Consider the following 57118-nt stretch of genomic DNA (forward strand, 5'->3'; position numbering starts at 1 on the left):
ATGGTGGAGGCGAACGGGCTCCGTTCGGCCCTCACCCCAACCCCTCTCCCGATGGGAGAGGGGCTTGGACCGCATGCGCCAGCGGGGAGTGGCGTGCCGGGAGCGAAGCAAGTCATGCCGAAGATGGAATGGCTTCAGTCTTTACGGATGGCGATGGTGCGCCAGGGCGCACCCTACGCATCGGATGGTGGAGGCGAACGGGCTCCGTTCGGCCCTCACCCCAACCCCTCTCCCGATGGGAGAGGGGCTTGGACCGCATGCGCCAGCGGGGAGTGGCGTGCCGGGAGCGAAGCAAGTCATGCCGAAGATGGAATGGCTTCAGTCTTTACGGATGGCGATGGTGCGCCAGGGCGCACCCTACGCATCGGATGGTGGAGGCGAACGGGCTCCGTTCGGCCCTCACCCCAACCCCTCTCCCGATGGGAGAGGGGCTTGGACCGCATGCGCCAGCGGGGAGTGGCGTGCCGGGAGCGAAGCAAGTCATGCCGAAGGTGGAATGGCTTCAGTCTTTATGGATGGCGATGGTGCGCCAGGGCGCACCCTACGCATCGGATGGCGGAGGCGAACGGGCTCCGTTCGCCCCTCACCCCAACCCTCTCCCGGTGGGAGAGGGGCTTGGACCGCATGCGCCAGCGGGAAGCGGCACGCCGGGAGGGCTCTATCCGCATCCGCTGCCCGGCGCCGGCGGCCGCTGCTCCACGCATTGGCGGAAATCCCCCGGCAGACCGTGGATCTCGTGGGTCTTGCCGACCGCCAGGTCGAAATCGTCCAGCGTGGTGCGCTGGCATGCCGCCGGGTTCTCGCCGTGCGCCGCGTCGGGGCAGCGCTCCGTGTAGACCACGTAATGGCACTGCCCGCTTTCGCTGGCGAAGCAGTCGAAGCGCGCCACGCCCTCGCGCAGCGTGGTCTTGCTGAAGAGGACGTCCACGCCGTCCACGGCGCTGTGGTGGATGGTGGTGACGCTGGGTTTCTCGTTGCATCCGGCCAGGGCCATCAGGCAGGACACCAGGGACATGATGATGCGCATGGCGTTTCCTTGTGGTGTGCGGCGGACAAAGGCAGTCCATTCACGGCGCGCGGGCGCCGCGTTGTCGGTAGAGCTTGGATGCCGCGTGGGTGGTGCGGGTTTAAAGCGGGTGGCTACATGTTGCGGAACAGGCTCATGAAGGGTTGGCTGACGGTCAGCGTTTCCGGCCGCGTCTTCAGCTTCAGCCGGCCGCGGCCGGCGTCGTCGCGGCTGACCGAGGCCACCGCCTTCATGTTGACGATGGTGGAGCGATGGATCTGCTTGAAGGTGCTGGCGTCCAGCGAGTCCAGCAGTTCGCGCAGCGGCGTGCGCAGCAGCGATTCGCCTTCGGCGGTCATCACCGTGGTGTACTTGTTGTCGGCCTGGAAGTAGGCCACGTCGTCCACCATGATCAGCCGGGTGTCCTTGCCGGCGCTGGCGGTGATCCACACCAGCGGCGGTTTGGCGGACGCCTGCTGGCGCGCGCCCAGGTGGCGAAGCAGCGCTTCCAGCGTGGCATTGTCCGGATGGCCGGCCGCCGCGCGCGCCTGCACGCGCTGCACGGTGGCGGCCAGGCGTTCGCGCGCGATGGGCTTGAGCAGGTAGTCCACCGCGCCCTGTTCGAACGCATCGATGGCGTACTGGTCGTAGGCGGTGACGAACACCACCTGCGTGCGCGGGCTGGCGTCGGCCATCCCGCGCGCGACTTCGATGCCGGTCAGGCCCGGCATGCGGATGTCGAGGAAGGCCACGTCCGGCTGCAGTTCGGCGATGGACTCCAGCGCGGACGCGCCGTCCTCGCATTCGGCCACGATCTGCAGGTCCGGCCAGGCCTCGCGCAGCAGCGAGGACAGCGCGGTGCGCAGCAGTTCTTCGTCTTCGGCGATCACGCCACGGAAGTTCATGGGGTCGCTCCGTTGGCGGGCAGCGGCAGGGTCAGCGTGGCGGCCACGCCGCTGGGGAAGTTGGAGACGATGGCGAACGAGGCGTTGCCGCCGAAGGTCAGGCGCAGGCGCTCGCGCAGGTTCTTCAGGCCGATGCCGGTGCCGCTGCTCTGGCCGCCGAAGCCCTGGCCGTCGTCGGCCACCGTCAGCGTCACGTGGTCGTCGTGCCGGCGCGCCAGCACCCAGATGGTGCCGCCGCCCGGCTTGGGTTCCAGCCCGTGCTTGATGGCGTTCTCCACCAGCGTCTGCAGCATCATCGACGGCATCGGCAGCGGCTTGAGCGCGTCGGGAACGTCGATCCGCAGGTTCAGGCGCGCGCCCATGCGGATCTTCAGGATCTCAAGGTAGGCCTGGGTGCGTTCCAGTTCGTCGCCCAGCGTGGACAGGGTGTCGTCGGTGCGCGGCAGCGAACTGCGCAGGTACTGGATCAGGTGGCCCAGCATCACGTCCGCGCGCGGCGGGTCGGTGCGGGTCAGCACCTGGGCGCTGGCCAGCGTGTTGTAGAGGAAGTGCGGTTCCACCTGCGCGTTGAGCAGGTTCAGGCGCGCCACCGTCAGTTCCTTTTCGTTGACGGTCTGCTCGGCGCTGGCCTGCTCCTGGCGCCGGTGCTCGGCGACGCGGCGGGTGATGGCGCGGGTGACGGCCTCGGCGTTCTCCACGTTGACGCCGTCGTCCAGCACGAACAGGTCGATCCAGGCGCTGGCGTCGGGCTCGAACAGCAGCGTCACGCTGCTGGTGCCGTTGCCAGGCGTGACCGTGGCCTGCACCTGGTCGCGCTTCACCGCGAAGCGCGCCATGATGTTGAAGCGCGACGGCTTGCTGGGGCCGCCGTAGTTCTCCGCGCGGCGCACCTTCACCCGCGCCTGCAGGCTGTCGCGCGCGCTTTCGGCTTCCTCCACGCGCGGCAGTTCGCGCAGCGCGCCCTCGACCAGGACGAACGCATCGGCCGTGTCCAGCGGCACCTCGATCTGCCGGCGCTGGCGGCTGGACAGGGTGGCGCTGTCCAGTCGGCCGGCGATCAGCCAGACGCGCCGCAGGTGGCTGATGGTACCGATCAGCACCGACACCATCAGCAGCATCGACAGCATGCCGAACAGCCAGCCGGGGCCCTGGTTCATGCCGTGGAAGAAGCCGCTCCAGACGAAGGCCGCCACGACCAGCGCCGCCGACCAGGCGGCGAGGATGCGAAGGATCAGGAACAGGCTGGCGAACACGTCGAGCACCACGGCATCGGGATTGCCGTGGAGCATAGCCCGCGCTGGCGGGGAGGGAAGAGGGGGCGCGACGGGCCGCGCGATCCTGCGACGAAACCGGGTTTCAGCGGTACGGAATCCCCGGCGAGTCAAGTGGGAGCGCCGTCCCGGCGCGAGCTTTTCCACGGCCCACCCTATGAAGAACTCGCGCCGGGACGGCGCTCCCACAGGGCTGCCCTTGGAGGAAAGCCTTCTCAGACATCCACGTGGAGGCCGCACTCGCGCTTCAGGCCGAAGAAGCGGGTGTCCTCCTCGCGCATGCCCGGTTCCCAGCGGCTGGTGGTGTGGAAATCGCCGATGGATACGTAGCCCTGTTCCCACAACGGGTGGTAGGGCAGGTCGTGCTGCTTCATGTACTGCCAGACGTCGCGGTCGGTCCAGTCCACGATGGGGTTGACCTTCCAGCGGCCGTCGCGCTCCTGCAGCAGCGGTGCGTCGGCGCGGCTGCTGGACTGGCTGCGGCGCAGGCCGGTGAACCAGGTGCCCACGCCCAGTTCCTTCAGCGCGCGCTTCATCGGTTCCACCTTGCGCAGGCTGTTGTACTGCTCGATGCCCATCACGCCCTGCTCCCAGAGGCGGCCGTGGCGGGCCTCCATCCAGGCGCGGCTGACCAGCGGGCGGTAGATCTTCAGGTTCAGGCCGAGCCGCTCGTGCAGTTCGTCGGCGAAGCGGTAGGTCTCGGGGAACAGGTAGCCGGTGTCGATCAGGATCACCGGGATGTCCGGCTTCTGCCGGGTCAGCATGTGCAGCAGCACCGCGGCCTGCGCGCCGAAACTGGACGACATGGCGTGCGTGCCGGCGCTGTGTTCGAGCGCCCAGGCCACGCGCCGCTCGGCGTCCAGGCCTTCGAGGTGCGCGCTGTATTCCGCGATCCGGTCCGTGTCCTGCGAAGTGGCGGGGTCGATGACGCTCATGCGTGCAGTTCCAGTGCGATCTGTCGGTGGGTGGGGTAGGGCGGCAGCGCGACGACGCCGCTGCGGTGCAGGTAATCGCCGAAGCCTTCGTCGGCCTCGCGTTCGGCGGCGTAGCGCTCGAACAGCGGGTCGAGCGCGGCCAGGATGTCCGGCTCGGTGATGTTCTCGCGGTACAGCGTGTTGAGGCGCTGGCCGCGGCGGTCGCCGCCGAGCATCAGGTTGTAGCGGCCGGGTGCCTTGCCGACCAGCGCGATCTCGGCCAGGTAGGGGCGCGAGCAGCCGTTCGGGCAGCCGGAGATGCGCAGGACGATGGGCGCATCGCCCAGCCCGTGGCGGTCCAGCAACGGCGCCAGTTTCGTGGTGAAGTCGGGCAGGTAGCGCTCGGCTTCGGCCATCGCCAGCCCGCAGGTGGGTAGCGCCACGCAGGCGACGGCGGCGCGGGCCAGCGCGGTGGCCAGTCGCTCGCCGGCATCCAGTCCATGCTGGCGGGCCAGCGCGTCGATGGCGTCGCGCCGGTCGGACGGCACGCCGGCGATCACCAGGTTCTGGTTGGCCGTCATGCGGAAGTGCTGTCCGGAAGCGCCGCCCTCGGGCGCCAGCGTCCTGGCGATCTCGCGCAGTCCGGTCAGCTGCGGCGCCGCGGCGGTGTCGGCGATGCGGCCGGCGAACAGGTGCAGGGTCAGGTGCCAGCGGCCGTCCTCGCCTTCCACCCAGCCGTAGCGGTCGCCATTGTGCTCGAAGCGGAACGCGCGCGCCGGCTGGAGAACGATCCCGGCGCGGCTTTCGATCTGCTGCACGATGAAGGCCAGTCCATGGTCGTCGATGGTGTACTTGAAGCGCGCGCGCTTGCGCACGTCGCGGTTGCCGAAGTCGCGCTGGGTGGTGACCACGGCGGTGGCGACGTCCAGCAATTGTTCCGGCATCACGAAGCCGACCACGTTGCCGACGCGCGGGTAGGTTTCCGCATCGCCGTGGGTGGCGCCCATGCCACCGCCGATGACCAGGTCGAAGCCGGCCAGTCGCCCGTCCTCGAGGATGGCGATGAAGCCCAGGTCGTTGGCGAACACGTCCACGTCGTTCACCGGCGGCACCGCGAAGCCGATCTTGAACTTGCGCGGCAGGTAGGTGGCGCCGTAGATCGGTTCCTCCTCCTCGCCGCTGCCGGCCACCCGTTCCTCGTCCAGCCAGATCTCGTAGTAGGCGCGGGTGTTGGGCAGCAGGTGCTCGGACAGCTTCGCCGCCCAGGCCTGCACCTCGGCGTGCGCGCGCGATTCCAGTGGGTTGGCGGCGACCAGCACGTTGCGGTTGACGTCTCCGCACGCGGCCAGCGTGTCGATCAGGGCGGCGTTGATCGCCTGCATCGTGCTTTTCAGTTCGCGCTTGATCACGCCGTGGAACTGGAAGGCCTGGCGGGTGGTGATGCGCAGCGAGTGGTTGCCATGGCGCGTGGCGATGGCGTCCAGCTTCAGCCACTGCTCCGGCGTGACCACGCCGCCCGGGGTGCGCGTGCGGATCATGAACTGGTAGGCGGGCTCCAGCTTCTGCCGGCGGCGCTCGTCGCGGATGTCGCGGTCGTCCTGCTGGTAGCTGCCGTGGTACTTGATCAGCGTCTGGTCCGACTCGCGCAGCGCGCCGGTGACCGGATCCGCCAGGCTGTCCAGCAGGCTGCCGCGCAGGCGCTTGCTCTCGGATTTGATGTCTTCGACGGAGTGGGTGGTCATGGTGTTATGGCTTGGGGATCCGCCCCCTCCCCCGCGTGCGGGGGAGGGCTGGGGTGGGGGCAAGGCGGCGTGTGTGCCCCCATCCGCCCTTCGGGCACCCCGTATCAAGTACGGGGCAGGCTCTTCCCCCGCAGGCGGGGGAAGGGATTGATCGTGGGTCAATACACGTCCCGGCTGTAGCGCCCCTCCGATTGCAGTCTGGTCAGGTATTCGGCGGCGCCGTCGGCGTCCAGGCCGCCGTGGGTGGCGACGATGTCAAGCAGCGCCGCATGCACGTCCTTGCCCATGGCGATGGCGCCGCAGACGTAGAAATGCGCGCTGTCCTGCAGCCAGTCGTAGACGTCGCGGCCGTGTTCGCGCAGGCGCTGCTGCACGTAGACCTTGCCGTTATGCGGGTCCGTGCGCGGACTTCCCGATGCATCGCGCGAGAACGCCAGGTCCAGCCGGTGCAGTTCGCCGGTGCGCAGTGCGTGCTGCCACTCGGTCTGGTAGAGGAAATCGTGGTTGAAGTGCTGCGCGCCGAAGAACAGCCAGTTGCGGCCGGTGGCGCCGGTTTCCGCGCGTTCCTGCACGAAGCCGCGGAATGGCGCCACGCCGGTGCCGGGGCCGACCATCAGGATGTCGCGCGAGGCATCGGCGGGCACGCGAAAGCGCTCGTTGGCTTCGATGTAGACCGGCGCGGTGTCGCCTTCGCCCAGCGCCGACAGGAAGCCGCTGGCGGCGCCGCCGTGCGCGTGGCCGAAGGCTTCATAGCCCAGCACGTCGACGGTCAGGTGCGCTTCCTCGCCCACGCGCTTGCGGCTGGAGGCGATGGAGTACAGGCGCGGCGTCGGCGGGCGCAGCGCGGCCACCAGTTCCTGCGCGGTCCAGCCGGCCGGCCAGCGGCGCAGCACGTCGACCAGTTGGTGCGTGTTCAACAGGTGCGCCAGTTCCCCGTTCTGCGCGGGCGAGAGCAGGATGTTGAGATCCTCGGCGCGCGCCTGCGCGGCGTGCGTGGCCAGGAACGGGCGCGACAGGCGGGTCAGTTCGCGGCGCGCGGCCAGCCATTCGCGCAGCGGCAAGGCGTCGTTCTTCTCGGCGACGAGGGTGTCGCCGTCCAGTTCCAGTACGTCGAGCACCGCATCGACGAGCGCGGCCGGGTTGCGGTGGCGCACGCCCAGCGCGTCGCCGGGTTCGTAGTGCAGGCCGCTGCCTTCCAGCGACAGCTCGATGTGGCGTACGTCCTTGTCGGCGTCGCCGTAGGCGCCGTAGCGCGGACCCTTGAAGTCGCGCCCGCTGATGCGCTGGTTGAGCAGCAGCTCGGCGTCGAACGGCTTGTCGTGCGAATACGCCGGCGCCGCGGCCGCCGGGCGCAGCGGGGTGACGGTGGCCAGCGGAGCGCTGGCGCTCTTCAGCAGTTCCCTGGCGTGTCCCAGGGCCCGTTCGCGCCACGGCGCGGCGACGGCGTCGATGTCCAGGTCGGCCAGTCCCGCCGGGAACAGCCGGCTGGCGCCCAACTGGGCCAGGCGTTCGTCCAGCCGCTGGGCGATGCCGCAGAAGTCGGCATAGCTGGTATCGCCCAGCCCCAGCACGGCGTACTTCAGCTCCGGCAGCTTGGGCGCGCGCTTGCCGCCGATGAACTCGACCAGGCCGATGGCGTCGTCCGGCGGGTCGCCTTCGCCCTGCGTGCTGATGACCACGTAGAGCAGGCGTTCGCTGGCCAGTTCGCGCTGCGGGTAGGCGTCGGCGCGCAGCAGGCGCACCGCCAGGCCGGCGGCTTCGGCGTCGTGCGCCAGCCTCTCGGCGGCGCGGCGGGCGTTGCCGGTCTGGCTGCCGTAGACGATGGTCAGGCGCTGGCCCGCCTGCGCCGCGCCGCCCGGCACCACGGCCAGACCCTGCTGGCCCGATCCGGGCTGCGGGGCCGCGTGGCCCTGGGCGAGCCCGGCCGCATAGCCGGACAGCCACCACAGCGAGCCGCTGTCCAGGCCCTCCACCAGCCGGGCCAGCAGCGCCCGGCGCTCCTCGGCGAGAGGGCTGGCGGCGAGAGCTGGCAGCGAAGCGGACATCAGGCGGAGCCCGTGGGCGCGAGGGGAGGCAGCCGATGTTAGGGAGGCATTAAGGCCGGCAGAAAGGACGGCTGGTTATGGGCTTATCGCCTGGGCTTATTTGGTCAGGGCCGGACCCGCCCGAATACTCGCAGCCCCCACCGGTGCGTGGCGGCTCGCCTGCTCTGCTACCCTTGCCCGACCGCCCCTCGCCCTCCCCCAGCCAGCCTCGATGACCGCCGCACCCCGCCTGTCCCACCTCGATCGCCTGGAAGCGGAAAGCATCCACATCCTCAGGGAAGTCGCGGCCGAGTTCCGCAATCCGGTGCTGCTGTACTCGGTGGGCAAGGACAGCTCGGTGCTGCTGCACCTGTTGCTGAAGGCCTTCGCCCCGGCGGCGGCGCCGATCCCGCTGCTGCACGTGGACACGCGCTGGAAGTTCCGCGAGATGATCGCCTTCCGCGACCGGCGCGCGGCCGAGACGGGCGTGGAGCTGCGCGTGCACATCAATCCGGACGGCATCGCCCGCGGCATCGGGCCGATCAGCCACGGCGCCACCGTGCACACCGACGTGATGAAGACCCAGGGCCTGAAGCAGGCGCTGGACCATTACGCCTTCGACGCCGCCATCGGCGGCGCGCGCCGCGACGAGGAGAAGTCGCGCGCCAAGGAACGCGTGTTCTCGTTCCGCAGCGACCGGCACCGCTGGGACCCGAAGAACCAGCGCCCCGAGCTGTGGAACCTGTACAACGCGCGCATCCACAAGGGCGAGAGCGTGCGGGTGTTCCCGCTGTCCAACTGGACCGAGTTGGACATCTGGCTGTACATCTACCGGGAGAGCATCCCGGTGGTGCCGCTGTACTTCGCCGCCGAGCGTCCGGTGGTGGAGCGCGACGGCGCGCTGGTCCTGGTCGACGACGAGCGCCTGCCGTTGCGCGAGGGCGAGGTGCCGCTACTGAAGCAGGTGCGTTTCCGCACGCTGGGCTGCTACCCGCTGACCGGCGCCATCGAGTCCAAGGCCGACACGCTGGAGAAGATCATCGCCGAGATGCTGGTGACCACCAGCTCCGAACGCCAGGGCCGGGTGATCGACCAGGACCCCACCGCGTCGATGGAGAAGAAGAAGCTGGAGGGGTATTTCTGATGAAGCCGGGATTCGGGATTGGGGATTCGGGAGTGGGAAAAGCGGGAAGCGGTTCGTCGGCGGTTGTTGCGAATCCCGAATCCCGAATCCCCAATCCCGGCGCAGAAAGCGCTATCGGCGCATACCTGCGCCAGCACGAATCCAAACCCTTGCTGCGCTTCATCACCTGCGGCAGCGTGGACGACGGCAAGAGCACGCTGATCGGCCGGTTGCTGTACGACAGCAAGCGCCTGTTCGACGACCAGTTGGCCGCGCTCAGCGCCGACAGCAAGCGCCACGGCACGCGCGGCGGCGGGATCGACTATGCGTTGCTGCTGGACGGCCTGGCCGCGGAGCGCGAGCAGGGCATCACCATCGACGTGGCCTACCGCTATTTCGATACTGAGAAGCGCAAGTTCATCGTCGCCGACTGCCCGGGCCACGAGCAGTACACCCGCAACATGGCGACCGGTGCGTCCACCGCCGACGCCGCGGTGGTGCTGGTGGATGCGCGCAAGGGGCTGCTGACGCAAACCCATCGCCACAGCTACATCGTCTCGCTGCTGGGCATCCGCCACGTGGTGCTGGCGGTCAACAAGATGGACCTGGTCGGTTTCGACCAGGCGGTGTTCGACGCCATCGCCACCGACTACCGCGCGCTGGCGCAGCGGCTGAGCATCGCCTCGGTGACCTGCATCCCGCTGTCGGCGCTGGACGGCGACAACCTGTCGTCGCGTTCCGCGCGCACGCCGTGGTACGACGGCCCCGGCCTGCTGGAGCATCTGGAAGGCATCGACGTGCAGGCGCACGACGCCGCCAGCGGCCTGCGCCTGCCGGTGCAGTGGGTCAACCGGCCGCACCAGAACTTCCGCGGTTTCGCCGGCACGATCGCCGCGGGCGAAGTGAAGCCGGGCGACGAAGTCGTCGTGCTGCCGTCGGCGCGCCGTTCGCGCGTGCTGCAGGTGCTGGGGCCCGGCGGCGAGGTCGCATCCGCGCATGCGGGGCAGGCGGTCACGCTGACCCTGGCCGACGAGATCGACATCAGCCGTGGCGACGTGATCGCGGCGGCCGGCGACCCGCCGGAAGCGGCCGACCAGTTCGCCGCGCACCTGCTGTGGATGTCGGATGCGCCGTTGCTGCCGGGGCGCCCGTACTGGCTGAAGATCGGCGCGCGCACCGTGTCGGCCACGGTCAGCGAGATCAAGCATCGCATCGACGTGAACACGCAGGAGCACCTGGCGGCCAAGCGCCTGGCGCTCAACGAGGTCGGCTATTGCAACCTGAGCCTGGACGAGCCGGTGGCGTTCGCGCCGTACGCGCAGAACCGCGCGCTGGGCGGGTTCATCCTGATCGACCGCTACGACAACGCCACGGTCGGCGCCGGCACGCTGGATTTCGCGCTGCGCCGCGCCGGCAACGTGCACTGGCAGCATGTCGACGTGGACAAGGCGGCGCGCGCGCGCATCAAGGGCCAGCAGCCGCGCGTGCTGTGGTTCACCGGCCTGTCGGGCGCGGGCAAGTCCACCATCGCCAACCTGGTGGACAAGCGCCTGCATGCGCTGGGCTACCACAGCTTCCTGCTGGACGGCGACAACGTGCGCCACGGCCTGAACCGCGACCTGGGCTTCACCGACGAGGACCGCGTGGAGAACATCCGCCGCGTGGCCGAGGTGGCCAAGCTGATGACCGATGCCGGCCTGATCGTGTTGGTCAGCTTCATCTCGCCGTTCCGCGCGGAGCGGCGGATGGCCCGCGAGCGCTTCGCCGACGGCGAGTTCATCGAAGTGTTCGTGGACGTGCCGCTGGAACTGGCCGAGGCACGCGACGTGAAGGGCCTGTACAGGAAGGCGCGCGCCGGGCTCATCCCCAATTTCACCGGCATCGACTCGCCGTACGAAGTGCCGGAACATCCCGACCTGCACCTGCGCGCGGACGGCGCACCGCCGGAAGAGCTCGCCAGGCAGGTGCTCGCCCGCCTCGGCCTGGAGTGACGGGGAAAGCGCCGCTCAGTCCAGGCGCTGCGGCCACAAGGGTCATTGGTCATGGTACAGCCGGTAAACCGCCGGCCTCCCGGCGCGTTTCCTGCACGGGCCGCCGCATTCTGAACACCGATAGTCATCGGGGCCCAGTACACTTCGCCGGATAACGAAGATTACGGGATTTCCATGCTCAGCCGATTCGGAATTCGCGCGGCCACGGTCGCTTTGCCGGTGCTCCTGCTTGCCGCGTGCGGCAAGGACGGGCAGACCGCCAAGGCCAATGGCAATGCGGCCGAGCGGCCGATCCCGGTGACCACCTACGTCGTCCAGCCGGCGGCGTGGAACGACACGCTGCAGGCGCTGGGCACCGCCAAGGCGCGCGAGTCGGTCACCCTGACCGCCAAGGTCAGCGAGATCGTGCAGGACGTGCATTTCGAAAGCGGCCAGGATGTCGCGGCCGGACAGAAGCTGGTCACGCTGAAGGGCGACGCCGCGCAGGCCACCCTGGTGCAGGCCGAAGCGACCTTCGCCGAAGCCGAGCGCCTGTACCGCCGGCAGAAGGAACTGGCCGACCAGCAACTGATCGCGCGCTCGCAGCTGGACACCCAGCTGGCGCTGCGCGATGCCGCCGCCGCCCGCGTGCGCCAGGCGCGCGCCGACATCAGCGACCGCAGCGTGCGCGCACCGTTCGCCGGCGTGCTGGGCATCCGCCAGGTCAGCCCCGGTTCGCTGATCACCGCCAACAGCGTGATCGCCACGCTGGACGACATCTCGCGCATGTACGTGGACTTCCAGGTACCGGAAGCGGCGCTGGCGTCGGTGGGCATCGGCGATGCGGTCACCGCCACCTCCACCGCTTATCCCGGGCAGTCGTTCGAAGGCAAGGTGGACACCATCGATGCGCGCATCGACACCGGCACGCGCGCGGTGACCGTGCGCGCCGTGTTCCCCAATCCCGACCGCAAGCTGCGCCCCGGCATGCTGCTGGACGTGCGCCTGTTCCGCCCCGAGCGGCAGGCGCTGGTGATCCCCGAGATCGCGGTGGTGCAGGTGGGTCGCGACTCGTTCGTCTACCGCGTCAGGCCCGACGGCAGCGTCGAGCAGGCGACCATCGTCGCCGGCGTGCGCCGCGGGGGACGGGTGGAGATCGCCGAAGGCCTCGCCGCCGGCGAGCGCATCGTCGTCGACGGCACGGGCAAACTGCGCCCGGGCGTGAAGGTGGCCGAGGCCCGGCCCGCGCAGCCCGCGAACGGAACCGCGCCTGCGGCCACCGACCAAGAGGGTTGACCGCCATGAAGCTGTCCGACATTTCGATCAAGCGGCCGGTGCTGGCCGTGGTGATGAGCCTGCTGCTGATCGTGCTGGGCGCGATGTCGTTCATGCGCCTGACCCTGCGCGAGCTGCCCAACATCGATCCGCCGATCGTTTCGGTGCAGGTGACCTATCCGGGCGCTTCGGCGGCGGTGGTCGAGACGCGCGTGACCCAGATCCTCGAGGATGCGCTGTCGGGCATCGAGGGCATCAACACGATCCAGTCGCAGAGCCGCAACAACCGCTCCGACGTCACCATCGAATTCAACCTCAACCGCGACATCGAGGCCGCCGCCAACGACGTGCGCGACGCGGTCAGCCGGGTATTGAACCGCATGCCCGAAGAGGCGGACCCGCCGGAGGTCGCCAAGGTAGAGGCCGACGCCGAAGTCATCGTCTGGTTGAACATGCGTTCGACCAAGCTGGACACGCTGCAGCTGACCGACTACGCCGACCGCTACATCGTCGACCGGCTGTCGGCGCTGGACGGCGTGGCGCGCGTGCAGCTGGGCGGCGGCCAGCGCTACGCTATGCGCATCTGGCTGGACCGCGACGCGATGGCCGCGCGCGGCATCACCGTCGGCGACGTCGAGGACGCGATGCGCCGCGAGAACGTGGAACTGCCCGCCGGCAGCATCGAATCGGAGTCGCGCGACTTCACCCTGCGCGTGGAGCGCGGCTACCAGCAGCCCGAGCAGTTCGAGGCGATCCCGCTGGGCAAGGGCAGCGACGGCTACGTGGTGCGGCTGGGCGACGTGGGCCGTGCCGAACTGGGGCCGGAAGAGCGCCGCTCCTACCTGCGCAGCAACGGCGTGCCCAACGTGGGCCTGGGCATCGTGCGCACGTCCACCGCCAATGCGCTGGACGTGGCGCGCGCCGCGCGCGCCGAGGCCGAACGGATCGCGCCGACCCTGCCGGAGGGCACGGAGATCTTCGTCGCGTTCGACAGCACGGTGTTCATCGAGGCCTCGGTGCAGCGCGTCTACTGGACCCTGGTCGAAGCGCTGGTGCTGGTGTTCCTGGTCATCTGGCTGTTCCTGGGCAGCCTGCGCGCGGCGCTGATCCCGGCGGTGACCGTGCCGGTCTGCCTGGTGGCCTCGTTCATCGCGCTGTACGCATTCGGTTTCACCATCAACCTGCTCACGCTGCTTGCGCTGGTGCTGTGCATCGGCCTGGTGGTCGACGACGCCATCGTGGTGCTGGAGAACATCCAGCGCCGCGCCGACCTGGGCGAACCGCCGCTGGTCGCGGCGCGGCGCGGCACTGCGCAGGTGGCGTTCGCGGTGATCGCGACCACCGCGGTGCTTGTTGCGGTGTTCCTGCCGGTGGGCTTCATGGAAGGCAACGCCGGGCGGTTGTTCCGCGAGCTGTCGGTGGCGTTGGCGGCCGCGGTCGCCATCTCCGCTTTCGTGGCGCTGACGCTGACGCCGATGATGTCGTCCAAGTTGGTGCGCCCGCATACCGAGCCCAAGGGCTTCAACGCCTGGACCAACCGCGTGCTCGCCCGCGTCAGCGAGGGCTACGGCCGCCAGGTGACGCGGCTGGTCGGGTTGCCCGGCAAGCGCATCCTGGCGCTGATGCTGGCCGCCATGGCCGTGTGCATGGCCATGGTGGTGGTGCTGGGCCTGCGCGTGCCCAGCGAACTGGCCCCGGCCGAGGACCGCGGCCGTTTCTTCATCTCCATCCAGGGACCGGAGGGCGCCGGCTTCGACTACACGGTGCAGCAGATACAGCAGGTCGAGCGGATCGTCGGCGCGCAGATCGGCGAGGACAAGCCGATCCAGCGCGCGAATTCGCGCGTGCCGGGCGGCTGGGGCGCCGGCGCCGACATGCACAACGGCAACATCGTGGTGTTCCTGCAGGACTGGCACAAGCGCGAGGTCAGCACCGACGAGGTGGTGACGATGCTGCGCGGCGAACTGGACACGCTGCCCGGCATCCAGGCGCGGCCGCAGGTGCCGTCGGGCCTGCTCAGCGGCGGCCGTGGCCAGCCCTACCAACTGGTGCTGGGCGGCCCGGACTATGCGGAACTGGCCGAGTGGCGCGACCGCGTGCTTCGGCGCATCGAGCAGAATCCCGGCCTGTTCGGCGCGGATACGGACTACAAGGAAACCCGCCCGCAGATGCGCGTGAACATCGACCGCAACCGCGCCGCCGACCTGGGCGTATCGGTGCAGGAAATCGGCCGCACGCTGGAGACCATGATGGGCTCGCGCCGGGTCACCACCTTCGTCGACAACGGCGAGGAGTACTACGTCGTGCTGCAGGCCGACCGCGAGAAGCGCGGCTCGCCGGAGGACCTGACCAACACCTACGTGCGCGGCGCGGGCGACCAGTTGATCCCGTTGTCCAACCTGGTGGCGCTGAGCGAGGTCGCCGAACCGGGCAGCTTCAACCGCTTCAACCGCCTGCGCGCGATCACCATCAGCGCCGGGTTGGCGCCGGGCTACACCATGGGCGAGGCCATCGAATGGACGCGGCAGGTGGTGGCCGAGGAGTTGCCCGACCATGCGCAGATCGACTGGAAGGGCGAATCGCGCGAGTACCTGCGCGCCGGCGGCGCCATCCTGCTGACCTTCACCCTGGCGCTGTTGATCGTGTACCTGGTGCTGGCGGCGCAGTTCGAGAGCTTCATCCATCCGCTGGTGATCATGCTGACGGTGCCGCTGGCGGTGCTGGGCGCGCTGATCGGCCTGTGGGTCACCGGCGGCACGCTGAACCTCTTCAGCCAGATCGGCATCGTGATGCTGATCGGCCTGGCGGCCAAGAACGGCATCCTGATCGTCGAGTTCGCCAACCAGCTGCGCGACGAGGGCATGAGCGTGGCGCGCGCTATCGCCGAATCGGCCAAGGTGCGCCTGCGCCCGATCCTGATGACGTCGGTGGCCACGGTGATGGGCGCGGTGCCGCTGGTGGCCGCGGGCGGTCCCGGTTCGGCCAGCCGCGCCACCATCGGCGTGGTGGTGATCTTCGGCGTGGCGTTCTCCACGCTGCTGTCGCTGTACGTGGTGCCGGCGTTCTATGCGTTGCTGGCGCCGTTCACGAAGTCGCCCGAGGCGGTGGCGCACGAGTTGGAGAAGCTGGAGTCGGAAACGCCGGCCGTGGGCGGCCATGGCTGAGGCCGGCGGGCGCCCGTTCGCCGGCGTCCGTCTTCAGGGGGAAGGGTTCCTGCTGCGCGCCTGGCGGCGGGACGACCTGGACGCCCTGTTGCGCCATGCGGACGATCCGCGGGTGCCGCACGGGCTCAGCGACCGCTTCCCGCATCCTTACACCCGCCAGGACGGCGAGCGTTTCCTGTCCGGCGAGGTCGTGGACCTGGACGGACCGGTGTTCGCCATCGTCATCGACGGCGAAGCCTGCGGCGGCATCGGCGCGCGTCCCGGACAGGGGGAACGCGCCCATGGCGCCGAGCTGGGTTACTGGCTCGGCCAGGCGCATTGGGGACGCGGGCACATGACCCGGATCGTCGGCCTGTTCACGCCTTGGGTCATGCGGGCGCTGGACCTGTATCGCCTGCAGGCCACCGTGCTGGATTTCAATCACGGTTCGGCACGGGTGCTGCAGAAGAACGGCTTCGTCGAGGAAGGACGGATGCGCGCGGCGGTGGTCAAGCAGGGCCGGATCCACGACCTGAGGCTGTTCGCCAGGATCGCGCCGGGCGCCGGCTGATCCCGGGCGGGCGGTACGCGGCGGCCCGGTTGCGGGTTATCTTGTACGCACCGCCGCGGACATGCGTCCGTTCCCATCACCCGTATCTCAGGCCGGAGACATCGTCCCGTGGAAGCCCTTTTCGTCTGGTTGAACAGCATCATCTGGAGCAAGGCGCTGATCGCGCTGTGTCTTGGCGCGGGCCTGTGGTTCTCGATCCGTACCCGCTTCATGCAGGTGCGCGGCTTCGTCGAGATGACCCGGCTGACGTTCTCGGGACACAGCTCGGATGCGGGCGTGTCCTCGTTCCAGGCGCTGGCGCTGTCGATGTCCGGGCGCATCGGTATCGGCAACATCGCCGGCGTGGCCACCGCCATCGCCTTCGGCGGGCCGGGCGCGGTGTTCTGGATGTGGGTGATGGGCTTCCTGGGCGCGTCGACTTCCTACATCGAGTGCACGCTGGCGCAGATCTACAAGGAAAAGGACAACGAGGGGCGCTACCGCGGCGGCCCGGCCTACTACATCGAGAAGGGCCTGGGGCTGAAGTGGTACGCGTGGGCGTTCGCGCTGGCGACCATCGTCGCCACCGGCTTCCTGATGCCGGGCGTGCAGGCCAACGCCATCGCCGACAGCGCCACCAACTTCTGCAACAGCACCACGATCTGCCCGGACCTGACCGGCCAGTGGCTGGGCATGGACACGGCATTCGCGTTCAAGCTGGGCATCGGCATCTCGGTCGGCCTGTTGCTGGCGGCGATCATCTTCGGCGGCCTCAAGCGCATCGCGCTGGTCGCCGAGGTCGTGGTGCCGTTCATGGCCATCGGCTACATCCTGATGGCGGTGTTGGTGATGCTGCTGAACATCGATTTCGTGCCGACCATGTTCAAGACCATCTTCGAAAGCGCGTTCGGCCTGCATGCGGGCTTCGGCGCGATGCTCGGGCTTGCGATCGAATGGGGCGTCAAGCGCGGCATCTACGCCAACGAGGCCGGCCAGGGCACCGGCCCGCACGCGGCGGCGGCGGCGGAAGTCTCGCACCCGGCCAAGCAGGGCTACGTGCAGGCCTGGGCGATCTACTTCGACACCATGCTGGTGTGCACCGCGACCGCATTCCTGGTGCTGTCGACCGGCATGTACAACGTGGTCATGCCCGACGGCGCAGTGCTGCAGGAGGCCTTGCCGGGCGTTGCCGCAGGCGCGGGCTTCGCCCAGGCGGGCATCGAGTCGGTGCTGCCGGGCTGGGGCGCGGGCTTCGTGGCGGCGGCGCTGTTCTTCTTCGCCTTCACCACGATCATGGCCTACTACTACATGGCCGAAACCAACCTCACCTACGTCAACGGCCACAAGGTGCGGCCGCTGGCGACGCTGGTGCTGCGTTTGGGCATCGTCGGAATGACGATCTACGGAACGGTCCGCACCGCGGAGATGGCGTGGACGCTGGGCGACATCGGCGTGGGCCTGATGGCCTGGCTCAACATCATCGCGATCTTCCTGCTGCAGAAGCCGGCGCTGATCGCGCTGCGCGACTACGAGCGGCAGAAGAAGCTGGGCCTGGATCCGATATTCGATCCCGAGGCGCTGGGCATCCGCAACGCGGATTTCTGGAAGACGAAACGGGACTGACGTGGGCAATCCCTGGAACACCCGTCCGCCGCGTCCACCGGGCGATCGCCCGGACCGCCGGCGGCCGTCGCGTGCGCCGGCGCCGCACGAGGAACGTCCCGCCGGCGGTTCGCGCGATGAGCTGCGCCTGTATGGCCTCAATGCCGTGCAAGCGGTGTTCGCGCACCGGCCGGAAGCCATCCGCAAGCTCTACCTGGTCGAATCGCGCATCCCCGCATTGAAATCGCTGCTGGCGTGGTGCGTGAAGCAGCGCGTCGGCTATCGCGTGGTCGAGGAAGGCGACCTGGATCGGCTCGCCGCCAGCACCCACCACGAGGGCGTCGTCGCCGACGTGCTGAAGGCCGAGCCGCTGCCGGTGGCCGACTGGCTGCGTGCATTGCCCGAACGGCAACCGGTCGCGGCATTGTGGCTGGACGGCGTGGGCAACCCGCACAACTTCGGCGCCATCCTGCGCTCGGCGGCGCACTTCGGCGTGGCCGGCATCCTGCTGCCGCGCGATTCCACGCTGGCGCTGTCGGGCGCGGCCGCACGCGTGGCCGAAGGCGGCGCCGAACAGGTGCCGCTGGTGCGCATGGGCAATCCCGAGAACGCGATCGCCCAGTTGCGCGGCGCGGGTTTCACCCTGGCCGCCACCGTCGTGCGCGGTGGCGACGACCTGTTCGCCGCATCGCTGCCGCAACGGCTGGTCTACGTGATGGGCGCCGAAGGCGAAGGCATGGATACGCGCCTGGCCGCCGCCTGCGACCAGCGCCTGTCCATCCCCGGCACCGGCGCGGTGGAGAGCCTCAACGTGGCCGCGGCGACGGCGGTGTTCCTGGCGCAGTGGCGCGCCGCGCGATAAGAAGGCGTCGCTGCATTCAAGCGCGTCGCAACGCGCCCATTCCTTGCCGCTTCTTTGCAGGAGGGCTGACCCAGTCATTCGGCTGTTGAAAACCAGCCCCGACGCATTCCCAGACATCCCGGTCGCGGCTGAAGTCGCTCCCACAGAAAAGAATGCTGCCGCGTGAGACCGGCTTGCGGCTTGCGGTCGAGCGACCGAGTGCACGAACTCGGCGGCTGCGATAGTCCATCTTGTAGGAGGGGCTTCAGCCCCGACGCTTTTCCGAGCATTCCGGTCGCGGCTAAAGCCGCTCCTACAGAAAAGAATGCCGTGTGAGATCGGCTTGCGGCTTTCCGGCCGGGCGATGTAGTGGGTGGACTCGGCGACCGCGACAGGCCCATCTGTAGGAGGGGCTTCAGCCCCGACGCTTTTCCGAGCATTCCGGTCGCGGCTGAAGCCGCTCCTACAGAAAGAATGCCGTGTGAGATCGGCTTGCGGCTTTCCGGTCGAGCGATGGAATGGGTGAACTCGGCGACCGCGACAGGCCCATCTGTAGGAGGGGCTTTAGCCCCGACGTCTTTCTCAGTATCCCGGTCGCGGCTGAAGCCGCTCCTACAGAAAAGAATGCCGTGTGAGATCGGCTTGCGGCTTTCCGGTCGAACGATGAAGTGGGTGAACTCGGCGACCGCGACAGGCCCATCTGTAGGAGGGGCTTCAGCCCCGACGCTTTTCCGAGCATCCCGGTCGCGGCTGAAGCCGCTCCTACACCCATGCTCCGAACGGTGTTTATTCGTCCGTGTCTTGTTCCTTCAACCGGCTGCCGAAATCGCCATCCGCCTCCGCCGCGAGATAGGCGAACACCGCATACGCCGCCACGTTCTGCGCCAGCGCGGCCGGGTCGATCTTGTCCAGGGTGTCGTCGGCGTTGTGGTGCAGGTGGAAGTAGTCGCTGCCGTCCTGCGCCAGCCACGCCCAGGCCAGGCCCTTGGCGGCGAACGGGCTGATGTCCGGGCCGGCGCCGCCCTCGCCGGGCGCATATTCGATGCCCAGCGGCGCCAGCGCCTGCGCGATCTGTTCGGTGGCCTTGCGCGCGTAATCGGGCGCGCCGGTGTTGAAGGCGTAGATGCGGCCGGCGCCGAAGTCGCTTTCGGCGGCGATCTGGTGGCGGGCGATGTCGGCCAGATGCTTCTCGGCATACGCCTTGCCGCCAAGCAGGCCCTGCTCCTCGTTGGCGAAGGCGATCACCCGGATGGTGCGCTTGGGCGCCTGCTTCAACTGACCGATCAGGTGGCCGGCGGCCATGGTGATGCCGATGCCGGCGCCATCGTCGATCGCGCCGGTGCCCAGGTCCCACGAATCCAGGTGGGCCCCGATGACCACGACGTCCTTCGGCAGGCTGCGCCCGGTGATCTCGCCGATGACGTTCTGCGAGGTGTATTCGCCGTCCCAGCCGCAGTCCAGCGCCAGCTTCACGCGCACGGGTCCGCGCGCCAGCAGCCGCGCCAGCTGGTCGGCATCGGGGATCGTCAGCGATGCCGACGGCACCGGCGTCAGGCCGTCGTCGAAGCGGGTGAGGCCGGTGTGCGCGACGCGGTGGTGGTCGGTGCCCGCCGAGCGCATCAGGAAGGCGATGGCGCCCTTGCGGATCGCCGCCGATGGGCCCTTCGAGCGGATCGCGCCGCCGTTGCGGTAGTCGCTGCCGTCGCGCGCGGCCTTCATCTGGTAGTCGATGAAGGCGATCTTGCCGGCCAGCGAACCTTCCGGCGCGGCTTCAAGCGCGGCGAGGTCGGTGAAGCGCACGATCTCGGCCTCCACCGTGCCAGCGGGACTGCCGCCCAGCGCGGTGACGGTCAGCGGCTGCGCGTGCGCGCCGAGCACGGCGGCGCTCTCGCTGCGGCGCTCCCACTTGGGGAAGGTCACCGGCTCCAGCCACACCTTGTCGAAGCCCAGCGCCTTGAACTTCGCCTGCGCCCACGCCACGGCCTTGGCATCGGCTTCGCTGCCGGCCAGGCGTGGGCCGACCTCGGTGGTCAGCGACTCGACCACCTTCCAGCCGGTGTCGTCGGCCAGCGCCTGCTCGCGCAGCGTGGCGGCGGTGGCCAGCGCCGCGTCGGGGATGCGGGTCTCGCGTTCGGCGGCGAGGGCGGGCAGGGCGAGGGTCAGGGCGAGGACGTTCAGTGCAAGCAACGGCGGAGCAAGGCGCATGAGGTGTCCCAAGGAAAAAAGCGAAGCCGCGAGCTTAGCAGCCCGCGGCCCCGTGTTTCCCTTGTCCGCGTTGACGTTTTTCGAATGCAGCGTGCCGTTATTTTCTAAGCGAGTCGCGGATCTCGCGCAGCAGCACGATGTCTTCCGGGGTGGCGGCTTCGGGTGCCGGCGCGCGCACGCGGTTGTACGCCTTCAGGAACACGAAGATGGCGAAGGCGATGATCAGGAAGTCGATCAGCGTCTGCAGGAACGCACCGTAGTTCAGCAGCAGCGCCGGCGCGATCTCCGTGCCGGCGGCGTCCACCTGCGCCTCGCGCAGCGTCACCGCCAGGTCGCCGAATTTCACGCCACCCGTCGCCAGACCGACCAGGGGCATCACGATGCCGTCGACCAGGCTGCTGACGATCTTGCCGAACGCGGCGCCGATGACCACACCGACCGCCAGGTCCACCACGTTGCCGCGCGAAATGAATTCCTTGAACTCGCTGACCATGCCCATGCAGATGTCTCCGTGTTCCGGCGCCGACTCGCCGTGCGGGCAGACTATACCCGCTGCTCTGCCGCTCCGCCTCCCTGCCGCTCCGCCGGATTCGCCGTTGTAGGAGCGCCCCATGGGCGCGATGCTTTTTTTACCGTCGGCCTAAAGGCATCGCGCCCATGGGGCGCTCCTACAATAATGGGGAGAGGTCGGGCGACGGAAGGCGGCGATCAGGCGACGATGCGCCCGCTCAGTTCCACCACGCCATCCAGCGACGCCACGAAGGCGTCGCCCGGCGCCAGCGCGGCCACGCCGGCGGGCGTGCCCATGAAGACCAGGTCGCCGGCCTTCAACGCATACAGTTTCGACAACTCGTGCAGGATGTCGGGCACGTCCCAGATCAGGTCGGCCAGCGTGCCGTGCTGGCGGACGTCGCCGTTGACGGTCAGGGTCAGCGTGCGGGCGTCGAGGTCCGCCACCTGCGTGGCCGGCACCAGTTCGCTGATCGGCGCGGAATGATCGAAGCCCTTGCCGGTGTCCCAGGGCAGGCCCTTGGCCTTGGCCGCGCCCTGCAGGTCGCGGCGGGTCAGGTCCAGGCCCACGCCGTAGGCGATCACCAGCGCCTGCGCCTGTTCGCGCGACAACACGCCGGCGGGTGCGTCCCGGCCCAGCGCGGCCACCAGTTCCACTTCGTGGTGCAGGTCGTTCGTGCCGGGCGGGTAGGGCACGTCGGCGTTGCCGGTGACGATGGCGTCGGCGGGCTTGTGGAAGAACACCGGCGTGCCGCGCTCGGCCTTCGAAGCGGGTGCGGCGGCGCCCATTTCACGCGCGTGGTCGGCGAAGTTGCGGCCCACGCAGAAGATGCGGCGGACCGGGAAAGTGGCGCCGCCACGGACGGGCACGCGCGGGATCGGCGGGGCGGGGATCAGGTCGGTCATGGCGGCCGGCCCGGGGCCGGAGGCGTGTGGAACGGCCGTCGAGTTTAGGGCCTGGCGGCGCTATCGGCCTAATCGGTTCAGCGCGACAGCGGCAGCACCGGCTTGCGCACCACGCGATATTCGCCATCGACCACGCGCCCGTCGCGCGCCATCGGCTTGCCGCGCTGGCGCACCAGCTTGTAGACCAGCCCGGCGGCGATCATCGCCGCGCCCACGAACACGCTGAAGAACACCAGCACGCCCAGCAGCAGCACGCCCAGCAGGCCCAGCGCGAACCGCAGCAACGGATGGCGCGGCTTGCGCGGGGCAAACACGTTGCGGAAGGCGTTGAACTGGAAGTGGCGTGCGTACATGGTGGGGCGTCGTGACAGAATGCGGCGAAGGCCGGTGCGCGCAGTATCGGGTGACAGCCAGATGACAGTGTGAGAACTTCGTTAAATCCGATGAGACTGATTGCACTGAATGACCTGGCGGAAGGCGGTTTCGTAGAGATGGAAGCCATGATCGGCGACGATGCCGAGTCGTTGATCCTCTACCGCGACAGCGCGGGCGTCAGGGCCTGGCTCAACATCTGCCCGCACGCCGGCCGCCGGCTGGACTGGGCGCCGGGCCAGTTCCTGAAGAGCAAGGACGGGCACCTGGTCTGCGCCGCCCATGGCGCATCCTTCGAACTGGTGCGCGGCGACTGCGTGGCCGGTCCATGCCGGGGCGATGCGCTGAAGGCCGTGCCGGTGCAGGTCCGCGATGGTGAGGTGTGGCTGGCCTGAGCGATGCGCGGGCCTGCCGGTCAGCCGATGGCCTGCAGGATCACGCAGTGCCAGCCGGTGCGGTAGGTCTCGTAACCGGGCGAGGTGGCCTGCGCGATGCAGTGCGGATGCTGTTCGTGCATCTCTTCCATGGCGCCGCGCGGCTTCGCGAACAATGCCTCCCGGCCGGGAAACTCCACCTGTCCCGCCTCCGACGCGCCCGCCGAGTCGGCCAGCACATGGCCCTGGCCATCGACGATGCAGACCCGGCTGCGGCACCATTCGGCCTCGGACAGCGGCGTGCGCTCGACGATGGTCTGCGCCAGCGCGTCCCAGCGGAACACGATGCCCAGCACGCCCAGCGGACGGCCCTGCACGCGTCCGCCTTCGCGCACCGTGCAGGAATAGACCAGCACGCGCTCGCCGCCGGCCAGCGGGCTGGCGTGCATCGACTGGAAGCCGAACTCCTCGCCGCTGTGCGTGCGCATGGCGCTCTGGAACCACTCCTGCCCGGCCACCGACTGCCCGGCGGAGCGGTACTGGCGCGGGCGGCCGTTGGCCAGCACGTCGCCGTGCAGGTCGGCCAGCACCAGGTCGAAGTAGACGGTGTAGGAATCCAGTATCTGGCCCAGCCGCTGGCTGGCGTGCGCCAATGCGGCCGGCTGCGGGTCCTGCGCCGCCGCGACCATCGCGCCGTCGGTGGCCCACCAGCGTACGTCGCAGCTGCGTTCGTACAGGTTGCGGTCGATCAGGTCGATGTTGGCCAGCGCCAGGTCGGTCAGGCGCGTGCGCCGCACGTCGTTCTGCAACTGGTCCAGGCGCTCGCGCAGTTCGGTGCTGGTGCGCCCGGCCATGCGGTCGATGTCCTGCGAGGTGTCGCTGACCCGGTGCGACAGCGTGTCCATCTCCTCGGCGATCACCCCGAAGCTGCGCCCGGCCGCGCCGATGCGCACGGCCTCGATGCGCGCGTTCATCGAGATGATGCGGGTGATGCGGTTGATCTCGTCGATGCGTTGCAGCGACTGCCGCAATTGCTTGAGCAGCGAATCCGAAAGCCCGGACACGGACCGGATATGGTCGTCGATGCCGGCATCGACGGCGTTGGCTGCGGCAATTGCGTTCATTGCGCTCCCGTGGGGTGAGGGCGGACTGCGTTGTGAGCCATGCCGCCGTTGCGATGCGGATGGCTGGGGTTGTTGAGGCGCTATCGGCGCGGTGGCGGAGGACTTTAATCGGCACCGGAACGGTGCGGTTTCGCCCCAGAAGGGGGCGCAGTCCGCGCGTCGGTGAAGAATCGCAGCGGCGACGGCCAGGAACCGAAACCCGAAGCGGAAGGGTTATCCCGATCATGGCTGCCAGGCCGTCAGGACGGAGGATGCCCATGTGGGAGCGACGTGAGTCGCGACCGAATGGCGAAAAAAGCAATCGGACGCGGATCAATGCGGAAACAGCGGATTAAAGCGGGAACGGCTTTGCGGGCGCTGTCCGGTTCGATCCATGCGCTTTCGTTTCCTTGATTTTCCGGTCGCGACTCACGTCGCTCCCACAAGGGAGTTGAATCAGCTTTTGCAGGCCAGCGGAGTCCCGGTTTGCCGCAGGCCACCGCGCCCGGGAATCCTTCGATGTGGGAGCGACGCGAGTCGCGACCGTGAGCGGGGGGAACCTGGTCGATACCGGGACAGGCGGAAAGAAAAACGCCGGCCTGTGCCGGCGTTTTCTGGGTTGGTGCGAAGAGCCTGAAGTCGTTGGACCCCGGCCTGTGCCGGGATGGCGATCGCTGCGGGGACGGATGTCCTGTACGGACAGGTTTATTCGGCCAATGGTTCATATCCCTCCCAGGAGATTGAAAGATCGCGATGTCCCTGTTTGGAAAGCTTTTTGGCCGAAAGGCATCGCAGCATCCCGTTACTGCGCATGAGTATGCCGAGCGCTACGCCTCCCTGGTCCGTTCGCGGTATCCGGACATCAAGGTCAGTGTGCAGAAGGACGATTCCGCCGGCCGTACCCGCGTGAGCTGGAAGGATGCCAATGGCGTCGTGGCCGACCAGTTCATGGGCAACTGGTATAGCCGTTACCAGCAGCAGCCTGAGGCATTGCAGTCGCTGCTGGAGGAGCAATTGGAAGAAGCGCTGAAGTCGATGTCGGCCGTCGCGCAGCCCACGCCACCGGACAGGAATACGCTGCTGCCGCTGGTGAAGACCACGGCCTGGCACCAGACCGCCGTGGCGCAACTCGCGGCGGCTGGTGTTGCCGACCCCGAGAAGCAGTTCCTCATCGAACCACTGGCCGGCGATCTGGTGCTGGTCTATATCGAGGACAAGCCGGACAGCATGAGTTATCTGTCGCCTTCCGGAATGGAGTCGCTGGGCCTGGATCTGCCGGCGTTGCGGGTCTTGGCGCTGGAGAATCTGGAGCGATTCCTGCCGCAGTTGGAGATCCAGGGCGGCGGCGGGCGCTATGCGGCCAGGCTGGACCGTAACTACGACGCCTGCATGGTGTTGTTGCTGGACCATTGGCGCGAACGCACCCCCGTGGACGGTGCGCCCGTCTTCGCCATCGCGGCTCGCGATGAACTGTTGATCTGCGGTAGCGGAGACGCACTCTCGGTCGAGGCGCTGCGCGGCATGGCGGCGAAGATCGCCGCGCAATCGGCGTATGGATTGTCGGACCAGTTGTTCACTTACAGGAACAGCCGACTGGACGTATTCGCGTAGTGCCGTAGCTGGGCAAGCGCAGCGCACCCGGGGCATGCGCGGTGTTCCCGGGTGCGCTGCGCTTGCCCGGGCTACGAAAGCGGGGTTGGGACGAGAGGGAAGAACGAAGAACGCCGGCAAGGCCGGCGTTCTTCGTGGGATGGCGCCGACGGGCCCGCGTGCGGCGCACGGGCCATCGCGTCACTTGAGTGCCTTGAACCTCAGGCGGTGGGGCTGCGCGCCTTCGGCGCCCAGGCGGCGCTTCTTGTCTTCCTCGTATTCGCGGTAGTTGCCCTGGAAGAACTCCACGTGGCTGTCGCCCTCGAAGGCGAGGATGTGGGTGGCGATGCGGTCCAGGAACCAGCGGTCATGGCTGATGACGAAGGTGTTGCCGGGGAATTCCAGCAATGCGTCTTCCAGCGCGCGCAGGGTTTCGATGTCCAGGTCGTTGGACGGTTCGTCGAGCAGCAGCACGTTGCCGCCCTGCAATAGCGTCTTGGCCATGTGCAGGCGGCCGCGCTCGCCGCCGGACAACGTGCCCACCAGCTTCTGCTGGTCCTGGCCCTTGAAGTTGAAGCGGCCGATGTAGGCGCGCGACTGGATTTCCACCCCGTTGATGTTGAGGATGTCCAGGCCGCCGGAGACTTCCTGGAACACGTTGTGGTTGCCTTCCAGCTTGTCGCGGCTCTGGTCCACGTAGGCCAGCTTGACCGTCGGGCCGATGCTGATGGTGCCGGAGTCGGGCTTTTCCTGGCCGGTGATCATCTTGAACAGCGTGGACTTGCCGGCGCCGTTGGGGCCGATGATGCCGACGATGGCGCCGGCCGGTACCAGGAAGCTCAGGTCGTCGATCAGCAGGCGGTCGCCGAACTTCTTGGTGACGTTCTTGAACTCGATGACGCTGTTGCCCAGGCGCTCGCCCGGCGGGATGAAGATCTCGTTGGTCTCGTTGCGGCGCTGGTAATCGACCGACTGCAGCTCGTCCAGGCGGGCCAGGCGCGCCTTGCCCTTGCTGCGGCCGCCCTTGGCGTTCTGCCGCGACCATTCCAGTTCCTTCTGGATCGCTTTCTGGCGCGCCTTCTCCTGGTTGTCTTCCTGCTTCAGGCGCTCTTCCTTCTGCACCAGCCAGTCGGTGTAGTTGCCCTTCCACGGGATGCCGCGGCCGCGGTCCAGTTCCAGGATCCACTCGGCGGCATTGTCGAGGAAGTAGCGGTCGTGGGTGACTGCCACCACGGTGCCGGTGTAGCGGGCCAGGAACTGTTCCAGCCACTCCACCGACTCGGCGTCCAGGTGGTTGGTGGGTTCGTCGAGCAGCAGCATGTCGGGCTTCTGCAGCAGCAGGCGGCACAGCGCCACGCGGCGCTTCTCGCCACCGGACAGCTTGCCGACGATGGCGTCCCACGGCGGCAGGCGCAGCGCATCGGCGGCCACTTCCAGCTGCTGTTCCACCATGTGCGCGTCGCCGGCGGCCAGAATGGCCTCCAGGCGCTGCTGCTCGGCGGCCAGCTTGTCGAAGTCGGCGCCTTCCTCGGCGTAGGCCTCGTAGACCTTGTCCAGCGCGGCCTGCGCCTGCAGCACTTCGCCCACGCCTTCCTCGACGGCTTCGCGCACGGTCTTGGTCGGGTCCAGCTCGGGTTCCTGCGCCAGGTAGCCGACCTTGATGCCGGGCTGCGGGCGGGCTTCGCCCTGGAAGTCGGTGTCCACGCCGGCCATGATCTTCAGCACGGTGGACTTGCCCGCGCCGTTCAGGCCCAGCAGGCCGATCTTGGCGCCGGGGAAGAACGACAGCGAGATGTCCTTGATGATCTGGCGCTTCGGCGGCACGATCTTGCTGACGCCGTTCATGGTGTAGATGTATTGCGACATGGGGGCTCCGGTGGCACAGGGCCGCGCCCGGTCCGGCGACGGAGGGCGAGGGGCAAAGAGGGAAGACGGCCATTATAGCCGGAGCCGGATCGCCGGCCGTTGGCTGAACGCCGGCATAGCGCTTTCGGGCGGTGTCGCGGTAACCGTTTTCCAGCCGGAATCGGTTCAGATGCGATGCGCATCATTCACTCACGTGCCACTTGAAAACGGAGTCGCCATGAACCGCAAACGCCTGCTCCAGAGCCTGGCCTGCACCGTGCTCGCCTTCGCGGTGACCGCACCCGTGCTGGCGCGCGAGAACGACCGCGGCTGGGACCGTGGACGCTACGACCGCCGCGATGATCGGCATGACCGCCGCGACGACCGCCGCGACCAGCGCCAGGCCTACCGCTACGGCTACCACGATGGCCGTCGCGACAACCGCTATTACGACAACCGTCGTTACCATGCGCCGCCGCCGCCGCCGCGCGTGGTCTATCGCCCGGCCCCGCAGTACCACCGCTGGGCCGTGGGCCAGCGCTACCACGACTACTACCGCGGCCCGGTCTACGTGGTGAACGACTACAACCATTACCACGTGCGCCGTCCGCCCCGCGGCTACCACTGGGTGCGCGACGACCGCGGCAACCTGCTGATGGTCGCCATCGCCACGGGCATCATCGCCGACCTGTTGCTCCACCACTGAGGCAGGATCGGCAGGTACCCCGAAAAGCGCGCTCCGGCGCGCTTTTCCCTTGCCGGATGCCCCGGACAGGCGGGGGAGGGCGGTGGATTCGTGGCGGGCGGCCCGCCGGGCTACAATCCGGGACCCCGCCCTTGCCCCCGGAGACCCGATGTTCCCGCGCGACGCCCGCATCGAAACCTACGATCCCGAACTGGCCCAGGCCATCGCCGACGAGGCGCGCCGGCAGGAGGATCACGTCGAGCTGATCGCCAGCGAGAACTACGCCAGCCCGCGGGTGATGGAGGCGCAGGGCAGCCAGTTGACCAACAAGTACGCCGAAGGCTATCCGGGCAAGCGCTACTACGGCGGTTGCGAGTACGTGGACGTGGCCGAGCAACTGGCCATCGACCGCCTGAAGCAGCTGTTCGGCGCCGACTACGCCAACGTGCAGCCGCACTCCGGTTCGCAGGCCAACCAGGCCGTCTACTTCGCGCTGCTGCAGCCGGGCGACACCATCCTCGGCATGTCGCTGGCGCACGGCGGCCACCTGACCCACGGCGCCAAGGTCAACGCCTCGGGCAAGCTCTTCGACGCCGTGCAGTACGGCGTGGACGGCCAGGGCCTGATCGACTACGACGAAGTCGAGAAGCTGGCGCTGGAGCACAAGCCGAAGATGGTGGTGGCCGGTTTCTCCGCGTATTCCCAGAAGATCGACTGGGCGCGCTTCCGCGCCATCGCCGACAAGGTCGGCGCCTGGCTGTTCGTGGACATGGCGCACGTGGCCGGCCTGGTGGCCGCGGGCGTGTATCCCAACCCGCTGCCGCATGCGCATGTGGTCACCTCGACCACCCACAAGACCCTGCGCGGCCCGCGCGGCGGCATCATCGTCGCCAGCAGGGAAGGCGCGGGCGAACAGTTCGACGATATCGCCAAGAAGCTGCAGAGCATCGTGTTCCCCGGCATCCAGGGCGGCCCGCTAATGCACGTGATCGCCGCCAAGGCGGTGGCCTTCAAGGAAGCGCTGGAGCCGGCCTTCACCGAGTACCAGCAGCAGGTGGTGAAGAACGCGCAGGCGATGGCCGGGACGATCATCTCGCGCGGCTACAAGATCGTCTCCGGCGGCACCGAGAATCACCTGATGCTGGTGGACATGATCGGCAAGGGCATCACCGGCAAGGTGGCCGAGGAAGCGCTGGGCAAGGCGCACATCACGGTCAACAAGAACGCCGTGCCCAACGACCCGCAGAAACCGTTCGTCACCTCCGGCCTGCGCATCGGCACCCCGGCGGTCACCACCCGCGGCTACAAGGAAGCGGACTGCGTGGCCCTGGCCAACTGGATCTGCGACGTGCTGGACAACCCGAGCGACGAGAAGGTGCTCGCAGGCGTCCGTGAAAACGTCACGAAGCAGTGCCGGGAGTTCCCGGTTTACGGTTGAGGGAAGCGGGAACGGGGAACGGGGAACAGGGAATGACGGTCCAGGATGGACTGATCGATCACAGGGAGGTGGAAGATGGCAGTGGATTTCCGTGAGTTGCGGGTTTGGGAGGAGGCGATGGTGTTGGCTGAGCAGGTTTACCAACTAGTACAGCGTTTCCCTGCCGACGAGCGTTACGGCTTGGTCAGCCAACTCAAGCGGGCCGTGGTCTCGGTTCCTTCCTGTATCGCCGAAGGCAACGCGCGTGGCTCGGTGCGGGATTATCTGCGCTTTCTTGCGATGGCCGCTGGATCGCTCGCGGAAGTCCAGACGCAAGTGTTGCTGGCCTTGCGCCTGGGCTTTGTCGAGTCGCGACAGGCCGACGCCTGCCTGGCCCAGCACCGCTCGGTTTCGATGCTCCTGCAATCAATGAGGAACGCCCTGCAACGCCGCAATGCTTCGGCGGCAGCGGAGCGTCATTCCCCGTTCCCCGTTCCCCGTTCCCGGCTTTAGCCCATGCATTGCCCCTTCTGCCAGCACACCGATACCCGCGTCATCGATTCGCGCGTCTCCGAGGACGGCGCGACGATCCGGCGCCGGCGCGAGTGCGAGGCCTGCGGGGAGCGCTTCAGCACGCTGGAGAACATCGAGATCAAGCTGCCGGCGGTCATCAAGAGCGATGGCCGCCGCGACACCTTCGATGCGCGCAAGCTGCGGGCCGGTTTCGACCGCGCGTTGCAGAAGCGGCCGGTGTCGGAGGAACAGATCGAGGCGGCCGTGCGCGCGGTGGTGCACGGCATCCGGATGAGCGGCGAGCGCGAGATCGCCTCGCGCCGGATCGGCGAGTTCGTGATGGCCGAGCTGCGCAAGCTGGACCACGTGGGCTACGTGCGTTTCGCCTCGGTCTACCGCAGCTTCGAAGACGTGGCCGATTTCCGCGAGGAGATCGAGAAGCTGGAGCGCGACCTGCCCAGCGCCAGCGGCCAGTTGCCGCTGCTGGGCGCGGATGTGGTGCCCTTCGACAAGAACCTCGACAAGAACAAGAAGCGCTGAGGCGCGTGGACATCGTCTATCTCTGCGACCGGATGGCGCTGGCCCCGTCGTTGGCGCAGGCGCACGTGGACGCCTTCGGCGCGCTGCTGCCGGACTGGACGGTGAAGCAGGCCGAAGAAGAGCTCCGTACGCACACGCAGGGCCGCGCGATTCCCACCACGCTGGTGGCGGTGGAGGGCGACGCATGGCAAGGGTCGGTCAGCCTGCTGCGGAACGACCACGACCGCATCCGCCAGTATTCGCCCTGGCTGGCCAGCCTGGTGGTGAAGCCGGAGGCGCGCCGCCGCGGCGTGGGCCGCGCCCTGGTTGCGCGTTGCGTGGCCGAGGCGGCGGTGCTGGGCGTGCCCACGCTGTACCTGTACTGCACCGACGCCGTGGACTATTACCGCGCGCTGGGCTGGCGCGTGCACGACCAGTTGGCGCTGGGGCCGCTGTGGGTCACCGTGATGGCGATCGATCCGACCCCGTAGGAGCGCCCTCGGGCGCGATGCTCTTGTCGATGGCGTCCCCGAAGAAAGCATCGCGCCCGAGGGCGCTCCTACGGAGGGGCGGTTCGGCTACGCTTCGGTACCGCCGCAGCAGGATGTTCCCGTGACCGACACCGATTTCGACGCCTTCGACCACCAGTGCATGGCCCGCGCGTTGCGCCTGGCCGAACGCGGCGCCTACACCACGCGCCCCAATCCGATGGTGGGTTGCGTGATCGCCCGCGAAGGCGAAATCGTCGGCGAGGGCTGGCACGTCAAGGCCGGCGAGCCGCATGCGGAAATACTCGCGTTGCAGGCGGCCGGCGAACGCGCCAGGGGTGCCACCGCCTATGTCACGCTGGAACCTTGCGCGCACACCGGCCGCACCGGTCCCTGCGCCGACGCGCTGGCCGCCGCGGGCGTGGCGCGCGTGGTAGCGGCCATGCGCGATCCGTTCCCGCAGGTGGACGGCGCCGGCTTCGACCGGTTGCGCGCGGCCGGCGTCGCCGTCGTGCAGTCGGGGCTGATGGAAGCGCAGGCGCGCCGCCTGATCCGCGGCTTCCTCTCGCGTTTCGAACGCGGCCGGCCCTGGGTGCGGGTGAAGCTGGCGACCAGCCTGGACGGACGCACGGCGATGGCCAACGGCGATTCCAGGTGGATCAGCGGCGAGGCCTCGCGCCGCGACGTGATGCGCTGGCGCGCGCGCGCGGGCGCCATCCTGACCGGCGCCGGCACGGTGCTGGCCGACGATCCCTCGCTGACCGTGCGCTTCGGCGACGACACGCCGTTCGAGCCGCCACTGCGCGTGGTCCTCGATCCGGGCCTGGCGACCGTGGCGCGCGGTCATGTGCGCGAGGGCGGCGCCCCCACGCTGTACATCCAGACCGCCGATGCCAAGCCGCCGCGCGATCTCGACGTGCAGCGCGCGGTGGCGCCGGCGGTGGGCAGCAGTTTCGATCTGCGCGCGGTGCTGGAACTGCTCGCGCAGCGCGGCATCAACGAGGTGCACGTGGAGGCCGGCGCGACGCTGGCCGGCGCCTTCCTGGCGGCCGGGCTGGCCGACGAAGTGCTGCTGTACGTGGCGCCGGTGCTGCTGGGCGACCGTGCGCGACCGCTGTTCGGCGGCCTGGGCATCGACGCCATGGCCCAGCGGTTGCGGCTGGAGATTGTCGACGTCCGCGCGATTGGCGAAGATCAGCGCCTCCTGCTGCAACCCGCCGCCCGCTGACCGCCCGCCATGGCCGCCTTCAAGGACCACTTTTCCGGCGTCGCCGATGTCTACGCCGCCTCCCGTCCGACCTACCCCGACGCGCTGTACGAGGCCATCGCGGCCGTCGTGCCGTCCACGGCGCGGGTGTGGGAGCCGGGTTGCGGCAGCGGGCAGGCCACGAGCGGTCTGGTGGCGCACTTCGCCCACGTCCATGCCACCGACCCCAGCGCCGCGCAGATCGAGCGGCACTGGGCTTTCGGCCGTACGGATCCTCGCGTCAGCCTGGCGGTGGAAACCGCCGAAACCACGGCGCTGGCGGATGGCAGCGTCGGCCTGGTGGCGGTGGCGCAGGCGCTGCACTGGTTCGACCGGCGCCTGTTCTTTTCCACCTGCGAGCGCGTGCTGGGCCCGGGCGGCGTGCTGGCGGCGTGGACTTACCAGGACATCGTGTTCGGCGACGACCTGGCCGAGGTGGCCGAGAAGGTCCGCGACGACATCGACCCGTACTGGCCGCCGGAACGCAGCGACGTGGACCTGGGCTATGGCGACTACGCCTGGCCGTTCGAGGCCTTGCCGACGCCGGCCCTGTGGCTGACGGCGGAGTGGAACCTGCCGCAGCTGCTGGGCTATTTCGCCAGCCTGTCGGCCACGGCGAGTTTCCGCGCCGCCACCGGGCAGGACCCGGTCTATGCCCATGCGCCCGCGCTGGCCGAAGCCTGGGGCGATCCGCAGCAGAAGCGTCCCCTGCGCTGGCCGCTGGTGCTGCACCTGCGCCGCAAACCGGGCTGAAGCCTTTGCAGGAACTGCGTAGGGTGCGCCCTGGCGCACCACCGCGATCCACAAACATTGAAACCCGTCTGTTCGCCACCCGGACGCGCCGCAAGGCATTCGCCAGCGCGCCTGTGCAACAGCCATCGGAGCGCGGTGCGCCGGGGCGCACCCTACGGCGCGGAACGCTGCGTTCAGGGCGGTTGGCGAAGCGGGTGTGTAGAATGCCCGGGCCGGTTCGCCGGCATTCCATATGCAACGTCTTCAGGGCGGGGTGCGATTCCCCACCGGCGGTAGGTCGCCCAGCGACAAGCCCGCGAGCGCCTCCAACCTCGTTGGAGGGTCAGCAGATCCGGTCCGATGCCGGAGCCGACGGTCAGGACCGGTTCGCCGGGACTGGAAAGTCCGGATGAAAGAAGACGGCAACCGTGCAAGCCGCGCCCCGGGTGCGGCCTTGTGCGCCTGCCTTCACGTCCCGGGGGCGTTTTTCGCTTTGGCTCTTGCGAGAAACGTTCATGACCCTGAATCTCCCGTTCGTCGTAACGCCGGCCGCTTTCTGCGGAGGTGCGTTGGTGTCCCCGTCCTCTCCCCATCCCTCTCCCGTGAACGGGAGAGTCGGTGCCATGCGGGATCGGCTCCGGTCGCGGACTTCTCCACTTCATTGCCTGGTACGCGGGAGCTGACATGTTCACGGGCATCATCGAAGGCGTCGGTCGCCTGGCCGTGTCCGAGCCGCGGGGCGGCGACGCCCGCCTGACCGTCGACGTGGGCACGTTGCCGTTCGACGCCGTGCGACTGGGCGAGAGCATCGCGGTGAACGGCGTCTGCCTGACCGTGATCGCGTTCGACGCGACGAGCTTCCAGGCCGATGCGTCCAACGAAACGCTGTCGCTGACCACACTGGGCGGCCTGGAAGCAGGCGCCGCCGTGAACCTGGAGCGCGCCATGCGACCCACCGACCGGCTCGGCGGCCACCTGGTCAGCGGCCACGTGGACGGCATGGGCCGCGTGCTGTCGGTGCACGAAGACGCCCGCGCGCAGCGCTGGCGCTTCTCCGCGCCGGCCGCGTTGCTGAAGTACATCGCGAAGAAGGGCTCGATCTGCGTGGACGGCGTCAGCCTGACCGTCAACGAAGTCGATGGCGAAGGCTTCGAGGTCGCGCTGATCCCGCACACGGTGTCGCACACCGCTTTCGCCGGCACCGGCATCGGCGGTGCGGTGAACCTGGAAATCGACCTGGTCGCCCGCTATGTCGAGCGCCTGCTGGCGGGCCGCGACGCGCTCCCTTGACCGTCGTTCCGGCGAAGGCCGGGACCCATCTTGATCTTCGGATCGCATCCGCAAGGCACCAGGTCCCGGCGTTCGCCGGGACGACGAAAAACAGAGAATCCGGAAAACCCCATGCCCTTCAGCCCCATCCCCGAACTGCTGGAAGAAATCCGCAACGGCCGCATGGTCGTGATCGTCGACGACGAGGACCGCGAGAACGAAGGCGACCTGATCATGGCCGCCGAGCTGGTCAAGCCGTCGGACATCAACTTCATGGTCACCCATGCGCGCGGGCTGGTGTGCCTGTCGCTGACCCGCGAACGCTGCTCGCAGCTCGGCCTGGCGCCGATGGTGCAGACCAATACCGCGCAGTTCCACACCAACTTCACCGTCAGCATCGAGGCGGCCGAGGGCGTGACCACCGGCATCTCCGCCTACGACCGCGCCCACACGGTGCGCACCGCCGTGCGGCCGGACGCCAGGCCCAGCGACCTGAGCCAGCCGGGCCACATCTTCCCGCTGATTTCGCAGCCCGGCGGCGTGCTGACCCGCGCCGGCCACACCGAGGCCGCAAGCGACCTGCCGATGCTGGCCGGGCTGGAGCCGGCCGGCGTGCTGGTCGAAGTGCTGAACCCCGACGGCAGCATGGCGCGGCGCCCGCAACTGGAAGTGTTCGCGCGCGAGCACGGGTTGAAGATGGGTTCCATCGCCGACCTGATCGCTTACCGCCTGGCCACCGAGCACACGGTGGAGCGCGTGGACGAGCGCGACATCGACACCGAGTTCGGCCCGTTCCGCCTGCTCACCTACCGCGACCGCATCGCCCACGACCTGCATTTCGCTCTGGTGCGCGGTGCGCCGGATGCGTCCACGCCCACGCTGGTGCGCGTGCAGGTGGAGAATCCGCTGGCCGACCTGCTGCACTGGCAGCGCGAGGATTTCGGCGTGGCCGGCACCGATGCGCTGCGCGCGATCGCGGCCGAAGGGCGGGGCGTGATGGTGGTGCTGTCGGCGCCGCGCGATACCGAGGCGTTGCTGGCACGGCTGCGCAAGCAGCCGGAAGTCGGCGCGCATGCCAAGGACGTCGGCCACTGGCGGCGCAACGGCGCCGGCGCGCAGATCCTGGCCGACCTGGGCCTGGGCAAGCTGCGCGTGCTGGGCACGCCGCGGCGGCAGGTGGGGCTGGCCGGGTTCGGGCTGGATGTTGTCGAGTACGTCGCCCCCTGAGGGGGTGGTGGGTTGCTGGTTCTCGGTTCCTGCTTCCTGGACCCACAACCCGCAACCCGGGCTTCCAGCCCGGCGCCTGCTAAACTCTCCCACCCCGAGGAACCCGCCCCATGCCCCATTACGAAGGCGATCTGCGCGCCCCCGAAGGCGCCCGCTTCGCGATCATCGCCAGCCGCTGGAACCCGCGCATCACCGATGTGCTGGTGGCCGGCGCGCGCCAGAGCCTGTCCGGCAACGGCGTGGCGGACGATGCGGTGGACGTGGTGCGCGTGCCCGGCGCCTGGGAAATCCCGGTCGCCGCCGCGCGCCTGGCCGCGGACGGGCGGCATGCCGCCATCATCGCGCTGGGCTGCGTGATCCGGGGCGACACCCGCCACTACGAACATGTCGCCGACCGCTGCGCCGAAGGCCTGATGCGCGTGCAGCTGGATTCCGGCGTACCGGTGATGAACGGCGTGCTGGCGGTGGAACGCATCGAGGATGCCGAGGCCCGCGCCGGCGGCAGCCATGGCAACAAGGGCGAAGAAGCCGCGCTGGCCGCCATCGAGATGGCGCAGTTGCTGGAACAGTTGCCGTGACCCATACGCACGACGCAGTGCAGGAGCCGACGTGAGCCGACACCATCATCCCCAGCGCAAGGACGGCGTAGATCCGGTCACGCGCGCCCGCGCCCGCCGCCGCGCCCTGCAGGCCGTGTATGCGTGGCAGATGTCCGGCGGCGAAGTGGGGCAGGTGATCGCCCAGTTCGCGCATGAGCAGGCCCACGAGATCGCCGACCTCGAATACTTCGAGGACCTGGTCCGTGGCGTGGTCAGGCACCGCGCCGAACTGGACGAAGCGCTGCTGCCGTACCTGGACCGCACCGTCGAGGAAGTGGACCCGATCGAACGCGCCGTGCTGCGCATCGCCACCTACGAACTGCGCCACCGCATCGACGTGCCCTACCGCGTGGTGTTGAACGAAGCCATCGAGACCTCCAAGCGCTTCGGCGCCGAGCATGGCCACACCTACGTCAACGGCGTGCTGGACCACGCCGCGGTCGAGTGGCGCCCGGCCGAAGCGAGCGCCAGGCCGCGCTGACCTCGATCGCGGTCAGCCGCCGACCACGATCGCCGCTCATGATCGTGGGAGCGCCGTCCCGGCGCGAGCTTTCGGACCACGCGGGTGGATGAAGCTCGCGGCCGGAGGCCGCTCCCACCGCCTCTTCCTTGAAAGCTCGCTATCCTGCGGCCATGACCACCGGTGAATTCGATCTGATCGCCCGCATCCGCGCACGCGCCGGTACGCGCGGGGACGTGGTGCTGGGCATCGGCGACGATGCCGCGTTGCTGGCGGTTCCGGCAGATCGGCAACTGGTGGTCACCACCGACACCTTGAACCACGGCGTGCATTTCCCCGAAGACGCTTCGCCGGCCGATATCGGCTGGAAATCGCTGGCGGTCAATCTCTCCGACCTCGCCGCCATGGGTGCGCAGCCGGCGTGGTGCACGCTGTCGCTGTCGTTGCCACAGTCCGATCCGGCCTGGATCGACGGCTTCCTCGATGGTTTCCTCGCACTGGCCGGGCGGCATGGCATCGCGTTGGTCGGCGGCGACACCACGCGCGGACCGCTGTCGATCTCGGTCACCGCGATGGGTCTGGTCGAAGCGGGACGCGCGTTGCGCCGGGACGGCGCACGGGTCGGCGACGACGTGTGGGTCACCGGCACGCCGGGCGACGCCGCGGCTGCGCTGGCGTTGCTCGACACGCAACCCACCCATGCCCTGCGCGCGCGCCTGGATCGTCCCATGCCGCGTATCGAGGCCGGGCACGCGCTGGCCGGCATCGCGCATGCCGCCGTCGATGTTTCCGACGGCCTGCTGGCCGACCTGGGCCACATCTGCACGCGCAGCGGCGTGGGCGCACAGGTGGAACTCGCGCAGTTGCCGGCGTCTGAAGCACTGCAAGGCGCCGTCGATGCGGAGGCACGCGTCGCCTTCCAGGCCACTGGCGGCGACGATTATGAATTGTGCTTCACCGCACCCGGAACGGCGCGCGAACGCATCGCCGCGCTGGCGGATGCGCTGGACCTGCGCTTCACCCGCATCGGCCGCATCGTGGCCGGCGAAGGCGTACAGGCCATCGCCGCGCACGGCGCGACCTGGCAGCCGCCGCGCCACGGCTACGACCATTTCTCCACCCCCTGACCTTACGCCTGTAGGAGCGGCTTTAGCCGCGACCACGTGTCGTCGGGGACACTCTGGATCCGGTAGCTCGCCATGTGGACGCACTGCAGCGCATTCATCACCCTGCACATGGAATCAATGTCGCGGCGCGGTCGCGGCTAAAGCCGCTCCTACAGAGGTACGTCGGAAGCCATGCCCGCGGCACACGCCACACACGATCTTGTGCGAGCGACGTAAGTCGCGACGAATACCCCCGACAGGGCCTCTGTCGTGCACGCGCAGGAGTGAAACATCGAATGCCTTGTCCACACGCCGATCCCTGTGATCCATGGCGATTGCACAATCCGAGTCCATCATCGCGACTTGCGTCGCTCCCACGGGGTTCATGCCGTCGGCGGCGGCAACACCTTCCCGGGGTTGAGGATGCCGTCCGGGTCGAAGGCGGCCTTCACTGCTCGCATCGCGTCCAGCGTCGCGGCATCGAAGGCATCGGCCATGAAGTCGCGCTTGCTCAGGCCGATGCCGTGTTCGCCCGACAGCGTGCCATCCAGCGACAGCACCAGCGCGAACAGGCGCGGCAATGCCGCGTGTGCGCGTGCGGTCTGCGCCGCATCGTCCGGGTGGTACATCAGGTTGACGTGCAGGTTGCCGTTGCCGGCATGGCCGAAGGCGACGATGGTCAGGTCGAACTCGTCGGCCAGGGCCTCGACGCCGGCCACCAGGTCGGGGATGCGCGAGACCGGCACCACCACGTCCTCGTTGATCTTGCCCGGTGCAATCGTGCGCAGCGCCGGCGACAGCGCGCGCCGTGCCGCCCACAGGCGATCGCGCGCGGCGCCATCGACGGCCACGTCCAGCGACAGCAGGCCCTCGCCTTCGGCTGCCGCGCCCAGCGCCGCCAGCACGTCCGGCAGCGTGTCGTGGCTGCCCTCGGCCTCGACCAGCAGCATCGCGCCCGCCTCGGGCACGTCGCTGCCGTTGTGGCGCAGCAGCGCCAGGCTGCGCCTGTCCATGAATTCCAGCATCGCCGGCGTGGCGGGCTGGTTCATCAGTCGCGACACGGCCGCGGCCGCGCTGCCGGCGTCGCGGTAGAACGCGCGCAGGCCGGCCTGTGCGATGGGGCGTGGCGATAGTTTCAATGTCGCTTCGACGATCAGCGCCAGCGTGCCTTCGCTGCCGACCAGCAGGTGGGTGAGGTCGTAGCCGGTGGAATCCTTGGTATACGGGCCGCCGCAGCGGATCAATTCGCCGGCGCCGGTCACCGCGACCAGACCCAGCACGTTGTCGCGCGCGGTGCCGTACTTCACCGCGCGTGGCCCGCCGGCATTGGTCGCCAGGTTGCCGCCGATGCTGCACACCTCCGCGCTGGACGGGTCGGGCGGCCAGAACAGGCCGTGCGGCATCAGCGCCTGCTGCAGTTCGCCGTTGAGCACGCCCGGCTCGACCACCGCGCAGCGGTCGGCGGCGCGCACTTCCACGATGCGGTTCATCCGTGCGAAGGAGACCACCACGCCGCCCTGCGTGGGCACGGCCGCGCCGGTGGTGCCGGTGCCGGCGCCGCGCGCGACGATGGGTACGCGATGCGCGCGGCAGGCGCGCACGATGGCGACCACATCCTCGCGCGTGCGCGGCTGCGCCACCGCGTCGGGCAAGGCCCAGCGGCGCGAATCGTCCTCGCCGTGCCGGCGCCGCGCGGCTTCGTCGGTCAGCCAGCCATCGCCGAGCAGCGTGGAAAGTTCATCGTGCAGGGCGGTGGGCAGCATCGTGTCCATCCTCACATTGTAGGTAGGAGCGCCCCATGGGCGAGATCCGCGTAGGAGCGGCCCACGCCCGCGATGCTCTTCGATGGGTTTCCGCGATCGCGCCCATGGGGCGCTCCTACGTTTCGTCGGCGCGGAAGGCATCCTTGATCCACGCCAGCCGTGGCGCATCGGGATCGCCTTCGGCCTCCACCACGTCGAAGCGGCAGGCGTCGTCGGCGTGGGCGGGATGGTCCTGCAGGAAGCGTTGCGCGGCGTGCACCAGCCGGCGGCGCTTGCCGATGTCCACCGAGGCCGCGCCGCCGCCGAACGCGCGCGATCGCCGGTAGCGCACTTCCACGAAGACCAGCGTGCGCCGCCCGGCGCGGTCGGCTTCCAGCATCACCAGGTCGAGTTCGCCGCCGCGATAACCGGCGTTGGCGGCGATGTCCTTCAGACCGGCGCGCAGCAGCAGGGCGCGTGCGGCGGCTTCGGCGGCCTGGCCGCGGGCGCGTCGGTCAACCGCCATCCGCCACGGGGACCGGCTGGCCGCCGCTGAAGGTCGACCAGGCCGGTGCGCGCACCACGTTGCCGAAGCCGTCCAGCTGCAGGCGGCCGGTGGCGCCGCGGATCTCGGTATTGATGCCCAGTGCGAGCTTTTCCAGGTAGGCGGTCAGCAGCCAGGCGTCGTAGCCGAAGGCGAACAGGCGCGCGGCCGGTCCACGCGCGGTCGGCACGCGCTCGCCGGTCACGCTGGCGGCGGGCAGCGCCGACAGGCCGCGCGACGTCCATACGTCGGTGGGGAACACGATGCCGTCCAGGGCCATGTCGTCGACCGCCTTGCCGGTGCCGGAGGTCAGTTGCGAGGTGCCCACGCGCGTGGCGCCGCCCAGGCCGGCGAGCGCCAGCTGCGGGGTCAGGCTGCGCGCGGTGGAGCCCTTCACGGCGAGGAACACGGCATCGACGCCTTCCTGCCCGGCGGTGGCCAGCGCGGACGACAGGTCGCCCGGCGTGTCCGCCACGCTGATGACACGACCGACCTTGCCGCCGCGTTCGGTGAAACGCTGGCGGAAGGCCTGCGAGGCGCGGCGGCCGTTGTCGTCGCTGCCTTCGATGATCAGTGCGTTGCGGCGTTCGCGCGCCAGCGCGTATTCGGCGGCGGCGAGGCCATCGTCCTCCGGCGCCAGCGAAAAGCCCGCGTTGCCGGCCGGCGGGGCCTCGGTGCCACGGTTCAGCACCAGCACCGGCACGGCCAGTTCCGGCTGCTGGAACAGCGCGCTGACTTCGTCGCGTCCCAGCGGGCCGACCACGAAATCGGCACCGGAGGCGACCGCGCGGCCATAGGCGTCCAGCGCGCCGGCGGCAGTGCCGGCGGTGTCGTAGAACTGGATCTCGGGGCGGCGGCGGCGCTCGCCGTAGTAGCCGGCCAGCAGGCCATCGCGCACGGGCGCGGCGGCGGTGGCCAGGTTGCCCGACAGCGGCAGCAGTACCGCCAGCCTGACCGGCGGGCGGTAGCCGTCGCTTTCGGCGGCGGGGCGGTTGGCGGCATCGAAGCGCCATTGCGCGCCATGGTCGAACGGGCGCGGCAGCGGCAGGCCGCGGCGCTGCAGCGCGCGGCCGGCGAAGTTGTACAGCGGGTCGCCGGCGGGCAGGGCGGCGGCGTCGCGCGCCAGGGTGGCATCGTCCAGCGTGGACAACAGGCGGTCGATCTCGCGGGTGTTGTCGGTGCGGGCCGAACCGACCAGCACGGCATCCTGGCGGGCCAGTTCCGCCGCGGCGACGAAGGCCGGCGCATAGCGCGCGGCCGATTGGACCGGGCTGCCGGGCGTGGTGGCGCAACCGGCCAGCAGGGCGGCCAGCAACAGCAGGGCGAAGATCCTTCCGAAGCGCGTATCCATAAGCGTAGTCAGCGGCCGAGCAGGGGAACCGGCTACGATTCTACCCTCAGCACGGATGACCACTCGCATGCCCGCCGGAACCCTGTTCATCGTCGCCACCCCCATCGGCAACCTGGCCGACCTGTCGCCGCGCGCGCTGGAGACCCTGCGCAGCGTGGCCGCGATCTGCGCCGAGGACACCCGCCACAGCGGCCAGTTGCTGTCCCACTTCGGCGTGGACAAGCCGCTGCTGGCCCTGCACGAGCACAACGAGGACGCGCTGGCCCAACGCATCGTCTCCCGCCTGCTGGCCGGTGAATCGCTGGCGCTGGTCAGCGACGCCGGCACGCCGCTGGTCAGCGATCCGGGCTACCGCGTGGTCCGTGCCGCCCGCGCGGCCGGCGTGAAGGTCAGCCCGGTGCCCGGCGCCTGCGCGGCGATCGCCGCGCTGAGCGTGGCCGGGCTGCCGAGCGACCGGTTCGCCTTCGAGGGCTTCCTGCCGGCCAAGGCCGCCGCGCGGCGCGAGCGCTTGCAGCGGCTCGCGGGCGAAACCCGCACGCTGGTGTTCTACGAATCCTCGCACCGCATCGCCGAATCGCTGGCGGACATGCGCGCCGCCTTCGGCGACGACCGCCCCGCGGTGCTGGCGCGCGAGCTGACCAAGCTGTTCGAGACGGTGTTGGACGGCACGCTGGCCGGACTGCATGCCCGGGTCGAAGCCGACGACAACCAGCGCAAGGGCGAGTTCGTCGTCGTCGTGCAGGGCGCCGGCGACGATGCCGAGGCGCAACTGGCGGAAGGCTTGCGCGTGCACGCCATCCTCGGCCAGCACCTGCCGCCTTCCACGGCGGCGAAACTGGCGGCCGAGATCACCGGCGCGCCGCGCAAGGCGCTGTATGCGCGCGGCGGCTCAGGTTGACGGCGGTTTTCAGGGCAGCAGGACCGCCGCGCCCAGCAGGCCTCCCTCGCGCAGATCGGCCAGCGCGTCGTTGGCGCGGGCCAGCGGGTAGCGGCTGACCCGGGTGTCCAGGCCGATCTTCGGCGCCAGCGCCAGGAAATCCAGCGCATCGGCCCGGGTCAGGTTGGCGACCGAAACGATCTGCCGTTCTTCCCACAGCCATCGGTAGGGGAAGCTAGGGATATCGCTCATATGGATGCCGGCGCAGACCACGCGCCCGCCCTTGCGCACGGCGCGCAGCGCCGCCGGCACCAGATCGCCGACCGGAGCGTAGATCAGCGCGGCGTCCAGCGCTACCGGCGGAGGCCGATCCGAATCCGAAGCCGAGGCGGCGCCCAGCGACAAGGCGAATGCCTGCGCGGTACGGTCGCCCGGGCGGGTGAAGACATGCAGTTCGCGGCCCTGCCAGCGCGCCACCTGCAGGATCAGGTGGCCGGCCGCGCCGAAGCCGTAGATGCCCAGGCGCCGCCCGTCGCCGGCCATCACCAGCGAGCGCCAGCCGATCAGGCCGGCGCACAGCCATGGCGCCAGTTCGGCCGCATCGCCGGTTTCCGGCAACGGATAGGCATGACGCGCCTCGGCCAGTACATGGCTGGCGAAACCGCCGTCGCGGCTGTAGCCGGTGAAGCCCGGTCGGTCGCAGAGGTTTTCCCGCTCGGCCAGGCAGTACTCGCAGTGCCGGCAGGTATGGCCCAGCCAGCCGACGCCGACGCGCTGGCCGCCGCGCAGGCCCTGTACGCCTTCGCCCAGCGCCTCGATCACGCCGACGATCTCGTGGCCGGGGACAACCGGGTGCAAGAACGGCAGATCGCCATCGACCACATGCAGATCGGTACGGCAGACGCCGCAGGCCTCCACCCGGACAAGAACTTCGCCGGCGCCCGGCATGGGAGTGGCGCGTTCGATCGCTTCCAGCGGATGGCCGACCCGGCTGAGCAGCATGGCGTGCATGGCCGCAGTATAGGCTTGGGCGCCGACGGGCGGTCCCGTCCGGAATGCGCGCCGAACATCCGATCGTTTCGTGTCTCGCCGGTCTTCGCGGTCGATCCCGTGAAGGGAGTCGGCCATGGCGCGATCGGCGCTGTCGGTGGCGATGCTGACCGCAACACAACCGGCTTCCCGAAGGAACCCGGCTGGGTTCCGCACCGGATCCGGGCGCGTGCGACAATGCACGCGGCGGAGTCGGCCAGACAGTCGCGTCACCCGCAAGGGTGCCGAGGAAAGTCCGGGCTCCACAGGGCACGGTGCCAGGTAACGCCTGGGCGGCGCGAGCCGACGGAAAGTGCAACAGAAAGATACCGCCGATGGCCCCGTCACCCCTGTATCGCTCAAGTGATGTCCGGACTTGGCGACGCGCGCAGCGCGGCGACCAAGTCTTTCCCATCAAGGGTTGAAGGACGAACCCGGAAGCTTTGGCGACACAGGGGTGGCGGGGCACAGGCAAGGGTGAAATGGTGCGGTAAGAGCGCACCGCGAGCCTGGCAACAGGCCGGCACGGCAAACCCCACCGGGAGCAAGACCAAATAGGGACCTCATGGCGCGGCCCGCGTCGGGTCCGGGTAGGTTGCTCGAGCGCAGCGGCGACGTTGCGCCTAGAGGAATGACTGTCCACGACAGAACCCGGCTTATCGGCCGGCTCCGCCGCTTTTTCAAAGCGCCATCGGCGCTTTGAAAAAGCCCCAAGGTTTGCGCCGCAAACCTTGGGCCCCGGGCCCATCGCTTCCACACCCCCGCTCACGCTTATGCGCGAGCCGCCCCCTGACTCAGGGGCTGGAGAGCTTGCTGGCTTGAGCGGTGCGCGCACCTTGTGGGAGCGACGTCAGTCGCGACCGGGATCGTCATGGATCTAGGGGGCCCATGTCCGGGCTTGGATCAGTGCCCGCCTGGCGCACTATTCGCATCGATCCTTGCGTTCTCACTCGATCCGCGTCCAATGTCTTTCGGATTCGCGGTCGCGACTCACGTCGCTCCCACAAGGGCGGGCCTATGCAGCCGGCCCGATGCGCAGCGTGGTTTCGCCTTCGGGAACGCCATCCGGGCCGAAGCGGCGTTCGCTGATCCAGCCGTGGCCGGCATGGTCGATGGCGATCAGCGTGCTGGCGCGGGTGCCGTAGACCTCGTTGCGGATGAAGGCGGACGACAGCATCCGCTCGCGCTCGCGGCCCACGCCGGTGTCGGGCAGGCGGTCGTCCGCGGCCGGCGTTTCGTCCGCCAGCGCCTGCCATAGCGCGGTCACTCCGGATTCGCCCGAGGTCAGCCAGGCGGCCAGCCTTTCCTTCAATGCCAGCGTCTTGGGCCAGGGTTCGTCCAGGTCGCCGTTCGACAGGCCATGCACCCCGGGCGCCAGCGATACACGGCGCGGGATGGGGTAGTTGCTGACGTATTCGCAATGGTCGCTATCGGCCAGCAGCAGGTTGAACGGCGCGAAGGCCTCGGCGACGGCCAGCAGTCCGAGCGCCTGGTGCCGGGCGTCATCGGTTCCGGTCAGGAAACCCGTGGCCAATTGCCCGCGCGACGGGGCGCCGGCCACCTGGATGGCCGGGTCGCGCACGTTGGTGACCACCGCCATCCGCCCATTCGCATCGATCCCGGCCCAGGTGCCGCCGGACTGCAGGTCGCGCCCGGCCAGTACCTGCGGGTGGTCGGCCCAGTGGCCGAGCGCGGCGGTGGGACGGGCATGGAACTCGTCCCGGTTGCCGGCCAGCAGCAGCCGCCAGCGAGGGTGGGTCTTCCAGGCGAGGGCGAGCAGGCACATGGACCGATTCTGGCGCCGCGGATTGCGCACGGCCAGCCTTTTGTCGCGCGTAAGTGTGAGATCCATGTGAAGTGATGGTCATCTCACTGAATCCTTCCTCAATCTCAAAATTTGAGACGAAACAGCAACTTGTGGATAAGGCTTGAACAAGTCTCTGAAGTCTGCCGCAAGCCATTGATCCGCCAAGTGATTTGTTCCTCCTGTGCCTGTTGACAACCCTGTGGGCGGTGCTAATGTGGGCATCAGAGGTAAAACCGGGTTTTCAGTGGTTTTTCGTGGTTCAATTGATCGCTCATTAGCGAGTCGGGAAGGCAGGGGCCGTGTTTCAGGGTGAGACCGCCATCACAGTTGACGACAAGGGACGGCTAGCGGTGCCCACCGCTTACCGGGACCTCGTCGCGCGCGAGTGCGGCAATCGCCTGGTCATCACCTACAACCCGTTCGAGGCCGGCTGCCTGTACCTGTACCCCGAGAAGGAGTGGCAGCGCGTCCGCGACGACGTCAACAAGCTGCCCACCACCCAGCGCGCGCACCGCAGCCTGCAACTGAAGCTGGTCGGCGCCGCGTCGCCGGTGGAACTGGACGGCAACGGCCGCATCAGCATTCCCGCCAGCCACCGCAGCGCGGTGGGCATCGAGAAGAAAGCCGTGCTGCTGGGCATGGGCGAGAAGTTCGAGTTGTGGAGCGAGCAGGCGCACCACGCGCAGATCCGCCAGACCCTCACTGACGACGATCTGAGCGCGCACATGCTTGAGTTGCGCTTGTGAGCAAGGGTGACGGCACGCGGCAGTCCGCGCCGGCCGGTCACCTTCCCGCGCTGCACTTGCCGGTGTTGTACACGCAGGTCATGGAAGGGCTGCAGGTGAAAGAGGACGGAACGTACCTGGACGGCACCTTCGGGCGCGGAGGCCACGCGCGCGGCGTGCTGCAACGACTCGGCCCGGGAGGCCGGCTGCTGTTGATGGACAAGGATCCCGAAGCGATCGCGCATGCCGAACTGACGTTCGCGGGCGATGCACGCGTCGCGATCCGTCGCGGCAGTTTCGCGTCGATGGCCGAATGGGACGCCACCTCGCCGGGCCTGGACGGCGTGCTGCTGGACCTGGGCGTGTCATCGCCGCAACTGGACGTGGCCGAACGCGGTTTCAGCTTCGGCAAGGACGGTCCGCTGGACATGCGCATGGACCCGGAGTCCGGCGAGAGCGCCGCGCAGTGGCTGGCGCGCGCGGACGAGCGCGAGATCGCCGACGTGCTGTGGACCTACGGCGAGGAGCGCATGAGCCGCCGCATCGCGCGCGCCATCGTCGCCCGCCGCGGCGAGCAGCCGTTCACGCGCACCGCCGACCTGGCCGGCCTGATCGCCTCGGCGGTGCCGCGCGGAAAGTCGGACATCCACCCGGCCACGCGCAGCTTCCAGGCCATCCGCATCCACGTCAACCGCGAACTGGCCGACCTGGAAACCGGCCTGGACGCCGCCTTGTCGCGCCTGAAGGCCGGCGGCCGGCTGGCCGTGATCAGCTTCCATTCGCTGGAAGACCGCATCGTCAAGCGCTTCATCAACGCGCACGCCAAGGCGCCACCGGCCAACCGCCGTCTTCCCGCCGTCGAGACCTTCGTGCCCACGCTGCGCGCCATTGGCGATGCGCAGAAGGGCGATGCCGAAGAGGTGTCTTCCAATCCCCGTGCCCGCAGCGCCGTGTTGCGGGTGGCAGAGAAGTTGGGATTGGGGATTGGGGATTCGGGATTGGAGAAAGGCAAGAGCAAGGGCTCGGCGGCGCACGCTGGCCGTGACTTTTCAGGCTTCTTCCGAATCCCGGCCGCCCGGAGGGCGGCGCCATGACCCGCCTGCTGCTCGCCGTGCTGATCCTGGCCAACATCGCCTCGGCGATCGGGGTGATCTATGCGCGCCACCGCCATCGCGTGCTGTTCGACGAGGTGACGCGGCTGGAGCGCGCGCGCGACGAGCTGAACGTGGAATTCGGCCGCCTGCAGCTGGAGCAGGCCACCGTGGCCGAAAGCAACCGCATCGACCAGATCGCGCGCGTGCGGCTGGGCATGAAGTTCCCGGAAACGGCCGACATCGTGGTGATCCGTCCATGACCGCCGCGCCGATCAAGAACCGCAACCGCGCGCGCTTCAACCTGCGCGGCCGCCTGGCGCTGGTGCTGGGCGCGATGGGCCTGTGCTCGGTCAGCCTGATCGGGCGCGCGGCCTACGTGCAGTTGATCAACAACGACTTCTACCAGCGGCAGGGCGATGCGCGTTTCCTGCGCGAGATTCCCATCCCCACCTCGCGCGGCATGATCACCGACCGCAACGGCGAGCCGGTGGCGGTGTCGTCGCCGGTCGAGTCCGTGTGGGGCAATCCGCAGGAACTGCTGAAGAATCCCGACCGCCTGCCGCAGCTGGCGAAGGCGCTGGGCGTGCCGGCGGACCACTTGGCGCAGCGGCTGTCGCAGCGCGCCGACAAGGAATTCCTGTACCTCAAGCGCCGCATCAATCCCGACGATGCCCGCCGCATCCTGGACCTGAAGATCCCGGGCGTCTTCTCGCAGCGCGAGTTCCGCCGCTTCTACCCGCAGAGCGAGGCGATGGCCCATGTGCTGGGCTTCACCAACGTGGACGATCGCGGCCAGGAAGGGCTGGAACTGGCGTTCGACGAATGGCTCAGCGGCAAGCCGGGCGCGAAGAAGGTCATCCGCGACAACCGCGGACGCATCGTCGAGAACGTCGACCTGATCCGTTCGGCGCAGCCGGGCAAGGACCTGACCCTCAGCATCGACCGCCGCATCCAGTTCCTGGCCTACCGCGAGCTGCGCAAGGCGCTGGTCGAGCACCAGGCCAGCAGCGGCTCGATCGTGATCATGGACGTGACCACCGGCGAGGTGCTGGCCATGGTCAACCTGCCCACCTACAACCCCAACGCGATCGATCGGGTGAAGCCGGACGCGCGCCGCAACCGCGCCGTGACCGATATCGTCGAGCCGGGCTCCACGATGAAGCCGCTCACCGTCTCGACGGCGCTGAAGGCGGGCGCGGTCAAGCCTTCGACGCTGATCAACACCAACCCGGGCTACATGGCGCTGGGCCGCTACACCATCCGCGACGTGCCGAGGAACAACGGTGTGCTGACCGTCGCCGGCATCATCACCAAGAGCTCGAACATCGGCTCGGTGAGGCTGGCGGAGAAGCTGCCCAACGACTATTTCTACGAAAGCATCCGCAGCTTCGGCTACGGCCAGAAGCCGGGCAGCGGCTTCCCGGGCGAGGCCTCGGGCATGCTCGCGCCGCCGGACCGTTGGAACGGCTTGCAGAAGGCGACCATGTCGTACGGCTATGGCCTGTCCGCCACGCCCCTGCAGATCGCCCGCGCGTATGCGGCGCTGGGCAATGGTGGCAAGCTGGTCACGCCCACCTTCGTCAAGGGCCAGCGCAGCGAAGCGCCGCAGGTACTGGATCCGGCCATCGCGCGCGAAGTCGTCGACATGATGGAAACCGTGGTCACCCAGGGCGGCGCCAAGCGGGCCGGCGTGCTCGGTTACCGGGTGGCCGGCAAGACGGGCACCGCACGCGTCGCTTCGGGCGGTGGTTACGCCCATGGGCGGTACGCCTCGTTGTTCGCCGGACTGGTGCCGGCCAGCAATCCGCGCTTCGCCGCCGTCGTGGTGATCACCGACTCCCAGGAAGGCGGCTACTACGGTGGCCTGGTCGCCGCGCCGGTGTTCCACAACGTGATGGACGGGGCGCTGCGGCTGATGGACGTGCCGCCCGACGACATCGAGACCTGGCTGGCCGCGCAGGCCAGGAACGAGCGCAAGCCCGCGGGGGCGACTCCGGCGGCTGCCGCGATTCCGGACGATGCCGCGGACACCGCGGATACGGCCGCCTTCGATCTGCCGCCGCCGGTTGCCCTGCAGGATGCGGGAGGCATGCGATGAGGCGGATGATGGCGCTGGCCGAACTGCTGCCCGACGTGGACGTGCCGCGCGACATCGTGGTGCGCGGGCTGACGCTGGACAGCCGCACGGTGCAGCCGGGCGATGCGTTCGTCGCCATCGCCGGCTTCGGCGCGCACGGGCTCAACTTCGCCGCGCAGGCGAAGGAGAAGGGCGCCAGCGCGATCCTGTTCGAGCCGCCGGTGCCGGCCGGCCTGGAAGCTCCCAAGGGCGCCATCGCCGTGCCCGGCTTGCGCGCGCGCATGGGTTCGCTGGCGGACCGCTTCCATGCCACGCCGTCGCAGGACATGAAGATGGTCGGCGTCACCGGCACCAACGGGAAGACGTCCACCGTGCAACTGCTCGCCCAGGCGTGGCACCTGCGCGGCGTCCGCTGCGCCACGGTGGGCACGCTGGGCGCGGGCATGTACGGCGAAGTGGTGCCGACCGGTTTCACCACGCCGCTGGTGCTGCAGATGCATGCGCTGCTGGCGCAGTTCCGCGACGCAGGCGCGAAAGCGGTGGCGATGGAGGTCAGCTCGCACGCGCTGGACCAGGGCCGGGTGGACGCCGTGCATTTCGACGTGGGCGTGTTCACCAACCTCACCCGCGACCACCTCGACTACCACGGCGACATGGCGCGCTACGGCGCGGCTAAGGCGCTGCTGTTCGCGCGCCCGGACCTGAAGTCGGCGGTGGTCAACCTGGACGACGACTACGGTCGCGGGATGTTCGACAAGCTGCCGCATGGCCTGCAGCGCGTGGGCCTGAGCTCGCGCGGCCAGGCGGGCGCGGGAGTCAGCGCCGAGCAACTGCGGCTGGACGGCAGCGGCATCAACTTCGATCTGGTCATCGGCGGCGAATCCAACCCGGTGCAGTCGCGCCTGCTGGGCCGCTTCAACGTGGACAACCTGCTGGCCGTGGCCGGCACGCTGTACGCGCTGGGCGATGCGCCCGCCGAGGTGGCGCGCACGCTGTCGCGGCTGATGCCCATCCATGGCCGCATGAACCGGCTGGGCGGCGACGGCAGGGCACCGCTGGTGGTGATCGACTACGCGCACACGCCGGACGCGCTGGAGCAGGCCCTGGCCAGCCTGCGCGACCACGCGCACGGCCGGCTGGTCTGCGTGTTCGGCTGCGGCGGCGAGCGCGACACCGGCAAGCGCCCGCAGATGGCCGCCATCGCCGAACGCCTGGCCGACGCGGTGGTGGTCACCGACGACAATCCGCGCAACGAGGACGGCGACCGCATCGTGGCCGACATCCTGGCCGGCTTCGCGCGGCCCGGCGACGTCACCGTGCTGCGCGACCGCGGCCGCGCCATCGCCCATGCGATCGCGCAGGCGGGCCACGACGACATCGTGCTGGTGGCCGGCAAGGGACACGAGCCGTACCAGGAAATCCAGGGCGTCAGGCATCCGTTCGACGACACCGCGGTGGCGCGCCGGGCATTGGAGGAGCGCCCATGAAACGGCTTCCCCTTTCCCTGCTGGCGCACTGGGCGGGCGGCGAATTGGTCGGCGACGACCTGGTGATCGGCACGATCGCGCACGACACCCGCGCGCTGGTGCCCGGCAGCCTGTACGTGGCGCTGCGCGGGGAACGCTTCGACGGCCACGACTTCGCCTACGACGCCGCCATGCGCGGCGCCAGCGCGGTGCTGGTGGAGCACGCGGTGAAGGTGGACGTGCCGCAGGTGATCGTGGCCGATACCCAACTGGCGCTGGCGCGCATCGCGGCCGGCCTGCAGCGCGACCGCGTGGAGAAAGTGGTCGCCATCACCGGCAGCAACGGCAAGACCAGCGTGAAGGCGCTGGTGGTGTCTATCCTGCAGCGCGCGGGCGTGACCTACTTCAATCCGGGCAACCGCAACAACGAGATCGGCCTGCCGATGGCGGTCATCGACGCGCCGGACGATGCCGATTTCTCCGTCTACGAGATGGGCGCGGGCAAGCCCGGCGACATCGCCTACCTGACCGACATCGTGACCCCGGAAGTCGCGCTGGTGAACAACGTCGCGCCGGCGCACCTGGAGCGCATGGGCTCGTTGATGGGCGTTGCCGAGACCAAGAGCGCGATCTACGAGGCATTGCCGGCCGACGGCACCGCGGTGATCAACGCCGACGACGCCTTCGCCGAATACTTCGCCAGCCGCGTGCCGGACCGCCGCGTGCTTCGCTTCGGGCTGGAAGCCAGCGCCGACATCCGCGCGCGCGACATCCGCGCCGACGCGGACGGTTCGTGGTTCGTGCTGGTCGCGCCGCATGGCGAAGTGCCCGTCGAACTGCATCTGGCCGGCCGCCACAACATCCTCAACGCGCTGGCGGCCGCATCGCTGGCGATGGCCTGCGGCGTGTCGCTGGCCACCATCGCCGAGGGGCTGGCCGCGGCCCCGCCGGTGGCGGGCCGCCAGGTCGCCCATGCGCTGGCGAGCGGCGCGGTGCTGATCGACGACAGCTACAACGCCAACCCGGGTTCGCTCGACGCCGCCATCGACACGCTGGCGGCCGGCGACGGCGAAGCCTGGCTGGTGCTGGGCGACATGCGCGAGCTGGGCCGCGACGGCGAAGCGCTGCATGCCGAAGCGGGCCGTCGCGCCAAGGCGGCGGGCATCCGCCGCCTGTACACGCTGGGTCCATTGAGCGAGGCCGCCGCGCGCGCCTTCGGCGACGGGGCGCAATCCTTCGAGAACCACAAATCGCTGGCCGACGCCTTGCGCGCCGACCTGCGCAGCGGCGTGCGCTGCCTGGTCAAGGGATCGCGCGGCAGCGCGATGGACCGCATCGTCGCCGCACTGCTGTCCACCGGGGAGGACACATCGCATGCTGCTTGAACTGACCCGCTGGCTGCAGGGGCTGGAAAGCTTTTTCGGCCTGTTCGGCTACCTGACCTTCCGCGGCATCCTGGCGGCGCTGACGGCGCTGTTCCTGTCGCTGTGGCTGGGGCCGGCGGTGATCCGCCGCCTGGGCCAGCTGAAGGGCGGCCAGCCGATCCGCCAGGACGGTCCGCAATCGCATTTCTCCAAGGCCGGCACGCCGACGATGGGCGGCGCGCTGATCCTGATGACGGTGCTGCTGTCGGTGCTGATGTGGGGCGACCTGCGCAACAAGTACGTGTGGGTGGTGCTGCTGGTGATGCTGGCCTACGGCGCGATCGGCTGGTACGACGACTGGATCAAGATCGTCAAGCGCGATCCCAACGGCCTGAAGTCGCGCTGGAAATACCTGCTGCAGTCGATCTTCGGCCTGGCCGCCGGCCTTTACCTGTACCTGTACGCCGACGTGCCGGCGGCGACGACGTTCTACGTGCCGCTCTTCAAGTCGATCGCGTTGCCGCTGGCGGGCTTCGGCTTCGTCGCCATCGCCTACTTCTGGATCGTCGGCTTCTCCAACGCGGTCAACCTGACCGATGGCCTGGACGGCCTGGCGATCATGCCCACCGTGCTGGTGGCGTGCGCGCTGGGCGTGTTCGCCTACGCCTCGGGCAACGCGGTGTTCTCCAACTACCTGCAGATCCCGGCGGTGCCGGGCGCGGGCGAACTGGTCATCATCTGCGCGGCCATCGCCGGCGCGGGACTGGGTTTCCTGTGGTTCAACACCTACCCGGCCATGGTGTTCATGGGCGACATCGGCGCGCTGGCGCTGGGCGCGGTGCTGGGCGCCATCGCGGTGATCGTGCGGCAGGAACTGGTGCTGGTGATCATGGGCGGCATCTTCGTCATCGAGACGCTGTCGGTGATGATCCAGGTGGCCTCGTTCAAGCTGACCGGCAAGCGCGTGTTCCGGATGGCGCCGATCCACCACCACTTCGAACTGAAGGGCTGGCCGGAGCCGCGCGTGATCGTGCGCTTCTGGATCATCTCGGTGATCCTGGTCCTGGTCGGCCTGGCCACGTTGAAGGTGCGCTGATGAACGACACGCCGCGCCAGGCCACACGACTGGAAGCCATCGGGGGCCGCTTCGATCCCTGGCTGCTGAGCGCCATGCTGGCGCTGGCGTCGCTGGGCGTGGTGATGGTGGCGTCCAGTTCCATCTACCAGGCCAGCAGCCCGTTCCACTACCTGATCCGCCACATGGTCTTCCTGGCGGTGGGTATCGGGTTGGCGTGCTGGGTCATGCGCACCGAGCTCAAGAGCATCGAGGCGCGCAACCACCTGCTGCTGCTCGGTTGCGTGGTGCTGTTGCTGATGGTGTTCGTGCCCGGGCTGGGGCAGAGCGTGAAGGGCGCGCATCGCTGGATCAACCTGGGCGTGTCCAACTTCCAGGTGGTCGAGGCGGTGAAGGTGTTCTTCATCGTCTGGCTGGCCAGCTACCTTGTGCGTTTCCGCGATGAAGTCAACGCCACCTGGGCGGCGATGCTGAAGCCGCTGGGCATCGTCGCGCTGCTGGTGGCGCTGCTGCTGATGCAGCCGGACTTCGGCTCGTCGTCGCTGCTGCTGGCGATCACCGCCGGCATGCTGGTGCTGGGCGGCGTGAACATGCCGCGCATGTTCGGCCCGGTGCTGGTGGGATTGCCCATCATGGCGGTGGTCGCCATCGCCGAGCCTTACCGCTGGCGCCGGCTGACCTCGTTCTCCGATCCGTGGGCGGACCCGTTCGGCAGCGGCTACCAGCTGACCAACGCGCTGATGGCGATCGGCCGCGGCGAGTGGGCCGGCATCGGCCTGGGCGGCTCGGTGCTCAAGCTCAACTATCTGCCGGAAGTGCATACCGACTTCATCTTCTCGGTGATCGGCGAGGAACTCGGGTTCTTCGGCATCTGCCTGGTCATCGGCCTGTATGCGTTGCTGGTGGGCCGCGCGTTCGTCATCGGCCTGCGCTGCGTGGAGATGCGCAGGCACTTCGCCGGCTACGTCGCGTTCGGCGTGGGGCTGTGGATCGGCATGCAGAGCTTCGTGTCGATGGGCGTGAACCTGGGATTGCTGCCGACCAAGGGCCTGACCCTGCCGCTGATTTCCTCGGGCGGCTCCAGCGTGCTGATGACCTGCGTGGCGATGGGCCTGCTGTTGCGCGTGTCGTACGAACTGGAGCGCACGCAGCGGCAGGTCGCGCTGCGTGGCGAGGCGATGCAGGGCGCGGCGGAACAGCGCGCGCCGGTCGATCCCGCGCCCGTTCCGCCGGCCCCCGCGCCGGCCGTGCCTGCGCGGGGCACGAACCGACTGCGCTCCCGCATCGAACCCATCTTCGAGAGGATCGCATGAGCACGGCGGCGATCCCTTCCCTGCACGGCGCGCCGGTCATGGTGATGGCCGGCGGTACCGGCGGCCACATCTTCCCCGCGCTGGCCGTGGCGAAGGTGCTGGGCGCGCGCGGCGTGCCCGTGGTGTGGCTGGGCGCGGAGGGCGCGATGGAAACGCGGCTGGTGCCGCAGCACGGGATCGAACTGGACACGCTGGCGATCAGCGGCCTGCGCGGCAAGGGCACGCTGGCCCTGGTCGGCGCGCCGGTACGCATCCTGCGCGCGATCCGCGCGGCCGGCTTCATCCTGCGCCGCCGCGCGCCGCGCGCGGTGGTCAGTTTCGGCGGTTTCGCCGCCGGCCCGGGCGGCGTCGCCGCGCGACTGATGCGCACGCCGTTGCTGGTGCACGAGCAGAACCGCGCGGCCGGTTTCACCAATCGCATCCTGGCCAGGGTGGCGCGCCGGGTGATGACCGGTTTCCCGGGCGCCTTCCCGGATCGCGAGGAAGTGGTGGGCAATCCGGTGCGCGAGGAAATCGCCGCCGTCGCCCCGCCCGCCGAACGCCTCGCCGGCCGCCAAGGCCCGCTGCGCCTTCTGGTGCTGGGCGGCAGCCAGGGCGCGCGCGCGCTGAACCTGGCGGTGCCCAAGGTGTTGTCGCTGTTCGGCGATGTCGCCGTCGAGGTGCGCCATCAATGCGGCGAAAAGCTGCGCGAGGAAACCTCCAAGGCGTATGCCGATGCCGGCGTGGCCGCCAGTGTGGAAGCCTTCATCGCCGACATGGCCGCCGCCTACGCATGGGCCGACCTGGTCGTGTGCCGCGCCGGTGCGTCCACGCTGGCCGAATTGTGCGCAGTCGGCGTGGGCAGCGTGCTGGTGCCACTGCCCACGGCCGTCGACGACCACCAGACCCGCAACGCCGAGTACCTGGCCGAGCGCGGCGCGGCGCTGCTGCTGGGGCAGAACGAAGGCCTGGAAACGAACCTGCAGCGCGCCTTGACCGGACTGCTGTCCGATCCCGCCCGCCGCCTGGCGATGGCGCAGGCCGCGCGCGCGCTGGCCAGGACCGATGCGGCCGAGCGCATCGCGGACATCATTCTGGAGGAAAGCCGTGATTCGTGATTGGAGAGCCGGGATGATCGGCCATTCGGCCGTCGAAAGCCGGGATTCGGGATTCGGGATTCGCAATAGCCTGCCGGCCGGCTTTGCTCGCCTGCACATGTGCGCCTTCCCGAATCCCCAATCCCCAATCCCGAATCACGCGGACACCGGAGGTGCCCCATGATGGCCGCCGCGCGCGAGCGCCGCCTGCAGCACACGGGGAACCTGGCGAAGGAATTCCGCCGGGTGCATTTCGTCGGCATCGGCGGTTCCGGCATGAGCGGCATCGCCGAAGTGCTGTGCACGCTGGGCTATGAAGTGTCCGGTTCGGACAATGCCGACAACGCCGCCACCCGCCGGCTGGCGGCGCTGGGCGCGCGCGTCATGCGCGGCCACAACGCCTCCAACGTGCTGGGTACCGACTGCGTGGTGGTGTCCAGCGCGATCAGGCAGGACAACCCGGAGCTGATGGAAGCGCGCTCGCAGCGCATCCCCATCGTGCCGCGCGCGGCCATGCTGGCCGAACTGATGCGTTTCCGCCGCGGCATCGCCGTGGCCGGCACGCACGGCAAGACCACCACCACCAGCCTGACCGCCGCCGTGCTCAGCGAGGGCGGGCTGGACCCGACCTTCGTGATCGGCGGGCAACTGCTGGCGGCCGGCGCCAACGCCAAGCTGGGCGACGGCCAGTGGCTGGTGGCCGAGGCGGACGAGAGCGACGGCAGCTTCCTGCGCCTGAACCCGCTGATCTCCATCGTGACCAACATCGATGCGGACCACCTGGAGAACTACGGCAACGATTTCGAACGGGTCAAGGCCGCCTTCGCCGAATTCCTGCAGCGCCTGCCGTTCTACGGGCTGGCGGTGCTGTGCATCGACGATCCGGAAGTCGCCGCGCTGGCCGCGGACACGCCGCGCCACGTGATGAGCTACGGTTTCGCCGAGAACGCCGACGTGCGCGCCGAGGACGTGGAGCAGGAAGCCGGGCGCATGCGCTTCACCCTGCGCCTGCCGGAGGACGCCAGCATCCGCGTCAGCCTGGCGCTGCCGGGCCGCCACAACGTGCAGAACGCGCTCGCCGCCGCCGCCATCGGCTGGCAACTGGGCGTTTCGCCCGAGAACATCGGTGCCGCGCTGGAGAAGTTCGCCGGCATCGGCCGACGCTTCAACGACCTGGGCGAAGTCACCACGGCGCAGGGCGCGCGCGTGCAGCTGGTGGACGACTACGGCCACCATCCGAAGGAACTGGCCGCGGTGTTCTCGGCGGCGCGCGGCGGTTGGCCGCACAAGCGCCTCGTGGTCGCCTTCCAGCCGCATCGCTACAGCCGCACGCGCGACCAGTTCGACGCCTTCGCCGCCGTGCTGTCCGAGGCCGATGCGCTGGTGCTGAGCGAGGTCTATCCGGCGGGAGAAACGCCCATCGCCGGCGCCGACGCGAAATCGCTGGCGCGCGCGATCCGCGCGCGCGGCCGCAACGAGCCGGTGGTGGTCGGCCAGGTCGCCGACCTGGTCGACGTGCTGCCCGACGTCTTGCAGGACGGCGACCTGTTGCTGCTGATGGGGGCCGGCGACATCGGCCACGTCTCGCAGCACATCGCCACGCACGGATTCGGGGGAAAGAAGAGCGCATGAACCCGTCCGTCGTCCCGCCGCTGCGCATCACCGATCCGGCCCGCTTCGGCCGTGTCGCCGTGCTGCTGGGCGGCGTTTCCAGCGAACGCGAGGTCTCGCTCGATTCCGGCCGCAACGTGCTGGACGCACTGCTGGCGCGGGGCGTGCAGGCGACCGCCGTCGATGGCATCCCCGCGCTGATCGAGGCGATCCGCGCCGGCGGGGTGGACCGCGTGTTCAACATCCTGCATGGCGGGGACGGCGAGAACGGCGTGCTGCAGGGCCTGCTGCAATCGCTGGGCGTGCCGTACACCGGCCCGGGCGTGCTGGGCTCCGCGCTGACGCTGGACAAGATCCGCACCAAGCAGGTGTGGATCGCCGCCGGCCTGCCGACGCCGCGCTTCGCGCGCATCGCGCCCGGCACCGACCCCGGAT

The 57118-nt window shown here is 69.2% G+C and carries 49 protein-coding genes, 1 other RNA gene, 1 pseudogene and 1 riboswitch (1 of these 52 cut by a window edge); of the genes and pseudogenes, 34 read left to right on the forward strand and 17 right to left on the reverse strand.

Features of this window, described 5'->3' with window-relative positions; genetic code table 11:
* Window positions 1–658: 658 nt before the first annotated feature.
* From AAD027_RS16245 to AAD027_RS16270, 6 genes are all read right to left on the reverse strand, one after another.
* Window positions 659–1027 carry a hypothetical protein gene (locus AAD027_RS16245; RefSeq protein WP_341727079.1) on the reverse strand — a complete coding sequence of 123 codons (369 nt, stop codon included), beginning with the start codon at window positions 1025–1027 and terminating at the stop codon, window positions 659–661.
* A gap of 113 nt (window positions 1028–1140) precedes the next feature.
* Window positions 1141–1911 carry a LytR/AlgR family response regulator transcription factor gene (locus AAD027_RS16250; RefSeq protein WP_341727080.1) on the reverse strand — a complete coding sequence of 257 codons (771 nt, stop codon included), beginning with the start codon at window positions 1909–1911 and terminating at the stop codon, window positions 1141–1143.
* A complete protein-coding gene (locus AAD027_RS16255) occupies window positions 1908–3164 on the reverse strand; it encodes a sensor histidine kinase (protein ID WP_341727159.1) in 1257 nt (418 codons plus the stop codon). The genes AAD027_RS16250 and AAD027_RS16255 overlap by 4 nt, the downstream gene beginning before the upstream one ends.
* Window positions 3165–3397: 233 nt before the next feature.
* The gene (locus AAD027_RS16260) at window positions 3398–4117 is read right to left on the reverse strand and encodes a phosphoadenylyl-sulfate reductase (RefSeq protein WP_341727081.1); all 720 of its coding nucleotides are present in this window, start codon (window positions 4115–4117) and stop codon (window positions 3398–3400) included.
* A complete protein-coding gene (cysI, locus tag AAD027_RS16265) occupies window positions 4114–5838 on the reverse strand; it encodes an assimilatory sulfite reductase (NADPH) hemoprotein subunit (protein ID WP_341727082.1) in 1725 nt (574 codons plus the stop codon). Before cysI ends, AAD027_RS16260 begins: the two co-directional genes overlap by 4 nt.
* Before the next feature lie 158 nt (window positions 5839–5996).
* Window positions 5997–7883, reverse strand: a complete 1887-nt coding sequence (locus AAD027_RS16270) for an assimilatory sulfite reductase (NADPH) flavoprotein subunit (RefSeq protein WP_341727083.1) — start codon at window positions 7881–7883, stop codon at window positions 5997–5999.
* A gap of 211 nt (window positions 7884–8094) precedes the next feature.
* Between AAD027_RS16270 and cysD the strand changes: the two genes are divergently transcribed.
* The 7 genes from cysD (at window position 8095) to AAD027_RS16305 (ending at window position 18387) form a co-directional block, all read left to right on the forward strand.
* Entirely contained in the window at window positions 8095–9006 is a 912-nt protein-coding gene (gene cysD, locus AAD027_RS16275) for a sulfate adenylyltransferase subunit CysD (protein ID WP_341727084.1), read from the forward strand.
* Window positions 9006–10976: a sulfate adenylyltransferase subunit CysN gene (cysN, locus tag AAD027_RS16280; RefSeq protein WP_425605481.1), complete on the forward strand. Its 1971-nt coding sequence runs from the start codon at window positions 9006–9008 to the stop codon at window positions 10974–10976. Before cysD ends, cysN begins: the two co-directional genes overlap by 1 nt.
* A 174-nt stretch (window positions 10977–11150) precedes the next feature.
* Window positions 11151–12251 carry an efflux RND transporter periplasmic adaptor subunit gene (locus AAD027_RS16285; RefSeq protein ID WP_341727086.1) on the forward strand — a complete coding sequence of 367 codons (1101 nt, stop codon included), beginning with the start codon at window positions 11151–11153 and terminating at the stop codon, window positions 12249–12251.
* A 5-nt stretch (window positions 12252–12256) separates the two neighbouring features.
* Window positions 12257–15394, forward strand: coding sequence for an efflux RND transporter permease subunit (locus AAD027_RS16290; protein WP_341727087.1), 3138 nt, complete (start codon window positions 12257–12259; stop codon window positions 15392–15394).
* Window positions 15387–15944, forward strand: a complete 558-nt coding sequence (locus AAD027_RS16295) for a GNAT family N-acetyltransferase (RefSeq protein WP_341727088.1) — start codon at window positions 15387–15389, stop codon at window positions 15942–15944. The genes AAD027_RS16290 and AAD027_RS16295 overlap by 8 nt, the downstream gene beginning before the upstream one ends.
* A gap of 108 nt (window positions 15945–16052) precedes the next feature.
* Window positions 16053–17546 carry an alanine/glycine:cation symporter family protein gene (locus tag AAD027_RS16300; protein ID WP_341727089.1) on the forward strand — a complete coding sequence of 498 codons (1494 nt, stop codon included), beginning with the start codon at window positions 16053–16055 and terminating at the stop codon, window positions 17544–17546.
* Window position 17547: 1 nt separating this feature from the next.
* Entirely contained in the window at window positions 17548–18387 is an 840-nt protein-coding gene (locus AAD027_RS16305; protein WP_425605482.1) for a TrmH family RNA methyltransferase, read from the forward strand.
* Between the two features lie 765 nt (window positions 18388–19152).
* Here the strand turns inward: AAD027_RS16305 and AAD027_RS16310 are convergent.
* The 4 genes from AAD027_RS16310 to AAD027_RS16325 form a co-directional block, all read right to left on the reverse strand.
* Complete coding sequence (locus AAD027_RS16310; RefSeq protein WP_341727090.1) at window positions 19153–20571, reverse strand: M28 family peptidase; 1419 nt, start codon at window positions 20569–20571, stop codon at window positions 19153–19155.
* 97 nt (window positions 20572–20668) lie between these two features.
* The gene (mscL, locus tag AAD027_RS16315; RefSeq protein ID WP_341727091.1) at window positions 20669–21070 is read right to left on the reverse strand and encodes a large-conductance mechanosensitive channel protein MscL; all 402 of its coding nucleotides are present in this window, start codon (window positions 21068–21070) and stop codon (window positions 20669–20671) included.
* A gap of 209 nt (window positions 21071–21279) precedes the next feature.
* Complete coding sequence (locus tag AAD027_RS16320; RefSeq protein WP_341727092.1) at window positions 21280–21987, reverse strand: fumarylacetoacetate hydrolase family protein; 708 nt, start codon at window positions 21985–21987, stop codon at window positions 21280–21282.
* Window positions 21988–22064: 77 nt separating this feature from the next.
* The gene (locus AAD027_RS16325; RefSeq protein ID WP_341727093.1) at window positions 22065–22340 is read right to left on the reverse strand and encodes a hypothetical protein; all 276 of its coding nucleotides are present in this window, start codon (window positions 22338–22340) and stop codon (window positions 22065–22067) included.
* 90 nt (window positions 22341–22430) lie between these two features.
* On the opposite strand from AAD027_RS16325, the gene AAD027_RS16330 reads away from it, so the two are divergent.
* Window positions 22431–22754: a Rieske (2Fe-2S) protein gene (locus AAD027_RS16330; RefSeq protein ID WP_341727094.1), complete on the forward strand. Its 324-nt coding sequence runs from the start codon at window positions 22431–22433 to the stop codon at window positions 22752–22754.
* Between the two features lie 20 nt (window positions 22755–22774).
* On the opposite strand, the gene AAD027_RS16335 is transcribed toward AAD027_RS16330, so the two are convergent.
* On the reverse strand, window positions 22775–23857 hold the full coding sequence (locus AAD027_RS16335; RefSeq protein WP_341727095.1) for a methyl-accepting chemotaxis protein: 1083 nt from the start codon (window positions 23855–23857) through the stop codon (window positions 22775–22777).
* A gap of 732 nt (window positions 23858–24589) precedes the next feature.
* Here AAD027_RS16335 and AAD027_RS16340 point away from each other — a divergent pair.
* A complete protein-coding gene (locus AAD027_RS16340) occupies window positions 24590–25447 on the forward strand; it encodes a DUF1444 domain-containing protein (protein ID WP_341727096.1) in 858 nt (285 codons plus the stop codon).
* Between the two features lie 180 nt (window positions 25448–25627).
* Here the strand turns inward: AAD027_RS16340 and ettA are convergent, their stop codons facing one another.
* Entirely contained in the window at window positions 25628–27292 is a 1665-nt protein-coding gene (ettA, locus tag AAD027_RS16345; protein ID WP_341727097.1) for an energy-dependent translational throttle protein EttA, read from the reverse strand.
* Window positions 27293–27509: 217 nt separating this feature from the next.
* Between ettA and AAD027_RS16350 the strand changes: the two genes are divergently transcribed.
* The 12 genes from AAD027_RS16350 (at window position 27510) to thiL (ending at window position 37553) form a co-directional block, all read left to right on the forward strand.
* Window positions 27510–27977, forward strand: coding sequence for an RcnB family protein (locus AAD027_RS16350; RefSeq protein WP_341727098.1), 468 nt, complete (start codon window positions 27510–27512; stop codon window positions 27975–27977).
* Between the two features lie 148 nt (window positions 27978–28125).
* Window positions 28126–29394, forward strand: a complete 1269-nt coding sequence (gene glyA, locus AAD027_RS16355) for a serine hydroxymethyltransferase (RefSeq protein ID WP_341727099.1) — start codon at window positions 28126–28128, stop codon at window positions 29392–29394.
* A 75-nt stretch (window positions 29395–29469) separates the two neighbouring features.
* A complete protein-coding gene (locus AAD027_RS16360; RefSeq protein WP_341727100.1) occupies window positions 29470–29886 on the forward strand; it encodes a four helix bundle protein in 417 nt (138 codons plus the stop codon).
* Between the two features lie 3 nt (window positions 29887–29889).
* A complete protein-coding gene (gene nrdR, locus AAD027_RS16365; RefSeq protein WP_341727101.1) occupies window positions 29890–30426 on the forward strand; it encodes a transcriptional regulator NrdR in 537 nt (178 codons plus the stop codon).
* A gap of 32 nt (window positions 30427–30458) precedes the next feature.
* Window positions 30459–30896: a GNAT family N-acetyltransferase gene (locus AAD027_RS16370; RefSeq protein ID WP_341727161.1), complete on the forward strand. Its 438-nt coding sequence runs from the start codon at window positions 30459–30461 to the stop codon at window positions 30894–30896.
* A 160-nt stretch (window positions 30897–31056) separates the two neighbouring features.
* A complete protein-coding gene (ribD, locus tag AAD027_RS16375) occupies window positions 31057–32121 on the forward strand; it encodes a bifunctional diaminohydroxyphosphoribosylaminopyrimidine deaminase/5-amino-6-(5-phosphoribosylamino)uracil reductase RibD (RefSeq protein ID WP_341727162.1) in 1065 nt (354 codons plus the stop codon).
* A 9-nt stretch (window positions 32122–32130) separates the two neighbouring features.
* Window positions 32131–32892, forward strand: coding sequence for a class I SAM-dependent methyltransferase (locus AAD027_RS16380; protein ID WP_341727102.1), 762 nt, complete (start codon window positions 32131–32133; stop codon window positions 32890–32892).
* Between the two features lie 235 nt (window positions 32893–33127).
* Window positions 33128–33296: riboswitch (FMN riboswitch) on the forward strand.
* 259 nt (window positions 33297–33555) lie between these two features.
* Window positions 33556–34161, forward strand: a complete 606-nt coding sequence (locus tag AAD027_RS16385) for a riboflavin synthase (protein WP_341727103.1) — start codon at window positions 33556–33558, stop codon at window positions 34159–34161.
* 111 nt (window positions 34162–34272) lie between these two features.
* Entirely contained in the window at window positions 34273–35367 is a 1095-nt protein-coding gene (ribB, locus tag AAD027_RS16390) for a 3,4-dihydroxy-2-butanone-4-phosphate synthase (protein WP_341727104.1), read from the forward strand.
* A 110-nt stretch (window positions 35368–35477) separates the two neighbouring features.
* Complete coding sequence (gene ribH / locus AAD027_RS16395; protein ID WP_341727105.1) at window positions 35478–35945, forward strand: 6,7-dimethyl-8-ribityllumazine synthase; 468 nt, start codon at window positions 35478–35480, stop codon at window positions 35943–35945.
* A gap of 31 nt (window positions 35946–35976) precedes the next feature.
* Window positions 35977–36447, forward strand: coding sequence for a transcription antitermination factor NusB (gene nusB, locus AAD027_RS16400; RefSeq protein ID WP_341727106.1), 471 nt, complete (start codon window positions 35977–35979; stop codon window positions 36445–36447).
* A gap of 152 nt (window positions 36448–36599) precedes the next feature.
* Window positions 36600–37553, forward strand: a complete 954-nt coding sequence (gene thiL, locus AAD027_RS16405) for a thiamine-phosphate kinase (RefSeq protein ID WP_341727107.1) — start codon at window positions 36600–36602, stop codon at window positions 37551–37553.
* A gap of 362 nt (window positions 37554–37915) precedes the next feature.
* Here thiL and AAD027_RS16410 read toward each other — a convergent pair whose 3' ends face one another.
* The 3 genes and pseudogenes from AAD027_RS16410 to AAD027_RS16420 form a co-directional block, all read right to left on the reverse strand.
* Window positions 37916–39304, reverse strand: coding sequence for an FAD-binding oxidoreductase (locus AAD027_RS16410; RefSeq protein ID WP_341727108.1), 1389 nt, complete (start codon window positions 39302–39304; stop codon window positions 37916–37918).
* Between the two features lie 106 nt (window positions 39305–39410).
* Complete coding sequence (locus tag AAD027_RS16415) at window positions 39411–39800, reverse strand: YraN family protein (RefSeq protein WP_341727109.1); 390 nt, start codon at window positions 39798–39800, stop codon at window positions 39411–39413.
* Window positions 39790–41055 (reverse strand): annotated as a pseudogene (locus tag AAD027_RS16420) (penicillin-binding protein activator); the annotation flags it as partial. The pseudogene AAD027_RS16420 and the gene AAD027_RS16415, both read right to left, overlap by 11 nt.
* 181 nt (window positions 41056–41236) lie before the next feature.
* On the opposite strand from AAD027_RS16420, the gene rsmI reads away from it, so the two are divergent.
* A complete protein-coding gene (rsmI, locus tag AAD027_RS16425) occupies window positions 41237–42067 on the forward strand; it encodes a 16S rRNA (cytidine(1402)-2'-O)-methyltransferase (protein ID WP_425605483.1) in 831 nt (276 codons plus the stop codon).
* Between the two features lie 9 nt (window positions 42068–42076).
* Here rsmI and AAD027_RS16430 read toward each other — a convergent pair whose 3' ends face one another.
* Window positions 42077–43057, reverse strand: coding sequence for a zinc-dependent alcohol dehydrogenase family protein (locus AAD027_RS16430; RefSeq protein WP_341727111.1), 981 nt, complete (start codon window positions 43055–43057; stop codon window positions 42077–42079).
* A 227-nt stretch (window positions 43058–43284) separates the two neighbouring features.
* Between AAD027_RS16430 and rnpB the strand changes: the two genes are divergently transcribed.
* An RNA gene (gene rnpB / locus AAD027_RS16435) (RNase P RNA component class A) lies at window positions 43285–43750 on the forward strand.
* A gap of 340 nt (window positions 43751–44090) precedes the next feature.
* On the opposite strand, the gene AAD027_RS16440 is transcribed toward rnpB, so the two are convergent.
* Window positions 44091–44861 (reverse strand): NRDE family protein, encoded by a 771-nt coding sequence (locus tag AAD027_RS16440; protein WP_341727112.1) that lies wholly within the window; start codon window positions 44859–44861, stop codon window positions 44091–44093.
* Between the two features lie 320 nt (window positions 44862–45181).
* Between AAD027_RS16440 and mraZ the strand changes: the two genes are divergently transcribed.
* From mraZ to AAD027_RS16495, 11 genes are all read left to right on the forward strand, one after another.
* Window positions 45182–45628: a division/cell wall cluster transcriptional repressor MraZ gene (gene mraZ / locus AAD027_RS16445; RefSeq protein WP_267790367.1), complete on the forward strand. Its 447-nt coding sequence runs from the start codon at window positions 45182–45184 to the stop codon at window positions 45626–45628.
* Window positions 45625–46701 (forward strand): 16S rRNA (cytosine(1402)-N(4))-methyltransferase RsmH, encoded by a 1077-nt coding sequence (gene rsmH / locus AAD027_RS16450; RefSeq protein ID WP_341727113.1) that lies wholly within the window; start codon window positions 45625–45627, stop codon window positions 46699–46701. The genes mraZ and rsmH overlap by 4 nt, the downstream gene beginning before the upstream one ends.
* Window positions 46698–46961, forward strand: coding sequence for a cell division protein FtsL (gene ftsL, locus AAD027_RS16455; RefSeq protein WP_341727114.1), 264 nt, complete (start codon window positions 46698–46700; stop codon window positions 46959–46961). Before rsmH ends, ftsL begins: the two co-directional genes overlap by 4 nt.
* A complete protein-coding gene (locus AAD027_RS16460) occupies window positions 46958–48799 on the forward strand; it encodes a peptidoglycan D,D-transpeptidase FtsI family protein (protein WP_425605484.1) in 1842 nt (613 codons plus the stop codon). The genes ftsL and AAD027_RS16460 overlap by 4 nt, the downstream gene beginning before the upstream one ends.
* The gene (locus AAD027_RS16465) at window positions 48796–50265 is read left to right on the forward strand and encodes a UDP-N-acetylmuramoyl-L-alanyl-D-glutamate--2,6-diaminopimelate ligase (protein WP_341727115.1); all 1470 of its coding nucleotides are present in this window, start codon (window positions 48796–48798) and stop codon (window positions 50263–50265) included. Before AAD027_RS16460 ends, AAD027_RS16465 begins: the two co-directional genes overlap by 4 nt.
* Window positions 50262–51629, forward strand: coding sequence for a UDP-N-acetylmuramoyl-tripeptide--D-alanyl-D-alanine ligase (locus AAD027_RS16470; RefSeq protein WP_341727116.1), 1368 nt, complete (start codon window positions 50262–50264; stop codon window positions 51627–51629). The genes AAD027_RS16465 and AAD027_RS16470 overlap by 4 nt, the downstream gene beginning before the upstream one ends.
* Window positions 51619–52704: a phospho-N-acetylmuramoyl-pentapeptide-transferase gene (gene mraY, locus AAD027_RS16475; RefSeq protein WP_341727117.1), complete on the forward strand. Its 1086-nt coding sequence runs from the start codon at window positions 51619–51621 to the stop codon at window positions 52702–52704. The genes AAD027_RS16470 and mraY overlap by 11 nt, the downstream gene beginning before the upstream one ends.
* On the forward strand, window positions 52704–53996 hold the full coding sequence (gene ftsW / locus AAD027_RS16480) for a putative lipid II flippase FtsW (RefSeq protein WP_341727118.1): 1293 nt from the start codon (window positions 52704–52706) through the stop codon (window positions 53994–53996). The genes mraY and ftsW overlap by 1 nt, the downstream gene beginning before the upstream one ends.
* Window positions 53993–55093 carry an undecaprenyldiphospho-muramoylpentapeptide beta-N-acetylglucosaminyltransferase gene (murG, locus tag AAD027_RS16485; protein ID WP_341727119.1) on the forward strand — a complete coding sequence of 367 codons (1101 nt, stop codon included), beginning with the start codon at window positions 53993–53995 and terminating at the stop codon, window positions 55091–55093. The genes ftsW and murG overlap by 4 nt, the downstream gene beginning before the upstream one ends.
* A gap of 159 nt (window positions 55094–55252) precedes the next feature.
* Window positions 55253–56704 (forward strand): UDP-N-acetylmuramate--L-alanine ligase, encoded by a 1452-nt coding sequence (gene murC, locus AAD027_RS16490; protein WP_341727120.1) that lies wholly within the window; start codon window positions 55253–55255, stop codon window positions 56702–56704.
* Window positions 56701–57118, forward strand: the start of a protein-coding gene (locus AAD027_RS16495; RefSeq protein WP_341727121.1) for a D-alanine--D-alanine ligase. The gene runs 548 nt beyond the window's last position; 418 of the gene's 966 nt are visible here — the first part of the coding sequence; the start codon lies at window positions 56701–56703; its stop codon lies beyond the right edge, outside the window. The genes murC and AAD027_RS16495 overlap by 4 nt, the downstream gene beginning before the upstream one ends.

The sequence above is a fragment of the Pseudoxanthomonas putridarboris genome (assembly GCF_038321125.1).
Taxonomy (GTDB): domain Bacteria; phylum Pseudomonadota; class Gammaproteobacteria; order Xanthomonadales; family Xanthomonadaceae; genus Pseudoxanthomonas_A; species Pseudoxanthomonas_A putridarboris.

Coding starts and splice junctions, on each gene's coding strand:
- AAD027_RS16245 (WP_341727079.1), bottom strand. CDS start 1,027: ATGCGCATCATCATGTCCCTGGTGTCCTGCCTGATGGCCCTGGCCGGA.
- AAD027_RS16250 (WP_341727080.1), bottom strand. CDS start 1,911: ATGAACTTCCGTGGCGTGATCGCCGAAGACGAAGAACTGCTGCGCACC.
- AAD027_RS16260 (WP_341727081.1), bottom strand. CDS start 4,117: ATGAGCGTCATCGACCCCGCCACTTCGCAGGACACGGACCGGATCGCG.
- cysI (WP_341727082.1), bottom strand. CDS start 5,838: ATGACCACCCACTCCGTCGAAGACATCAAATCCGAGAGCAAGCGCCTG.
- AAD027_RS16270 (WP_341727083.1), bottom strand. CDS start 7,883: ATGTCCGCTTCGCTGCCAGCTCTCGCCGCCAGCCCTCTCGCCGAGGAG.
- cysD (WP_341727084.1), top strand. CDS start 8,095: ATGACCGCCGCACCCCGCCTGTCCCACCTCGATCGCCTGGAAGCGGAA.
- cysN (WP_425605481.1), top strand. CDS start 9,006: ATGAAGCCGGGATTCGGGATTGGGGATTCGGGAGTGGGAAAAGCGGGA.
- AAD027_RS16285 (WP_341727086.1), top strand. CDS start 11,151: ATGCTCAGCCGATTCGGAATTCGCGCGGCCACGGTCGCTTTGCCGGTG.
- AAD027_RS16290 (WP_341727087.1), top strand. CDS start 12,257: ATGAAGCTGTCCGACATTTCGATCAAGCGGCCGGTGCTGGCCGTGGTG.
- AAD027_RS16295 (WP_341727088.1), top strand. CDS start 15,387: ATGGCTGAGGCCGGCGGGCGCCCGTTCGCCGGCGTCCGTCTTCAGGGG.
- AAD027_RS16310 (WP_341727090.1), bottom strand. CDS start 20,571: ATGCGCCTTGCTCCGCCGTTGCTTGCACTGAACGTCCTCGCCCTGACC.
- mscL (WP_341727091.1), bottom strand. CDS start 21,070: ATGGGCATGGTCAGCGAGTTCAAGGAATTCATTTCGCGCGGCAACGTG.
- AAD027_RS16320 (WP_341727092.1), bottom strand. CDS start 21,987: ATGACCGACCTGATCCCCGCCCCGCCGATCCCGCGCGTGCCCGTCCGT.
- AAD027_RS16325 (WP_341727093.1), bottom strand. CDS start 22,340: ATGTACGCACGCCACTTCCAGTTCAACGCCTTCCGCAACGTGTTTGCC.
- AAD027_RS16330 (WP_341727094.1), top strand. CDS start 22,431: ATGAGACTGATTGCACTGAATGACCTGGCGGAAGGCGGTTTCGTAGAG.
- AAD027_RS16335 (WP_341727095.1), bottom strand. CDS start 23,857: ATGAACGCAATTGCCGCAGCCAACGCCGTCGATGCCGGCATCGACGAC.
- AAD027_RS16340 (WP_341727096.1), top strand. CDS start 24,590: ATGTCCCTGTTTGGAAAGCTTTTTGGCCGAAAGGCATCGCAGCATCCC.
- ettA (WP_341727097.1), bottom strand. CDS start 27,292: ATGTCGCAATACATCTACACCATGAACGGCGTCAGCAAGATCGTGCCG.
- AAD027_RS16350 (WP_341727098.1), top strand. CDS start 27,510: ATGAACCGCAAACGCCTGCTCCAGAGCCTGGCCTGCACCGTGCTCGCC.
- glyA (WP_341727099.1), top strand. CDS start 28,126: ATGTTCCCGCGCGACGCCCGCATCGAAACCTACGATCCCGAACTGGCC.
- AAD027_RS16360 (WP_341727100.1), top strand. CDS start 29,470: ATGGCAGTGGATTTCCGTGAGTTGCGGGTTTGGGAGGAGGCGATGGTG.
- nrdR (WP_341727101.1), top strand. CDS start 29,890: ATGCATTGCCCCTTCTGCCAGCACACCGATACCCGCGTCATCGATTCG.
- AAD027_RS16370 (WP_341727161.1), top strand. CDS start 30,459: ATGGCGCTGGCCCCGTCGTTGGCGCAGGCGCACGTGGACGCCTTCGGC.
- ribD (WP_341727162.1), top strand. CDS start 31,057: ATGGCCCGCGCGTTGCGCCTGGCCGAACGCGGCGCCTACACCACGCGC.
- AAD027_RS16380 (WP_341727102.1), top strand. CDS start 32,131: ATGGCCGCCTTCAAGGACCACTTTTCCGGCGTCGCCGATGTCTACGCC.
- AAD027_RS16385 (WP_341727103.1), top strand. CDS start 33,556: ATGTTCACGGGCATCATCGAAGGCGTCGGTCGCCTGGCCGTGTCCGAG.
- ribB (WP_341727104.1), top strand. CDS start 34,273: ATGCCCTTCAGCCCCATCCCCGAACTGCTGGAAGAAATCCGCAACGGC.
- ribH (WP_341727105.1), top strand. CDS start 35,478: ATGCCCCATTACGAAGGCGATCTGCGCGCCCCCGAAGGCGCCCGCTTC.
- thiL (WP_341727107.1), top strand. CDS start 36,600: ATGACCACCGGTGAATTCGATCTGATCGCCCGCATCCGCGCACGCGCC.
- AAD027_RS16410 (WP_341727108.1), bottom strand. CDS start 39,304: ATGGACACGATGCTGCCCACCGCCCTGCACGATGAACTTTCCACGCTG.
- AAD027_RS16415 (WP_341727109.1), bottom strand. CDS start 39,800: ATGGCGGTTGACCGACGCGCCCGCGGCCAGGCCGCCGAAGCCGCCGCA.
- rsmI (WP_425605483.1), top strand. CDS start 41,237: ATGCCCGCCGGAACCCTGTTCATCGTCGCCACCCCCATCGGCAACCTG.
- AAD027_RS16430 (WP_341727111.1), bottom strand. CDS start 43,057: ATGCACGCCATGCTGCTCAGCCGGGTCGGCCATCCGCTGGAAGCGATC.
- AAD027_RS16440 (WP_341727112.1), bottom strand. CDS start 44,861: ATGTGCCTGCTCGCCCTCGCCTGGAAGACCCACCCTCGCTGGCGGCTG.
- ftsL (WP_341727114.1), top strand. CDS start 46,698: ATGACCCGCCTGCTGCTCGCCGTGCTGATCCTGGCCAACATCGCCTCG.
- AAD027_RS16460 (WP_425605484.1), top strand. CDS start 46,958: ATGACCGCCGCGCCGATCAAGAACCGCAACCGCGCGCGCTTCAACCTG.
- AAD027_RS16465 (WP_341727115.1), top strand. CDS start 48,796: ATGAGGCGGATGATGGCGCTGGCCGAACTGCTGCCCGACGTGGACGTG.
- AAD027_RS16470 (WP_341727116.1), top strand. CDS start 50,262: ATGAAACGGCTTCCCCTTTCCCTGCTGGCGCACTGGGCGGGCGGCGAA.
- mraY (WP_341727117.1), top strand. CDS start 51,619: ATGCTGCTTGAACTGACCCGCTGGCTGCAGGGGCTGGAAAGCTTTTTC.
- ftsW (WP_341727118.1), top strand. CDS start 52,704: ATGAACGACACGCCGCGCCAGGCCACACGACTGGAAGCCATCGGGGGC.
- murG (WP_341727119.1), top strand. CDS start 53,993: ATGAGCACGGCGGCGATCCCTTCCCTGCACGGCGCGCCGGTCATGGTG.
- murC (WP_341727120.1), top strand. CDS start 55,253: ATGATGGCCGCCGCGCGCGAGCGCCGCCTGCAGCACACGGGGAACCTG.